The sequence below is a fragment of the uncultured Gimesia sp. genome, assembly GCF_963972345.1.
Classification (GTDB): Bacteria; Planctomycetota; Planctomycetia; order Planctomycetales; family Planctomycetaceae; genus Gimesia.
Genome location: NZ_CAXAVM010000022.1, coordinates 1 through 51508, shown reverse-complemented (window position 1 = coordinate 51508; position 51508 = coordinate 1). Strand labels below are relative to the sequence as shown.

Below are 51508 nucleotides of genomic sequence, written 5' to 3'. Positions count from 1 at the left end.
ACAACTGGCCGCATAATTCACTTTTCGGGAGTCCGCCAGTCTTGGGCTATCGCAAGAAGCGTATGTGGCGTCCGACTCTTGTACTGGGTTCTTTTTTACATTCAATATTTTTGAGGTAACTGAACTGTTCTTGTCTGCGTTGAGAGTCCGCAGTAACTCTGCATATGAAAGATCGTTCAGCTTTTGTTGGTGGTAATAGACAACTCCATTTCCATAATATGCAGGAGAAGCTTGTCGCTTTAATGGAGAGTACGAATCAGGAAATAATAACGGATCACCATTTGAATTATGAAAGATGTGCAGTATGCCTCCCGAATAGACCCACTCTTTAAAGGCTTCACGCCGCGTTTTCTCCCATCTGGGAAGGTGATCTAAGAGCATGATCTGTAATGCATCTGTCGCCCCTGTAACGGGAGGATAGAGATCCTCGGGAAATTGCTTGATACCAGGGATGACAGTACTCAATCTGTCTGGTGCGACCAGTTGTATAATTGACTTATCTGATACCGGGCGGGGAGACAGGAAAGTTTTTGAGTGCTGAATGCCTTTCTGGCTCCAACTGATTCTCCAGTTGGCATTAAAGTCAGAAATATAGGGATAAAACTGGAGCCATTTCTTTTCGAAGGGGGCAACGTATGTGGTTGCCGCAAGGGCGATATCAATTTGTTGTCCTCGAAAGGATTCCTGGTGAAAAAAGATTTCACCTTCAAACGGTGTGGAATCCGGGTTCTCGACCAGCACAGTGACAGGATTAATGTGATAAGCAGTAAGGCGATCATTAAATCCCCATCGAATATCATGAAATTCAATGGCTTCGGCAACCTGTTCGCTCGTAACAACGAACACTAGAAGTACGAGTAACCATTTCAAGTATAAGTTAGCTGGAAGCATTTTATGAATTCTAAAATTCTCCAATCAGATTCGAGTCGTGTCGGTTAGCAAGGTTTTTGAGAATCAGTTCGTCGGTCAACTGGCTGACATATTTAACTGACCCATCTCCAAAACAAAAGTGGGCTCCACCTGTATGATTGCTTGAGAATCCAGCTGATTTCAGCAACGATAAACGCTCTTCCGGGGCTAGCTCTTTTATTACTTTGGGAGACTCATCTGAGAAATCAGGAGATGATTGGGTTTCAAATTCATTCATCTCAGCTAAATCGGAGTTCTCTTCAAAGGAATAATGTCCTCTGCCTCCATAGTTAAATCCCAAACCATAGTTCTTGGGTGTAGACATGTTGGAATTGATTTTGCTACCCATATTCCTGAGAGTAGAAGATGATCCGGAGGTCCAACTCAAAAAACCACCATCGCTTGCTTCTCCTATAAATATTGTATGTGATCGACCATCCTTTAAATCTTTTTCTCGGATACTGCTGTTTAAAAATAAGACGCCATTATTGTTTATGTCTATAGGTGACTCCACGTCATTATGACAGCCAGTATAGTTCCAGGTGTCATTTGGATTAGATGGACAATAAAGTCCGGGGATATTGTGATTAGCGATTGTGCGATTTTTTAGATCGTAAACGCCATATTTAAAATCATAATTGATGAAGGCCGTTTTTTCGTCCAGTTGTGGTAGTATTTGAATCAACCAGCCTACATGATACCCAACAGGTCGATTCAGAATTGGGCCGCTCGAATTAACGGTTCCCGAAGGAAGAACACGATGTGCCATCTGGTAATTTTGCAAAGCCAGGCCGATTTGTTGAAGATTATTTTTACAAGTCGTTGCCCGTGCTGCTTCTCGAGCCTGCTGCACTGCGGGTAATAAAAGTGCAATCAGTATCGCGATAACCAGAATGACTGTAAGTAATTCGATCATCACAAAACCAGAATGGTGCCTGAGGCTTTCTCGAATTAGTTTCATGGTGCAACAATTTTACAGAAGAATAGAAATACGTGTGACATTTCAATCAGTTAAAATTCTGAGAGGAGCTGGCCATCGTGCCGATTAGCCAAGGCTTCATAGACAGACTGATTGATATTTTCGCTTAAAAATCGAATAGCACCATCACCGATACCAAAATGGCTCCCTCCTGTATGGTAACTCGAAAAACCGCCTACAAATGATTTTTTATTGCTGGTATTGGTGACTGGAGTATCAGAATCAGTTCTTTCATCCTCTGGCGTGAAGCGTCTTTCATATGCGTCCTGTCCGGTAAATATCTTTCCGTCATCTGAATTAATCCGAGTGCCGGAATTACGGAGTGTGGAGCGTGTTCCCGAGACCCATCCCAGTTGATTTCCTTCGATAAATTCACCGACAAAAAGAGTTTTCGAGCAACCATCCAGAATGTCGTCATAACTGACACTGCTGTTTAGAAAAAGGACTCCATTAGTATCTTCACTGATCGATGCTTCGATATCGTTTTGTACTCCGGCATAACTATGACCCTGATTCGGATTTGATGGACAATGTAAAGTAGCAATACGATAATTGGCAACTTCCTTGTTTGCGGGGTCATAAACACCTCTATCAAAGTCATATTTATTGAAGGCGGTTCGCTCATCCAGATAGGGTAAAATCTGCAAAAGCCAACTGACATGATAACCTTTCGGTTCATTGAGGATAGGACCGGTGGGATTGACCGAGCCTGGTGGAAATACATTGTGGGCCATCTCATAATTTTGCAACGCCACATTGAGTTGGAGCAACTTGTTCTTGCAGGATGATCTACGTGCTGCTTCTCGTGCCTGTTGAACAGCTGGTAGCAGCAGGGCGATTAGTATGGCTATGATTGCGATCACTACCAGTAATTCGATTAAGGTAAAACCTCCACGAATTCTCCGCTCATAACCAGAATTAGATGATGCCAGGTGTTTCATAACAATTCCTTCAGTTTAGCTTGTCTTTAGAGAAGGAGAATAAATTCTCAATAATTGAATTTTAAAGCTGGACTGGCCATTCATGAATGACGCGAACCCGTTTGCTTTCGTCTGCCGGATAGCTTGCTTTGGTTCGAACTAAAATGGTACTTTGATTTTGTTCAGAATTTCTCTCAATTTCGATAATCACCTCTCCAGGATATACCCCACCCATTTCCTCTGACGAGATCTGCCAGACCTCACCAGAATAATCCATGTTTTCTTTAAGTCTTCTAACAGTGCGTTGGACAGCAGCTTCGCCAAGCCAGGTTGCCTGTAGATGGAATTGCGATTTTTTTAATTGATTGATTTCAAGTGAGGTCTGCTTTAACAATTCACCGACGACAGCCAATGCAAGAATCAGGCAGACTAACGGGATTATGATAACGGCGCCCTTACGGGAACCGGGTATGAGATTGTGGTTCTGAGAGAATGAAGAATCGAGATCGATTAATTTCATAACTCACCTAAAGCTTATTGCTCTTTATTTATTACATAAGAATATTTCCGGTTAATCACTGCATCAAACTGGAGTGTACTATACGGCATTTTGACCGTCTCATTTTCATGAGAATTATCAGTTGTCATTTTTAACTGCAGGGAAGCAATCTGGCGCTGGTTGATATTTTCAATGCGAAAATGAAGTTGCCCTTCTGAAATCGGATATTCATTCCGTGAAATTAACTTATCAGAAATTATTTGTTCGCGGCTGATAAAATTTCCATAGCTGTTTTCGCCAGCTGAGTAAATTATGAAACGGTCAACCCCTATATCTAACTTCAGTTTTTGTCGTTGTTGTTTCTTTTCCGATATGAGTGATGCCCTTCTGGCAGAGGCGATGTCTTGTCGAAACTGCTTCGATAATCTCTGGATGTTAAATGATTTATGGATGCGGTCTGTTCCTTGTAACTCTACTCGCATCAGAAATGCCAGCATGGTTACTCCCACAGTAAAAATGACCGAGATTAACGAAATCATTACCAGCATTTCAATCAGGGATACACCATGAGGCGCTGATCGAATAAACTGAATTCTGCAATGATTAACCTGCAGGCGATTCATGTTTTATCCTCCAGATTATAAAACCAGATCGAGAGTGAAACAGGATCTACAATTTCTCCATATGGATTTTGCCACGTCAGTTGGATAATCAGTTGTTTTATCGCAGGTAACTTAGGGTTTTCTATCAGGTTGAAGGCGAGTTTTGGCTCTTTTAAAGATAGTTCTTTCGTTACTTCTTCCTGGTATGAATCCAGTCTTTGGGAAGTAAGGCTGTTCCAAGTTTCTTCTGCTTTCAATCGTTCTGACAGATTGGTCAGGGTTGTCGTTGCAATAAAGCGCTCGTTGAGGGACTTTCTCTGAAGATTGACGACACGTAAAGTCGGTATTGTTATGGAGACAGCTGTGCTGACCAGGATTAATGAGATAAATGCTTCAAAGATGGTAAATCCTGACCGTTTATTCCATTCTGAATTATTCTGATGTTTGTATATCATGGAATCTAATTTCAACTGAGATCAAATATTAAATGAATCATGGGGATAAACAATGCAATGACAAACAGTCCCACGACGACTCCCAGAAAACAGACAACAACTGGTTTTAAGAGATCTGCCAGTACCTTCAGTTTTCTGGTTCTGCGTTGTTCTATCGTGAATGCCAGTGACCTCAATACTTCGGGCAGGTTGCCAACACGCTCAGCTGTGTCACAAAGTGCCGCTTCAGAACGGGAAATGATTTTAGCATTCTGTAGAGACTTCCAGAGGTTTTCACCTTGATTAACACTGGTTTCTACAAGCCGCGATCTTATTTTAACATCTGACCAAAGGTGGTATTGAGAAGCGGAACTTAATGCGACCTGAGGCTGTTGTTGTGCCGAAATGGATTGGGCTATTTGCCTCAGGCAATCAGGTGTATTTAAACGCGGGAACCAGCCTGTGAAGTGAGGCACTCGTAGATTTGACCACCCGTAATAATTCCCAATGTGTATCAGAATTAATAATGTAAACGGGACTGAAAAGACTGGTAAGAACAGAAAAAAATTGGCAATGATAAATTCACTAAGATTAATCACCGTAAGAGTCATGGGAGGGAGTTCGGTGCCGAAATCCATGAATATCTTTTTAAACTTGGGGATGATCCAGTACATGATAAAACCTGCAACTGAAAACAGGATCGTTCCAATGACGGTCACATAGACCGCAAGATAGGTACCGCTTGGATTCCCTGATTCGTTCTTCAGGTATTTTGAAGACTGCACGGCAGCATCGCGGAGCGCTATACCCAGAGTATTGCTTTCTTCTCCAATACGAATTGCTACGACAGCTGATTGAGGGACGAGTCCTGGAGTATCAGAGAGGGCGGTTGAAAGAGAGATGCCTGAATACATTCGACTACTGAGTAATTCAATTTTAGTTCGATACTTTCGTGTTTGCGTTTCTGCATAGGCATCAAGTTCAGGACCCAGTGGAATATTTTTTTCAACACATAATGTTAATAACCAGAGTAATTCAGATTCATTAGCCCGTTTGTTTAATGAAAATATATTGATGAGAGAACTGAGCACTAAGCATGCCAGTAGTAATGGTAAAAATGATACTAATATGGGCAGGAAGATGAGTGAGGGGAGTCCCACCAGTATCCAGCCGAAAATCCGTATTGATTGAATTTTCATCTGCAATCGTTCGGGCAGGTCGTATTCCTCCCCCTGATTCAGAGCGGAAGCTACTTGAATACACTGAAGTTCCTGAAAGATGGTAACAAGATAGAGAATCAGGCTGGGGATAACCAGAAGTAAAGCACCCAGGGATGACTGTTTGTTGAATAGGATAACAATAATGCTGAGACCAGTTAAACCAAATCCGCAGAGCATCAGGAAAAACGAAAACAGAATCCAGCAGACTTTAATCAGTGGGTTAACGCCTTGGTGACCAAAGTCTTTTATTCTGCGAGCCAGCAGAATTGAGGAGACTCCTGCGATCGGAAAATAGGCAAAAAATGCCAGACAGAATATAAGACCAAGTGATTCCACTGACGATTTAACTTTCTAGTAATCTGGTGATTACGAGAGATCATTGAGGAGCTTTATGAGCGGTAAGTAAATTGCCCCGATTGGGAATGTAATAATAATTAAGATTCCAGCTAATATGATTGGCTGTAGAGCAAATACCAGAGAGCCGGTTTTCATATTTGCTTTGGCCTGGAAAATATTGCTGCTGGCTCGTAAAGAATCGATAAATATGTCTGGACGATCTTGCCAGCGAAAAATATGGATAAAGCTTTTTGAGAACTGAGGAATTCCAGAAGAGGTTTCTGAGAGACTTAAGCCTTCTTTCATTCTACTTTTCAGTACTTGGCAACCCGCGATCAGATTGGGGTCGTTAGTTGTCTTTGCAGACAGTTCGATGGCATCAGGAAGATATATTTTTGCTTCAGTCATAGTGGCCAGCATACGACAGAATTGAGCATAAGAGGTATTGCTGAGAATACCACCAAATACAGGGATCTTATTAATCAGCCGTCTACGAACAGGCTGTAATTTAAATAAATCGAAACCGAACCAGAAAGCCACTGATAACAGTAGAAACCAACCCAGAATTTGGAGACCATGTTCAGAAAGTAGATCTGAAATTTGAAAGGCTAGAACTGTCAGGCTGGGTAATTCAGTGCCAAATCCCTCAAATATCGATTCGAAGCTGGCAACTACTGTAACCATCAAAAAATAAAGCAGCAGAAAAGAGGCCGCAATAAGCACTCCAGAATAAAAGAGAGAAATTTGAATTTTGTGACGAGATTGCGCGAGACACCTTTGGCTTTCGATATAATCTTCGATGATCGATTCCAGGTGTGCGGTTTGAGCTCCCGCCAGAATAATTGATTCCAGATGATGTGGTATTGAATTCAAGTTTCGACCTAAGCTGTCTTCGGGGGGCATGCCTTGTTCCAGATCATTTGCAATATTCTGGAAGATGCGAGACAGCTTCCGAGAACTGGTTTCTTCAGCCAGTGTCAGAAAGCTGGCTGACAGCGGAATTCCATGGATTTCCGGTTGAGAAAAATTCGGTAAATCGCTTACATATTCTGAGTCCGAATACCAGGCAGCCTTTCCAAAGTCAGAAAGCTGCACACATTCAAAATTTTCTATTTCAAGACGCTCCGATTTTCCGGCATCGATGTCGCTCTCGGATAATAACAGGTCAACTCGCAGGATTTTTAAACCTTGCTCCATCAGTTTGATTCGAGCAGATTCATCACTTGCTGCTTCAATAATTCCTTGCAGTTCCTGCCCCTCTTTATTCAGACAGCTATATGAATAGCGACTCATTATAATGTGGGACTCCCTAGCATTTTTAATAACTCAATAAAAGGAAGAAAAACGATAATGGCGTAACTGGCGGTGATACCACCAGCCACTATGACGAGTAATGAGATCGGAAGAATACGTTTCACCCAATCGATGCGATTTGAAACTCGCGATTGATAAACGCGTGAAATTTCAGAAAAAATTCTAACGAGATGGTTTTGATGCGCATCCTTTATCAACATCTTTTTTATATAAGATGGAAAATATTCACTGTTTTGAATTCCATCTGGTAATGAAGAACCGCTTTTCAACTTTTTAGAGAGTAATTCGGATTCTGAAATCAGTTTCGAATTTCCGGTAGAGCCAGCCGCCAGCACCAGCGCTTCATGTAATGGAACATGATAGGAAAGCAGGATGCTGATCATTTTTGTAAAAGTCGAAAAATTCATTTCCGAGATCAATTTTTGATATCCTGGTATCCAACCATAGGCAACTGTGGTAAATACACCCTTGTAGAAAGAAGTGTTTTTCTCTCTTGTAAGGAGGAAAGAGAAACGGCTTGCTTTCCAACTGATGATCAAGGACAGAAATATTACTGGTACAATCAGAAACCAGCCCTGATAGAAATAAAAGAACTTCGCGACTAAATCCATTAACCGCGTATTGGGGACTTCGAACATTTTGTGAATCTCAAGCAGTTCCGGAAATATGATAAAGCAGGCGAATAGTGAAAGAAAAAAAGCCATGACCAGCACAATGCCAGGATATATCAATGCTATACTGATTTCCTGACGCAGTTCCATCCTTGATCGTGCAAATGCGGTATAAGCCGACAGTGCTTCCGGCAGTTTTCCCATTCGTATGGCTGATTTCAGCAGAGATATATACGAATGGGGTAGATCATTCGCCCCTGGCTCAATGGCTTCTTCCAGAGAAAAACCTTCTTCTATTCTAAGAGCCAGCTGTTCCGTGAATCGTTTTGAATCTTTATTTAAATGTTTGGCTGCGTTTCGCAGTCCTTGATCAAGGGGGATCCCTGCGCGAATCATCGCGATCAGTTCATCGTTTAAATCTACCAGATTAGCGATCGATATTTCCGGCATCTCTTATAATCAGACTTAAAATTGAGGTTCGGTTTTTAAATTTCGGGCGGGCCTGTGGCCGGATGTTCATTCTGCTCCTTCTGATAATATTTTGCTACATGTTTCTTGAAAAAATATTCCGATGTGAAAGCCAGTCGATTGAAACTCATTGAATTCTGCTACTGATTAATAGATCCCGAGTGGAACAGATTTTGTTTAAAATTCATCTCACTCCTTCGGGAATAACAGGATCAGTGGCAGCAACTGATATATCAGTATGTCCTTATCCCAGGTCTCCTGCCATGATCTCTTCAGAATTACAGTTTACAGAATCCAGAATGCAAATTAAAAAGGGATGCAGAAAGCAGAGTAAGTATTGCATGTGCTTAAACTCTTGGTGTAAAAGCGATTTAAAAGAAAATAATTCAATTCTGGAAAGTGTCACTTCAATGATCCGAACAAAAATAAAAGCGGCGCTGCATACTTCTCAACCGGGAGAAACAATCAAGGTTTGTGGCTGGGTTCGTACACGTCGAGATTCTAAAAGTGGATTTTCTTTTGTGGAATTGAATGATGGCAGCTGTATGGCCAATCTGCAGATTGTGATTGATCAAAATGTTCCAGACTATGAAAGAGTGATAAAAGATGTGACCACCGGGAGTAGCCTTTCGGTGACCGGCAAGGTGATTGAGTCACCTGGAAAAAACCAGAGAATTGAATTACATGCAGAGTCGTTCTATCTGTATGGTACTGCGGATCCCGAAACATATCCGCTACAGAAAAAACGACATAGCTTTGAGTTTTTGAGGGAAATTGCTCATTTGCGCCCACGCACAAATACTTTTGGAGCAATTACGAGGGTCCGGAATGAAGCTGCTACTGCGATCCACCGATTCTTCCAGACGCGGGGATTCGTTTATATCCAGACTCCCATTATTACTACCAGTGATTGTGAGGGAGCTGGAGAAATGTTTCAGGTGACCACACTCAATTTAGACCGACTGGCTCAAGTCCAGACAAAGATCGATTTTTCTCAGGACTTTTTTGGAAAGCCGGCTTCGCTGACCGTCTCTGGACAATTGGAAGCAGAAATATTTGCAACATCGATTGGTGAATGTTACACATTCGGTCCCACTTTTCGAGCTGAGAATTCAAATACAACTCGTCATTTAGCCGAATTCTGGATGATTGAGCCTGAGATGCCCTTCTACGATCTGCAGGATAACATGGCACTGGCAGAGAGTTTTGTGAGAACTGTTATCGGTGATGTTCTGGAGAATTGTGCCGAGGATATGGAATTCTTCAACCAAAGGATCGATAAAACAACTCTTGAGACCTTACGCAATATTACAGAAAATGAATTTATTCGCATCTCGTATTCAGAAGCGATCGAGATTGTGAAATCCAGTGGCAAAGAATTCGATTTCCCCATTGAATGGGGTAGCGATATGCAGTCTGAACATGAACGCTTTCTGACGGAGGAGCATTTTAAGCAGCCTGTAATAGTATATAATTATCCCAGAACGATTAAACCTTTTTATATGCGCTGCAACGATGATGGCAAAACAGTTTGCGCAATGGATGTGCTTGTTCCTGGAGTCGGAGAAATTATTGGCGGAAGTCAGCGTGAAGAACGTTATGATATTCTGGTAGACCGTATGCAAGAGGGCGGCTTAAATCCAGATGAATATTGGTGGTACACCGATCTGCGTAAATATGGAACTGTACCACATTCAGGATTCGGATTAGGCTTCGAGCGTCTCATTCAATTAATCACATCAATGACAAATATCAGAGATTGCATACCGTTTCCCAGAACTCCCAAAAATGCAGAATTTTAACGAAATCAGGCGTACAAAATTCTTCAAGGGTTCAATAAATACTTTTTGAACCAGTCCACAACTGCCTGACTGGCACGGTTTTGGTCTTCACCTTTAAAGCCATGTGCAGCATCTTTAATAACGATCAGTTCGGCTGGAACTTTTTGTTCTTCGAACTTCTTCATAATATTATTACTATGACTTATGGGGACCAGTTTATCCTGGTCTCCATGTATGAGCAGTGTTGGCGGATCATCAGGGGTCACATGGAGAAGGGGAGAAAAATCATCTGCCAGATCCGCTTTGAACTGCAGAGCAGGAAATCGGTGGTAATAAGGAGACTTCTCATCCACGAATTCTCGAATATCGGTTGGTGGGTAATAGGCGGCAACTGCTGCTACCCGATTACTGTTCTTTAAAACGGGGTCTTTTGTATCAGGATCACCTTGATCAGAAGTCGTCCCGAGTATTAGCGAAAGATGTCCGCCTGCACTGCCTCCCCAGACACCGAGCTGATTGGGATTAACGCCATATTCCTGTGCGTGCTGTCGAATGAAGCGGACACTGCGTCGAACGTCTTCCACCACTTCCGGGATTTTAAATTTGGGGCTGCTACCATGCCTGACACAGAAAACGGTGAATCCCTCTTCCAGTAGTGGATTAAACCAACCCAGCATACTTTGAGGCTCAGTCCAACGTGAATACCAGCCGCCACTCACCATAAACAGCACTCCCGCTCCATTGGGCTTTTGAGGTTGGAAAACGTCGAATGTCAATGCCATACCAAATTTGTGACCATAAACTACGTCTGGAATAATTTTAACTTTTTCATCTGCAGCTCCGGAATGTCTGGGAAGTAGAGTCAGAATAAGAAATACACAAGCCAATACCGATTTCATCTAATCTCTCCTAATATTCTTTTCCTGGAAATGACATTACGAATGAATTCTTATAGAAGCCTGTTGGTTAACAAAGAAAATGGCAGTTCATGAGTAGTAAGTGCTGAGTGTTTACCTGGAAGCAAAGTCTTATCCTTGGATTATCTTGACCTTCCCGTGCCGATAGCAAGGATAGGGATTCAATATCATTTAAATCTATTTGAGGTTGAATGGGTAGTCTTTGAAGCTTGTATATCAAGCTTCCCATCAAATCCCGTAAACGAGGAATGATCTACGAAGTATCTTCTTCCGTGATCTTGCAATGCAAAATTGACTGATCTGGACTCCGATTATGTGGAATATTTGCTTGAGCTTGAACAGCATCTTCATGCCCATGAACAAAAACAAGAGGATTCAGGAGTTGAAGCAGCAATCCGTCAGGCTCGATCTGGCGACATCCGCCCTTATGTTAATATCCAATGGCCTGAAGCGGTGCTTGATGACTGGCAGTGGGATATTCTCGAATCGATGTTTGATCCCACGATTCGCCGTGTATTTGTTAAAGGAAATACAGGTTGTGGTAAAGGGGCTGCAGCGGGAATCGCCTGCTGTGCTTACTTTCATATCTGGGACGATGCAAAAATCATCATTACACGAGATTCTGTGAGAACAGCTCAAAAAATTGCCTTTGGCGAGGTTGATAAATGGTGGCGAAAAATGCGGTGCAAGCCACCTGGGAAACTTTTAACTTCTGGCGTGTTCGATACCAATCAGCATTCAATTTCGCTAGCTAACCCGCAGCATATTGAAGGCTTTCGAGGTGCACATTCACCCCATGTACTATTCTGGTTTGATGAAGCGACTGCACCCAATCTGGAAGATAAATATAAACTGGCCAATACGCAGGCCAAAAAATTTCTCGCGCTGTCAAATCCATCGACCTTATCCGGTACGTTTCGGGAATCCTTTCCAATTGTTGATCCCGATAAAACGCAGACGATTATAGATCAATTTGGCAAAACTCGGTGTATCACAGTCAGTGGCTGGGAATGCACAAATGTGAAAGAAAAATGTCTGGAGCAACCCGTTGCGCCGATCGGGGGTATCGAGATTGCTGGTACTTATTACTCACATGGAAGCCCCATCGCGGAGAATGATTTCCAATTGGTGCGCCCGCGAATTCCAGGGCAGACCTGTTATGACGAATTCATGTCACTTCTGAATGATGCAGATCCTCTTATACGTAATGTATATGCACTGGGAAAATTTCCTGATCAGGATCCTGAAAAACAGGTTATCCTCCCAGACTGGCTGTTAGAGCCTGTGAAATTCTGGACTCGCTGGAATCGTCTTTCTCTGAGAGCCCGGGAGCAATCTCATGAACTTGCGTTGAAATTGTTAGAGCGGATTTTGCCCGTAGAGAGTTTTGGGCTGGATGTAGCAGCATCAAGGTATGGTGATACTTCTGTTTTAGCAGTGGGAGGGCAATATGGGATTCGGGCTGTCCATGAGTGTCAGTTTTCTGATACCCAGCAGACGATGTGCTGGGTACTGGATACGGCGCAAACATATGGAATCGACTTAAGTCAGGGTATCGTGCCGATTGGCATTGATTGGGGAGGTGGGTATGGGAACGCGGTGGGGGACCCCTTGAAAAAAAGAAATGTCCATGTCATAGAAATTCATGGCAACGCAACCAGTATTCTGGATTCCAAAAAATATGCAAATAAGAGGGCAGAGTTGTATGGGGAGACAGCAAGAAGGCTTGACCCTGCTGGTGACTTTCGCATGATGCCATTTGCTCTGCCTGATAATCAACGGCTCAAAGAAGAACTGGTGGCTCCTGAAAAAATATTCGCTGGCCATGATGGCGAAAAATTCTATATCACCCCCAAAGGAAGACGTGGTTCAGATGCGAGTTACAACGGGAAAACGCTGCATGAAAGATTAGGAAGATCACCCGATCGTGCTGACGCTGTCGTTTATTGCCTAAGTGCATTGAGGAATCAGCGGCGGCGCCAGTTGATGGTCGCCTGAAGATTTAAATGCCCATTCATAATATGATTCTCTTAAACCGGAAAAAAGGCTTCAAATGTGGAATCCATTCAAACAACTTAAAACACGCTTAAAATCAAATCGGTTTGCTGTTGCATTACGAGCAGTTTTGGGGGCGGGGCAGCCGGGGTCCTGGAGTAGTGATCATAGCAGGGAAGCTGATCAATATTCTGGATGGACTTTTGTTGCGATCCGGGCCATATGTCTGCAAGCAATGCAGGCATCAGTTTCAGTTTATGATGATTCAATTAATGGCTCCAAACAGCAAAGACTAAAAGAGAAAATTCAAAATAAAAGCGGATATTCGCAGTTCAAAAGTTTGTATGCCGGGGAATATGGTGCAGCAGAACCGCTCTCTAACGAACATCCGATTTGTAAAATATTAAAGCATCCCAACCCGACTCAATCTGGCGCCTCATTTCGCTATGAACGTGTCTTACAGCTTCAACTGACAGGGACCAGTATTGTATGGAACGTGCCCAATCAATTCGGAAAAACGGTCCAGAGGTATGTTATTCCCACGGCGATTGCCACCCCGGTACCTCCCAGTCATGAATTTCCGGAAGGTGGATACAAAATCCAGACTCCCTCTCTCAGATATTTTAGTGAGTCGCATGGCAGTTCATTTGCAGAAACGAGTATGTTTCATCAAGTCGTAGGAAATGTAATTCCGATTTCTCAACTCCAAATATCACGTTGGCCTCATCCGGTTTATAAAGATGATGGACAGTCTCCGGTAAGTGCTGGAGCAAGATGGGTTGATTCTGCCAATCAAATTGATTCCGCTCGATGGGCACAGATGAATAATGGGGCAGATCCATCGATTGTCGTAACATGTGGCAAAGACATGAATCCGACTCGTGAAGAGCTCGAAGCAGCAGCAGCGATGTTTGAGCAGAAATATGGAGGAACCGAAAACACAGGAAAGGCGATCTTTACTACAGGAGAACAGGTTGTTGCTCTCACGGCGACTCCCCGGGAAATGGATTATAATTCTTCTTTTATTCAATTCAGAGATGCAATTCTTGCCTTGCATGGAGTTCCGGGAATTGCTGCAGGGATCTCGGATGGAGGAAGTTATGCAGCATTTTATGCGAGCCTTAAACAGTTTATAAGCCTTACTGTTCAGCCAATACTTGATCTATTGGCAGAAGATGATACCGAGCATCTAGCATCGCAATTTGGAAAACATCTTACCGTAGAGATTGAGGCAACCCAAATTGATGATCCGGATCTGCTTGAAAAAAGGCTGGCTACAGATATCCGTGCAAAAATAATCAAAGTCGATGAATTGAGAGCAATCAGGGGGTTGCCTCCCCTGGGACCTGAAGGAGGTGGCGATCACCTTGTCAGTGAGGGGAGATCAAGTTTACTACAGAAAGAAGATGAAGAGATAGATAAACATGACTCTGATTCGGCAGCTCCCAGACTGCAAAAAACTAAGCTTTCTAAAAAAGAATTCAAAGTCTGTTGAGATACCCTGAGTGAGTACAAGTCCAAGGTGGCAGACCAGCCAATGTTCAGCTGTGGGCAGATTTATTGCTGCGTTGATAAGAGGCAATCAGATAGCTGACCAGACACCCGCTGGCAATATTCACAGTGACCGCAGCGGGGGCAATCCATTGAAAGCTGATTGGATCGGGTTCGTTGGGGCCCATAAAGATTGGTCCGGAGAATGCAATTAAGACTGCAGTTGTCGTTCCCAGGATTGCCCCGACAATAACTCCTGCTGGTCTGGAATACGGAACAAACAGAGCAAAGAAAAACAGGCAAAAGATTGGCGTGGTCAATAAATTTGCTGTTTTGTTGGTTACAGCTGTTATATTTCCAGGGATGCTTCCCATGACAGAGCTGGATAAAACCACGATGGTACCAATACCAAATGCCAGCAGTCGTGCAGTAAAAACGTGACCCTTTTCTGTGCGCGGAGATTTGTCAAACCGATCTAGAAAGTCTGTCATGACAACCGCCGTGATAGAGTTAACTCCGGAATCAATGCTGGACATGGCAGCGGCAAACATAGCTGATACAACGCATCCAGAAATTCCGACTGGAAGATGATAGGCTATATAGTGCGGAAAGAATTTGTCAGCATCTATTTTTAGATCGATTCCTGCAGGGATTTCGTTTGGAAATTCTTTGAAGTATCCCAGTAAAGCAAAACCAACCATGGCTAATGTGAGTGAAACAATAACAGAAACGCTTAATTGAACTGCCAGGGACTTTCTGGATGCACTTGCATCTTTTGTAGACATAAAGCGTTGGACTGAAACCTGATCACCGCAAGAGGTCGCGACATACCAGACCAGTATTGAGAGAAACGTTCCAACATACGTCACTCGTGTTGACGGATCGAAGCTGAAAAAAGGTTGAGTATCCCAGTTTTGATCCCATTTTGTTGGAAACCAGCCAAAACCACCCAAATGATAAGTAATTGTGGCAATGACCAGTAAAGCGCCACCAAATAAGAGAATCGTTTGAATTAGATCTGTTATCACGACTGCACGCAATCCACCCAGTGAAGTGTAGATAATCGCAACCAGACCTGTCCCTAATACGATATAGGGAATCCATTCTTCGCCAACATTCAGCATGGTTGTAATCGCTTTAGCTGTCAGATAAACCAGCAACGACATCCAGATCAATCGCAAGCTGACAAACATGACTGCTCCGAGTAATCGAATGCCCAGCCCCAGTTTTTCTTCCAGTAGTTCATAGGCGCTGGTGACACGTTGTCTCATATAAACCGGGATCATTACAAAGCCAACAATAAGAAAGATAAATGGCATCGCGAGATCTTTTATCAGATATACAGGTCCTTTTCCCAGGATTTCACCTGGCGTCGAGAGATAGGTGATAGTGCTAAGCAGAGTGGCAAATAATGAGACCCCGATTAATATGGGATTCATCTGTCCGCTTCCGACAAAGTATTCCGATGTATCTTCTTGACCTCGACTGAAGTGCCAACCCAGGAAGATAGTTGAGATCGCATAAATTGCTATAATCACCCAGTCTATGGGGTGTAAACCGGCATTTAAGGCGAGAGGTTCGGGGGAAGTCTCAGCCGCCAGAAGAGGACTTTCAAGCAAACAAAATATCAACAGGGATGAACTGAAAAATAACGATTTCAATATTCGGTTTCCTACTGAGTAGATGTTGTTTCAGGAGCTGCAACTGGAGACTGGTATTTGGCATTAAGAAATACAAACATCGGAATTTCTTTCCAGTATGCTGATTGAGACTCCCAATTTCAATTCTGTATGATCCAACTTCGTAGTAAATCACTCAGACCTCAATTATGATATTAAGGCAGCATTTGGTCCGGTTAATAGAGTTGTTGCCGGCTTCTGGATACACAAATAAGGCAATTCGAGTAATAAAATGGCCCTTTCAAATGAAATTCGATTCAGTAAAAAGAGAACCTGGAGCCACGATTTACCGATCAGTTATCTGATGCAACAGGGAGTTGAAAATCCTGGAGTTCTATCGCTGGCGGCTGGATTAGTTGATCAAAACAGTCTGCCAGTTTCCATTACAAAAAACGCATTTGAATCTCTGTTTTCAGATTCTGGGGCAGCCAGGGAAGCACTTCAATACGGGACGACTGCAGGTTCGTTGTCTCTTAGAAAATTACTTCTAACACACTTAACTAACCTGGAACAGAAATCAGCTGAAGAACTGGGAGTGACAGTAGACAACTTGATTGTCACAACAGGTTCACAACAATATTTGTCACTCTTAGGTGAAGTATTACTTGATCCAGGTGATATTTGTCTGGTTGCAGCGCCCACTTATTTTGTTTTTCTCGGTGTATTACAGGGATTAGGAGCCCGAATCATTTCTGTCGATACAGATGAATCCGGAATGCGTATGGATTCTCTGGATTCAACGCTGGAAATGTTGGAGTCACAAGGACAGTTGGACAGAGTGAAAATGATTTATCTCGTAAGTGATTATGAGAATCCCTCAGGATTATCACTTTCGGTAGAACGGCGAAAGCAAGTCATTGGTGTTGCTCAAAAATGGTCAAAACAACATCGAATTCATATTTTAGAAGATCTTGCATATCGAGAACTCTGTTATGACGGGCCTGTTCTGCCCAGTATCAGGAGTTTTGACAAGACAGGTGAAACTGTCATTCTCACCCAAACGTTCTCGAAGAGCTTTGCTCCCGGGTTGAGAGTCGGATTTGGGGTGGCATCGAAACAGGTGTGTGCGGCCATATCAGATAAAAAGGGAAATGATGATTTTGGCTCAACAAATATGAGCCAACATATCTTGGCAGATGCTCTTCGTGAAAATTTATATTATGATCATGTGGATTATTTGAGATCTGTATATCGTGAAAAACGAGATTGTATGCTGGATTCTGCGGAGTCTTATTTCTCAAAATTCAGGAACGTGCATTGGATCCACCCGAGGGGTGGACTTTACGTGTGGATGACTTTGCCTGAATCAATAGAAACAGGGTTTCAAAGCCCACTGTTTCAGAAAGCGATCCATCAGGATAAAGTCATGTACGTACCAGGAGAGTTGTGCTATGCATTCGATCACGGCATTGATAGCAGTGAGCAACCTGTTATACAAAAAAATCATATGCGGCTGACATTTGGTGTTCAGAACATTGAAGGGATACGAGAAGGAATGAAGAGGTTGTCAGACGCGGTCAAGTCATTCATATAAAACAAGTTATAGCTGAAAAGGATACAGCAGTTTCCCCAGATGTCTTGTTTGAATTCTGGATTGTATTCAAGCGACTTTAACGATTATGACGATAGGCTGGAAAGGGTTTGATGGTTTGATTCGTAATTGAGTTTCCCCACGTGAAAGACGTCTCGGGTGATGGAATCAAATCATATCTCATTATCTCACGGAATTCCTGTCAGAATAAGAAGTAAAATGGGTATTTGTGATTCCTGCCATTCCGGATGTTGTCGCTCTTTTGCAGTCCCAATCTCTGGTGCAGATATTCATCAATTTACGCAATACCAGAATAAGAATTTCTGGGACTTTGCTTGTCGCTGGGAGGACTCGGAGGGACTGATATCTCGCAATTTAGCTCCCCATTTCTTTTTTGAAGATGCACTAAATGTGCCTTTTGTCATTTGCCTTAAGCATATTCCAAGTGTTTCGTTTCCGGGTACCACAAAGTGTCGATTTCTCATGGAATGTTTACCGGATGAGGAACATCCAAAAGGTTTAGGACGTTGTAGTATTTACCATTCACGTCCCCATACCTGCCGCAGTTTCCCGGCAAAACTGAACGATGACAGTGAACTGGCAATATTATATGAGATTCCTGCCAACGGGAGGAACGGCGAACCTGCATACGATCTTTGTTCCCGTCAATGGACTCCCGCGGATTTAGAACCAAATGAAACGATACAGAGTCTGGTTATTGCAAAATACGAAATGACTTTTTTTAAAAAAATCGCAGTAGTCTGGAACCAGAATCCTGGTCCGTGGAATTCATTTCCAGAGTTCATCAATCTGATTTATTCAAATCGCATTTCTTCTTCTGAACTCAGCAATTCTAATCAGAATCAGTCACAAGTAGATGCTGAGTCGTTACCTAAAGCGGCATAATTCATAAATGTAGTTTATTGATATAGCTGCGCCTTCGGGCTTAGATGAATTGTATCCCCGCAGTCTTTCGGTATCGCATCACAATTAACCATAGCATCTCTCGAACTGTCATGCTCGGTTCCAAAGTCCCTGAAGACAATACAATAAATCGGGACATAGTCCAGAACTAATTTGTCTTAGAATGATTTGTATCGAATCAGGTCGAAAAATTCTTTTCCTGTAGAGTATAAATCAGAGACACGGGACACTCAACTTTGAACCGGTGAGAACTGAGTTCATCCTCATACTGAAAATTGAGCAGTTCATCGTGCAGGAAAAAGTCAATATTGTGATTTTAGTATCTTGACCTGTGTATGCCGAATCTTAAAACACTGCCCTGTCGCAAACATGATATGTTTCTCAGCGGGGTAAACAGTGAATACAAACCAGAGTTCAGATTCATTTGAAGTTCTTCTCAAAAACCGGCAGCAGACATTTGGAGCTTTCTGCAAGATTGCTGGTAAAGCTTCAGAACTTTCACTGGCAAGTCAGACTCATCCGATGATCGATGAAAGACTGATGTCTGCCCGAGCAATCATCAACACACCTCGCGAAGACCGCGAAGGTGACATTATCGAACCTGCGGGAGTGCAGCTTGAAAATTTCCGTAAAAACCCGGTAGTTCTCTGGGAGCATGGTTTAGGCGAAATTACATGCCCCATCGCAAAATGCCAGCATCCGGATGGCCGTCTGGCAATTGAAGTAGACCAAGAAAAAATATCTGCGACATCTTATTTCACTTCCAAATCACTGGAATCGTTGCAGATATTCCACCTGATCGCTGAGGGCTTAGTCAGAGCAACTTCGGTACGTGCTCTGCCAATAAAATCATCAACCAGGAAAACAGCAAATTCCAGAATTGGAATAGTATTGGAACAATGGGAACTGATTGAATGGTCTTGGGGTGCATTAGGCGTCAATCCAGATGCCATCGCTAGAACCCTTGATCGGGGAACGATTGAAGGCCGCAAAATAGTAGAGCCGCTATTAAAATCACTACGAACGGTGCTCCCTCAAAAAAAACACCAGATACCTGGTTGGTCGCTAACGGGTACTGATGATGTAACGGACAATCAGCATCTTCCATTAATTTTATCTGAAAACATAGACAACCCACGAGTGCATGATACCAGTAGTCGTCCGAAGCTGAGAGACCAGCCACAAAAATTATCAGCTTCAAATACTGAGAACGAATACGATCTGGGAATGTCCGTACCGCCAGGCGCTCTGATTTTAAAATCGATTTCAAGCTGTTTCTCAGATATGAAAAAAAATGTGAGATCAAAAACAGCAGAACTCGAAAATTCGCCCGTTAAGTCGTTTCTGGAAAAGCTGCTCTTAACACTAGAGTTTGAACAGGAAAACTTAAAGAAGACGTTTGCAGAGAATTATGCCCAGTTCAAGCTTGTTGATGACAATTCTGAAGAACTGAATGCGAATAACGATTCTGATTCGATTGATTTTCCTGGAGCAAGTGAGATTACGCACAGATTGAAACGGATTGCTTCAAAAAATCATTCTGAATCAGCTTCACAGCTCCATGCTTTCTCGGATCATCAATGTCAGCAAATTGCAGATGTAATCAAACGAACGAACCTGTTGGCTCAACAGAAAAAATTCTGCGATGAAAATCGACTGTTGGAGAATGTCGAAGCACTATCGCGTGTAGTAAAAGAATTACGGCAGAAGGTATCCGATCTGCTACCTCACATCTGATGTGGTCGCAATTGACTTCAATGGAAAGTGATATCTTTGCGCCGATGTAAAATGCTTATTAAAAATAATTTATCAGAAAGGACATTCTATGTCTGAAACACTCGAAGAAAAAGTAAAGTCTCTCTCATCAAACATTGAAAATCTTACTAAAAGTGTAGATCAACTAAATGGCCCAGATATGAGCGGCATTCATCATGATGAACAGGGACGTCTGGCAGCTTATTGGGAAACGGAGAAAAATCAAACGGACCATCAGGCTTTCAAAAAAACGTTCTCCGGGCAGAGGAGCCGCGCATTCCCCCTTGGTTACAAACCATTTTCAGAATTTCAATCGTTTGGAGATTTTATCCGCTGTGGATTTAAAGACCGTAGCGAAGTCATCGCCAAGACAAAAAAATCCTGGGGAATGTGCAAATCGATTCAGGGAATGTCTGAAATTGTAGGCGCGGACGGTGGCATCGCGGTATTACCTGAGTTCCATCAGGAAATTCTGACACGAATTTATGAGAACGACATTTTCAGCCGCACAGATCATTATCGGGTCGCTGGAAATAATATGACGTTCCCGACAGATTCGGAAACCAGCCGCACGGATGGAGCTCGTTCAGGGGGATTGCGTGCTTATTGGGTGGGTGAAGGCGACCCATTAACAGGTTCAACACCGAAGCTCGGAGAAACGACGCTGAAACTTAACAAGTTGGCAGTGTTGGTTTATCTGACAGAAGAGTTAATTAACGACAATGGAATGGCTCTTGAATCTTATGTAAACAAAAAAGTCACTGAGGAAATGGAATTTATGCTGGGGGAATCCATCTTCAATGGCAATGGTGTTGGAAAACCACTGGGCGTGATGCGATCTTCTGCAAGAGTGACAGTTCCTAAAGAATCTGGTCAGGCGGCAAATACGATTTTGGCAGAAAATATTTTACAGATGTGGAGCCGTATGAAAGCATCTTCACGAATGAATTCTGCCTGGTTTATTAACCAGGATACTGAACCGCAGCTCCATCAGATGAGTCTGGGTGTTTCCACTGCTGGTGGACAGTTAGTTTATATGCCACCTTCCGGACTTTCTGGGGCGTCTTATGCGACTTTGATGGGACGTCCTGTAATTCCAACAGAGTTCAACGAAACCTTGGGGACAGAAGGAGATATTCTGCTAGCCAGCCTCGATGACTACATCACCATCAGTAAAGGCGGCATTGAACAGGCAGAATCCATGCATGTTGAATTTCTGACGGATCAACTGGCGCTGCGATTTATTATGCGAATTGATGGAAAGCCGTGGGAGACACAGCCATTAACTCCTTATAAGGGAACTGCGACACAGTCAAGTTTTGTCACTCTGGCGACTCGTGCATAGTTTTCCATTTGCAGAGAGTAGTTGATTTACTCTGCTGGTCCAATTTATTTCATGCAATCTCGATTATTTAGGAACTCATTAAATGTTTAATAAAGAATTTTTAGAAGGTCACGATATCATTCCTGCTTTTATGCCGATCGACTTGTCGGCGGATGTGAATACAGGGGACAGAGTCAACCTCCAAAATTATGACCGGTGTCTCTTTGTATTGTTGGCATCCATCGGTACTGCCGGAGATGACCCTGTGATTTCAGCGCAGCAGCATACTGCTGCGAATTCAGGTTCATCCAAGCCACTTAACTTCAGGCGGATTCGACATAAAGTCGGTGCTACAGATATCGAATCTACTGGTCAGTTTATGCTTGTGGAACAATCGGAGGCAGCCAGTTTTGATACTGATTCTATTGATGGTGCCGAGAATGAGGCATTGATTGCTATTGAAGTGATGGCGAAAGATCTGGATTCGGATAATGGATTCACTTTTGTTTCATTTAATGTGGATGATGTGGGTTCCAACGCCCAGCTAGGAGCAGGATTTTACATTCTCCAGGGGGCCAGCTATGTCAACGAAATTCAACAGTCTTCCATTGTATAGACTTTGAAAGATGACACCTGATGCACAAAGGTTTTGGGAAGACCTGGTTACATAACACAATAAAACTCAATTAGTCAGTGCTGATCTCTGATTCAAAATAATTATTTGGAGTAGTAATTTCCAATGTCGCTGACCACAAAGGCCACAATCAAAACTCTCATAGGCGTCAGTGATACCTCACTGGACGCTGTGATTGATTTATTGATCCCTCAGGCCGAAGCGATCATCAAAGGGTATCTGAAGCGGGAGATTGAAGAAGCGACGTACACAGAGTACTACAGCGGCTCAGGTGACCAGATCATTGTTCTCAATCAGACGCCCGTCCAATCCATTACCTCAGTCAACGAAGACTCAGGCGGCTACTATGGGGACGGCACGGATGTTTTCCCCGCCTCTTCTCTGTTGGTTGAGGGAACCGATTACGTTCTCCGGAAAGACGATGCCACCAATACCGAAGTCAGCAAAAGCGGCATTCTGTACCGGATCGGTAAAGCATGGCCCAGGCCCTACTCCCGCTTACGTGGTCAGCTGGCGAGCGCACCCGGTTTAGGACTGGGGAATATCAAAGTGGTGTATGTGGCCGGTTGGGCAACTGTGCCGGCTGATATCACATTCGCTGCGAATAAGCTCGTTACGTCGATGCTGGCGTCTCGTAAACTGCAGGGGCGGGTTGAATCGGAGAGCATCGAAGACTACTCGTACACGCTCGCTGGTGCCGACGACGAAGCCAAAATGCTGGATAGCGTCAAAGGCTCTCTGGCTCGTTACAAGAAGGTGGTGATCTGATGGTGACGACTCAAGATCTGGACTACCTGTATCTGAAGATGCCAGGAACGGAACCGGTAACCCTGACGACCCGACGTGGGGCAGCCAACACAACAACCACGGTATCTGTCTCCCATGCGTGGATGCGAGACATCTCGAGGGATGATATCGCCAAAGGGCTGGCGGTATCGGCACACGAAGGCATCGTCTGGAATATCCCCAACGTCTTACTGGCCGGGACAGAGATCGAAGTAGACGACACCATCACCGATTCATCAAGCGTGAAGTGGAGAGTCCAGTCGGTGACTCGGACTCGCCTGAGAACTCACTGGCGTTGCATCTGTCGGAGAGAAAAATGACAGCCATCCTGGAAGACATCCTGACAGCGGTGAAAACCCAGATTGAGGGGCTGGATCTGGCGGATATTGCCGACGCATCTATCCGCATTCTGAAGGAGCCGACCACCCGCAACTTCGCAGCAGCTGATTTTCCGGCAGTTTTAATCGCTCCCAAGACACCAAAACACAACCCATCCCAGGGTACCAACCTCAGAGACCAGATCGAATATCAGATCAGCGTGGTCCTGGTGGACTCGGACGAAGACCAGGTCGCCAACCGAAACAAGTACCTCACATGGTACGAAGCCATTGTGAAGTCATTCCGCACTCCCCGTTTAACCGGAGTTGCGTCAGTCGTAAACAGTTATGTTGCCCCCGGTGCGGTCGTTGATCCAAGCTGGTTTGAGGCAGGAGAGTATCACGCAGGTATCACCCTGTGGTTTGTTAGTTGGGAAGCGAGAACATGACCGAAGAAAAGTTTGAAATCGAATCCAAAGACGCGGAGTTCCTGAAGGTCAGCACCAATATCCACGGGGGTTTGCGGTTCAAAACCAGTAAAGAATCCGAAGCCGTCAAAATGTATGCCGAGCAGATCAGCACTGACCGCAGAGCATATGGCCCTGCCGACGTGAAGAAGATGTCCGGCTTCAAAGTCATCACAGTGAAGGACAAGACGCGATGTCTAAAACCCTTACAACCAAAGAACTCGGTGGATTCCTCAACGGCGTTGTCAACCGATTAGAGCAGCCCAAAGCGTCCAAGGTTCTCAGCGAGTGGAATGACGAGCTGGCCGGGGATCTGGCGAAAGGCTTCCTCAGCGGTGAATCACCTGACGGGGTTCCCTGGGCTCCGTTGAAGAATCCACGACCACCGGGACACAACCCCGGAACACGACCGTTGATCGACACAGGCGACCTGCTGCGAAGCGTGGTCTCGGATGGGCCGGGGCATATTGAGATTGTGACAGACGATGCGACGACATTCGGAACCAATATCGTTTATGCCGGAGTGCATCAGGACGGATCGAAAGAGGACAGTAAAAACAACATACCGGCAAGGCCGTTTATCGGCATCCCGGACGAATCATTAGACAAGGCAATCGAGATGTTGTCCGGTCACTTAATCACCACTATCGACGCGATTTAATAAGGATAGACTCATGACATTAGGCATCGGAACATTTACCCGTGTGGCAATCGATAGTGCATTGCCGTTTGACGCAAGCAGCATCCCGATTGAGATCGTAGGCGCTGAGTCTCTGGTCGAATCGCAGACGATTGATGAGACCGGTGGTACGACCGGCACCACAGAACACATTGTCGAGCGTACCCGTTTGGGGCAGAAACGCTGCTCAGGAACCATTCGAGTTCCCGCAAGTAAGTTGGCCCTCGACACGCTCCTGCCATTGATTCTGGGGGCTGCTGAGTCCACAGACAGCTTTGCTCTTGCGGACTCTCTGCCCGAGTTTGTGATGATGATCGACCGAGATGAGAAGGTTTACTCATATTCAGGCTGCCGGATTGCCCGCGCAACCTTCAACGGATCATCCGGGCAGATGGTCATGGTGGATCTGGATATCGAAGCCGAGACTGAATCCGAGGGGGCTGCCGGCTCATTCCCAACTCTGGCGACTCCCACAGAAAGCCCATACCGGTTTGAGGATGGTGTTCTCACTATCGTTGGTGAAGCTCGGGAGTTCAGCGAGTTCAGCCTGGTCATTGAAAACCAGCTGGATACAGAACGCTTTGAAAACACGCTCACCCGCGTGGATATCCCATTACTCGACCGGATCATTACCCTGGGCACCAACCATCCATGGAGTACGGATAACCTCGACCTGATTAAACAGGACCTCGCCGGGGCTGGGGGATCTCTGGTGCTGACAAACACCGAAAGCGACGATGCGTTGACCTTCACCTTCGGAGCCATCCAGTACCGGAGCCATCGGACTGCCCCGCGTCAATGCCGACGGCGATACTTCATATTTCGAATACCGCGACCAGTACCTGAAGATCGGTGCCACCCTGCTTAACATCGGAGACAAGCAGGGCGACGGCTCGGAACGCATCAAGATCAACCTGGGATCTGTCCAGACAACAGCCCTGATCACCAACTCGGGAGACAGCCCGGACGGCAACACCCCTGCGATTCTGCTGCTGGGAACACACGCCAGCAACACGATCAACATCAACCGGGGTTCGCTGGGAATTGCCTACTATCCGACAGAGGTCGCGACCGTCGCCACATTACGGCAGGCGTTCTTCGATAACGCTCTGGACGACACCACGGTATATCTCGGAGCTGGTGTCGCCGTTGCTGACATTGTCAAGAGCGGTGGCGTGCTGGATATCAATTCCGACACGACCTCATTCCGCCAGACAGCAGGCACCACCACGATTCACGCCGGGGCACATACGGTGCTTAACATTTTGGCCGGGCTGCTCAATTACAACTCGACAGGCACTCTTGCAGCCGTGAATCTGTCGGGTGATGGCGTGCTGGTGTTCGATCAGGACGCACGGCCCAAAGACGTGACCGTGATTGACAAGTTCACCGATGAGTCAGAGATCTTCGACGAATCGGGCAGTATCGCCAGTCCGGTGATTGACCTGAACAATTGCGGTGACCTCAGTACCATTCACATGGGACAGGACTTCAAACTGACCTTCGGGGCCACATCATGAGCAATTTCGATCAGGGCATCGGATACGTTTTCTATCCGGGCATCAAGCAGATCGTCAGTGCGAACTATTCGCGCTCGCACGGCATCACTCCCGACGTGTGTCAGATCGAAATGGCACCTCAGACTCTGAATGCCAGCGACTCGGATTACACGCCGATTGAGCCTGATGGTTACCTGCTGTTTCAGTTCGACGAATTTACCAACGATGCCCGCACAGGTCGCACACAGATTCTCCTGCAGGGATGCCGACCGGACAGAGCGTCTGTCAGACAGTCCGCGACCTCGAAGAACTGGACGATCCCGATTTATGATCGTCGCTGGAAGTGGAAGTTTGGCAGCTTCTCCGGTCATTGGAACGTCAAAAAGAACGGCGAAATCGAACCCCGCAAAAAGAAAACGCCGCGGCAACTGGCTGATATGTGCCTCGAAGCCATGGGCGAACAGAACTACGACACCCGTGACCTGCTCGACCTCGAAAAGAAACAGTCGCTCCCGTACCGCAATCAGATCTTTCCTGAAGTGCACTGGGACCGCATTCCCCCGGCACAGGCCCTGAACGAGTTGGTGACGCCATTGGGCTATCGCATCTGCTTAGGCTGGGATGATCGGGTGAGAATCCGCAAGTACGGTGAAGGGGCATTGCTTCCCACTGAGGACCTGATGTCAGGGGGGTTTGAAGCGAATCTGCCGGAGACACCTGATTCGGTGACGGTCCTGGGCGGGTTGACCATGCACGAAGTAATGTGGATGCTTGAAGCGGTCGGGCTCGACATTGACGGCGAATGGCGACCGATCGACCACTTGAGCTACCGCCCTAAAGAGGGGTGGAAGATCTGTTCTCCTGGCGTGTTCGATGAAATTAAAGCCCCCTTGGAAGAGATCGAAGCGGAGAAAACTTCCGGTGCCCCGGTTGACAAAGCCAAGTACCTCAAACTGAAAGAGCAGTACAGCCTCGCGATCCAGACCGTCTATCGCTGCTATCGGTTGAAGTACCCCGCCGGCGGGAAGAGTGAATCAGAGTACCTGCGTTTAAATTATGACCACTATGGTGAGTCACTCGCCAAGGCAGTTGATAATGGCGAACGGCGTGGAGATCGTGATTACGACTATCGGGCCGAAAGTTATGACGAAGCCCGGCGAGAACTGTTCAAAGCCACAAAACCTGTTATCCCCGGACCGTGGAAAATCGATCCCCGCACCGGCAGACGTGGCGATTACGTGATTGAAGAATTCGAGCAGATCCTGCCGACCTTCACCACCCGCGCTGAACTGGGCATCGACACTTACTCAGGCAAGCTGATTCGTAAACCGGTTGAGGTAACCGGGATCTACTTCGATGAAACCAAAGGTGGCAATACGCTCTCCATGGCGGACCGGATCTATAGCGTCGAAGGCGATAAGTTCTCGATCATCCCAGAGCTGGGAATCATTCGATTCAACGAACCGATGTTTCGTTTCAAGAAAGAGAAGGTCAAAGACAAAGACGGGAAGACATCCAAAGAGGAACACGAAGTTCCCTACCCCGCTGAGCTGCGGGCACTGATCGCCACCCCGCTGAAGAACCTGGTCGGCGAACCGGCTCGCTACGAGCACAAAGAGGAGTTGAAATCCAAGTACCGCACAAAGCCTGCCCCGCTTCCCGGTGGGCTGAAAGACAACCCCCGCAAACTGCCGGGCGGCACCGACACCAAAGCGGTGATTAAGAATGAAATCGTACTGACTTACAAAACTGAGTATAAGCTGGAGAAGATATACAACGACGAATTCCCCGACTGGTTTTACGTCAAGGAAGTCACCAGCAACGAAGAAAAAGAGAACCTGAAAAGCCAGGCCCTCGCCGCGATCGATGTGGAGAACCTGCGAATCACCTCAGAAGACTCTGGTTCTGGAGTATACGCAGGTCTGAAGAAAATGGAGCTGGACGGTGCAATTCAACAGGTCGCCATCACCCGCACCACATCAGACGGCATGACCACCACCATCTCGCGTAATTCCGAAGTGAATACGATTGTGCCCCCGTTCGACCAGCGGCAGCGTGACCTTGCTCTGAAAGAGCTGATCAAACAGCAGGAACAGACCGTAGACAAGACCCAGCAGCCGGAGGATCAGTAGTGTTTAACTCTGCCAAACCAAGCCCCGGCGAATGGTTCAGTTGTCTGAATGTCGGTGATGACAAAATCGTTGACAAAGACGAACGCCGCAAGGATAAAGACCTGTTGATTCCCGGTCACTCGCTGGTTGAAATCGTCGGTGTCCGCACGCTAAATGGTGACACTCCGGTGTTTGAGATCCGTCTGCCGGTCGGCGACACTGCAGCAGGGCAGGATGAACCAGCCGACGCAGATGGTAAAGTGCCGAAGTACGTCACCAACGGCATCAACTTCGCATTCACTGGCCCGAAGGTGATCACCAAGGGGCAACTGGGCCGGATTAAGTACGCTCCCGCATTCGTGCGTTACGAGGGCGATGAAAGCGACAACGAGAAGATTCACGGCAGATATGTCAGGCCGGAGAACAGCAGGCTGTCAGACGCAACCCTCGACGGCCTGGAGCTGCTTTACGGCACTGGCACAGTGCAGCAGTTGATCGGTGATCCAGCGGGACACCTGAAGCTGCCTAACGATCTGACCAAGGCGAGCCGGTTCAAGATTCAGCACCAACTGCTCGGCTGGAATGTCCACGGGATTTATAAAGTTACGACAGGCGACAAAAAAGAAAATAAGGACAGCACGAAGAATCTCCTCGCGTTCGTTGCACCGGCGAATCAGATTGCTGCACCGACTCCGGTCAGGTTCATTACTCATGAACCGTATTCCACATTTACACTGCGGACATATCCCCCTGACAGTTATGACCTCGACGGTGACAATCGGTCGAATCAAGACTATTACAGAATGGTGGACGGAGAAATAAAAATTCCGTGCAGCCTGTTCTACTGGGATCCGGACGGCAACAGCAAGCAGATGATTGAAATTATAGGCGATTCCATCAATGCGGAAATCAAGCTGGTGTTAGAGGGGCACGAAACAGAACCGTTTTCCCTGCTCAAGCAGTATCTTTCGGAAGAATCGCTGACCACCCTGATTGAGGACCTGCCGAACGTGGGGAGAGGAAATGTCTCTGTCTCTCTCTGGCCGGGGCACTGGCTGATTGAGTTCATCGGCGATCTGGCAGGTGTCGTGTTCGATCAGTTCGTCATCGACAAGCCAGAAGATTCCGATTTTGAATGCCTGTCCTACTACACGAACTGGGCTGACAGCAGGGTTGATGACGAAGTGCTGTTTCCGATCCCGCTGGCCGGCAAGTGGGACGGCGATGATGACGCGATCAATGACGCCGTGGCAGCAGGTTCAATCGGCTGGGCGACCTGTGCCCCAGGGATCGGACTGGTTGCCCCCACTGTTCAATGCCGCGATTATAACGGCGATGGAACCCCAGATTTATAAGGTGTGAAATGGGACAAACTGATTGCGCCATGTCACTGATGAAAAAGCCCTGCCCGCGCTTGAGATTTCCCTGTAATCGCTGCGGGGCAAAGATCGTCAACGCGGGTCTGCAGTGGGAAATAGATATTCCGCTGTATAAAAAGTGGTATTACATGGACGGGCTGATGGTGCAGAATGCCCCCGCTGGTGAGCCGATCAGCACGGTTACTGTCAGACGTTATCACCCGTTTATTGATCCGGAAACGTCGAAGCCTTCTCCCTGCAATTTCACGGGGCCTGCTGCCGTCGAATCAACGCCATTATTTACAACGGGCCAGACTCCCGCTGATTATGGAACCTGGGTTCAGGATTTTGAATGGTTTAATTTCGGACCCCCACCACACGGGCCAGACAACTGGAATAACTTTGTTCGTCTCCATCAGTGCGTGGTGGATTTCGAGCAGGCCGAACTGGAAGAGGGGAGCGGGGATCTGGTCAAGCCGGGACGCTGGCGTATTAACCTACAGGTTTTGCAGATTGCAGCCGGAACCACGACTCCCGAAGAGGCAGAGTTTGACGAAATCTATAAAAACTATGCCATCGGTGCCAGTTATGTTCCCTGGGGTATTCTTACGGAATTTGCAGCCCAGATCGTAGGTCAATACTATCCTCCCGATGATTTCAATTGCGTGATTCCAGCCGGTGAAACCCAACGCTGGCACAGATCCGTTCCCACACTTCCGATTCTTCCGTTCGGCGTGACATCGTACACCCGGGAGACACTGCCAGACGGTTACGACTGGAACGAAGATTTAGCCGAGCCCAGTTCAGGCCCGTTTTATCCCACAGGCTTTGAGAATCTGAACGCATATTATGCCCCTCCCTACATTGATGTGAGACACGTTAAGATATGACACTGACCGTCGAAGCAAAACAGAAACTCTGTGAAGCCTGCGAGTTCAAGCGTAATTACCTCTGCCGGAAACACGGTGATGAGGTACGGCGACTGGTCAAGACTCGATCAACCTGCGAAGGCTGGGGCAATGTCAAAGCAGTTGAGACCCGTGGTATCAAATCGCTGACTGTCGTCTCCTGCTACTTCAACCCCACTGGCAGTGATTCACGCCTGGATAATTTCAGAGCGTTTCAGGCCGCACTGGGTGTGCCTGTGACTGTTGTGGAACTGTCGTTTGATGGAACATTCCAGATTGACGGTGCCATTCAGCTGAGAGGCGGTATCAATCAAAACCTGATGTGGCAGAAAGAACGGTTGATCAATATCGGGATCCAGTCGCTGCCGGCAGACGTCGACGCGGTTGCCTGGATTGATGCTGACCTTGTCTTTCAGAACCCCGACTGGTACGAGCAGACAAAAAGCCTCCTTGGCACACATGAGTTTGTGCAGCTGTTCGAGCGGATTGAGTATCTGGATCCGGATGGAAACGTGGAACGGTCGCTCCCCAGCTGGTCAGCATCACGCAACGGTCAGAGAATGCCGGGGGGAGCATGGGCCGCGCGACGGGATGCAATCAGTGGCGGAATTCCTGATACCTGCATCATCGGCGGCGGTGACTGGTCGCTGGTCAATTCCTGGCCTGTCGATCAGAAAACAGGCTGCACACCTGGCACAGTGCGACATCTATTCCACGGAACCCAGGCAGGCAGGCAACACGGCACGCGCGAAAAGATCCTGAAGCGACACCATTTCAACCCGCAATACGATATTGTGATTGACCCGAAAAACGGGCTGTGGAAGTGGGGGACATTTAAGCCGGAAATGCAGGCAGATGTGAGAGCGTATTTCCAGAATCGAAAGGAAGACAGGCAGCCCGTAAAACCAGCCCCCCAGGAAGTGAAGCCAGCCAGAGAACCGAGGCTGATACCGAAGCTGTATTCGCCAGTCGAACCTCAAAAACACCGGGAAACGTTCGCCTGTGATGTGATTCTCCCGTATAGCCAGCCAAACTATCAATACCTGGAGGACTCCATCAAATCAGTTCTGAACCAGAATTTTGTCCGGACGGTGATTCACCTGGTGAATGATGGAGTGGATGAAGACCCGATCGGGGAAAAGTACTCGAAGCTGGAAAATGTGCGCTGGTATCAGAACACTGATCGACCTGTGGGGCCTTATGTGATCTACAACAGGCTGTTTGATTACCTGGAAAGCGACCTGGTCGCAAATCAGGATTCAGATGACCTGTCACTGCCGATGCGACTTTACAAGAGCATTCAGTTGATTCAGCAGGGGTTTGACGTTGTGGGCGGTTCCATGGAGCAGTTTGTTTCCTACGACGATCCCAGCGAGCGAATGAGGCGCGCCCTGACCTGGAAACCGTACCACTATTCCGGGAAAGTTTATGCTGCTTCACCATCCGGGACCGTGGTGAATTCCACGATGGTGATGAAGAAATCCGTTTATGAAGCCTGCAATGGCATGGCTCCCTGGATTGCCGGGGCTGACAGCGAGTTTTACGAACGTTGTATTCAGGCTGGTTTCAAAGCGGTGGCCATGCAGGACATCGTAGCACTCAGACGGTTACACGATCCCTCATTATCCAATGACCAGGTCAGCAGCGGGCATGGTTCCAATCTGAGGGAAGAAATCAAGCGAATGACTGCCGAAAGCATTGAACGGCAAAAGCAAGGCCCAGATCATTCCATTGGAGGACTGGCAAAACATCGAAACGACAATCAATTGATTCAGATCAAAGGGAAATGAAATGGTAGACTGCAGAAAATCAGACTTTTATGACGCGAAATATGCCGAAGGCGGTTTCGTTTACAATGAGCAGCGGGAACGGGACTGGCTGAAAAAACACCTGGTCGACCGGTTCAATCTGCAACCTGGTGACAAGCTGCTGGAAGTAGGCTGTGGAAAGGGCCTGCATTCGTCCCTGCTGGCTGACCAGGGGCTTGATGTGTATGGAGTCGATATTTCCCGCGTTGGTATCGAGGCAGCCCAGGAGCGGGGTTCACAGGCTCATTTCATCGCTGCCAGTGCTTCAGACCTGCCGTTGTATTTTGATCATGGATATTTTGATGTGATCTTTGCCCGTGGAATGTCCTGGTATCATTACGAACTCGACCGGGAAATGAAGCTGGGTGTAGACCCGCGCATCGAGACAGCCAAGTTTTTCCGGTTCCTGAAGCCGGGCGGCCTGTTCGTTCTGCAAATCAAAACTGATTTTTCCGGCAGCAGGCCGGCGGGTGACGTGCACCATAATCGACTGAGTGACTACCGGGGCCTGTTTGAGCCCTTGGGGGACATCGTCCACGTGTCGAACATGGCCGGGGTGGAACTGATCGATGACAACCAGGCAGCAGAGGTCAAAGGCGGGGTTGTGATTGCGACGCGGAAGTGATATTGAAAGAACTCAATTGGCTGAGGTGACTTTGAGTCTATGGTAAAACGAGTTTAGTTATCGAGGAGTTACAAACTTTCAGTGACCGTTTGCGGAATCAGTTTTGATAAGGGCTCATCATTCCACTAATGCTCATTCCTGAGAGCGTTAGCTGAGAAGAATCTCAGCCACAAATTTATAAATAAAATATCAGCTATGATAATCCACTTCATTTAAGGATCAAAATCAACTCGATTTATTAGAGCAACCGTGACTACATTGGTGTTTGAGCTACAATTCAGTTCTGATCAGGTTGAGCCAGATTTTGTATCTGCAATCAATTGTCTCACAAGATCTTCAACTTGTTTCACATTCTGAATTGCCAGAAATCCCAAGTCGTGCTGTTGCCGGGTGTTGCTCTGTTCAAAGCGGAATTCTTTATCAAAGATGAGATCTCCAGAGCCATCTTTCCATTGTTTTCGATGCAGTTTGCCGAGACTCTCTGGTTCGAAAGATCGGATATCAGTTTTAAAACCCCCGTTAAAGATAATTGCTCGATTTGAAGTTAAAACATAGGCAGTATTCCGAGCTTTTCTCATCATCCAGAATGGTGAAGTCAGCATGCCGAAACCAATCAGGACGAATGGGATTCCAAACAGTGGAAAGAAATCAAATCCTTTTTGAAAATCAGGAATTTTAAAGCCAGCCGCTCCTGCAATCCAGAACAGTGCAAAAGCTGTCCACGGAATACCAAACAAAACAATACCGATTGACCGCATACTAAAATGTCTGGGTATCGGTGTTCCGACCCAGGTGATCTGCTCTCCTTCATTGAGTTCAGACTGAATCAATGATTGCAAATGCAGTGGAAGCTGCCAGAGACTCGAAGTTTGATCGTCCATTCTGAGTTATTACCGGCAATCAAAAAAACTGAAATGAAAGAGTTAAAACAGCGGTATCGGGCAGGTTAGCAATAATACTGTAGTCAATTTGCTAGATGAAAACGAGAACAGGGTTTTTCAGGTTGGCTATCAGATTTAATTAGAAATCTGATGCTTTCTCCAACTCACGATGCCGACTTTTGCAATAGACATTCAATGTTAAACCAGTTTCCATCCCTTGCGATACTCTCGACGGATATACTGATCCGACTCGGGAGCGTTGGTTGCCTTCATAGCCTGGGAGTCCCAGTGCAGTTTTTTACCCGTGCGATATGCAACATTACCCAGATGATTGGCTTCGGTAAGCAAACCTGCGTATTCGAAATTGCAGGTTGTCGGCGCACCGGTTTTGCAGGCATGAATCCATTCCGCATGATGACCCAGAGATTTTGGAATGAAGGGCTCTGGACGTTTGAAGTCTGCGAATTCTTGTTCGGGTAATAAGACATGTTTACTGTAATCTGACAGCAGCATGCCTTTTTCACCGACGAATAACACCCCATTGGCCCATTGCGGAATTTTACCTTCCTGCCAGATACGGGGCTTGTTTGTTCCCTGGTACCAGCCCACCCTAACAGGGGGCATCTCTCCACGTTGACCGTATTCATAAACGGCCTGCATCGAAGCCGGTGCGATTTCTTTCTGGACGGGTGGTCCTTCCGCTTCGATTGTGAGCGGGTAATCCAGCTTCAATGCCCAGAAAGGCAAGTCAATCCAGTGGCTTCCCAGGTCGGACATTGTGCCATTGCCAAAGTCCCACCACCGATACCATTTGGGTCCAGGAAAATAAATATTATTGAAAGGACGTTCCGGAGCAGGACCTACCCAGAGATCCCAGTCCAGTCCTTTTGGAATCTCGTCAGTATGACTCGGCCGTTTTTCCGAGTATACAAGATCTTTTGCGGCGCGGGCTGCTTCTTCGGAAGGATGCCAGCCCCACGCCCGCGAAACCCAGACATGTGCTTCCTGAACAGGTCCAATCGCGCCGGATTGAATCAGTTCGACGACCCGGCGGTAATTGTCTCCCGCATGAATCTGGGTACCCATTTGAGTGGCGACATTCGCTTTACGGGCTGCTTCCCGAATCACACGTGCTTCCCAGACACTGTGGGTCAGAGGTTTTTCGCAATAGACATGCTTTTTCATCTGCAGTGCCGGTAGTGTTGCGAAGGCATGCGTGTGCTCGCAAGTGCTGACGACGACGGCGTCAAACTGATCAGGGTGATCGTACACTTCGCGAAAATCTTTGAACTGTTTTGCTTTGGGATGACTCTGTGCAGCGCGAAACAAATTCTGTTCATTCACATCACATAAAACCGAGATATTCTCAGAAGAGACCGAACGGAGATTACTGCCACCTCGTCCCCCAGAGCCAATGATGGCGATGTTGAGCTTTTCATTCAGGTTAGTTCCCCGGACTATGGCAGGGGCGCCGAAGCCAATTGCGGCGGCAGCCGATGCAGAAGTTGCCAGAAATCGTCTGCGATTCATGGAACAATGAGTCTGGTCTGCTTTTTCCGGTTGATCTTGCACAGGAAACCTCCACCTCTGTATGAAATAGTCTGAAAGCATGGGATCGCTTTAATAAACTATCGTAAACTATGGCAGGATTCAGAGGACAAGGCAAGACAAAAGGAGAGACTCTGATGAATTCCGTTCTGATTGGAAGCCGTCTATTGCAGGTCAGTCATTTGAGCACTGGGGGCAACTTCCTGACAGGTTCAGATCTTCACTGAGCCAGTGCTGATGACAGTCACAACATAGATCCAGTTGACCTGGATATTCTTCCAGAAGATTTAAATAATCGACGATTTGTGCATGAATCTCAGAGTCGCAGGTGAGCTTCCTGCTGAGAACGAGTGTTTCATTGATTAACGCAGCCGAATCCGTGAGAAAGGTGGCTTGTCGTTGATCAAGCTGACAGCGACCCCGTAAAATCCGCCCTGCCTGGCAGCTGCTTTCTACAGACCAGAAATGTCCTGCGCGCCAGTTTCCTTCACTGGTTGGTTGCAGATAAACTTCGACACGATTCGTTTCCGGGCCCGTAACGGGTATACGAATGATACTGACTGGTTTACTTAACTCGGATGATTGCTTAGCTGGTTCACTCTGTTGCCATTGCAGGCCATTTAAGGATGGCGCCTCGGGTTCTGTGATCGATACTGTTTCCTCTTTGAATTCTTCCTCTGTTAATTCATATTGCTGATTGAGAAACTGCATCAGTTGCTTGCGGCTGGTATTTCGTTCCTGTCTGGTCTGCTTAAGCTTGAGTCGAAGTTGCTTCAGTGAATCTCCTGCCTGATTGAAGCGGATAATCAATGATTTCAATTGCTGTGGTACTGTTAAAACGGTCTCTTCGTGTGTACTGTCAGATTCCGGCGTACTCAATTCCTCCAGAAAATCCAGTGACTCACCGTGATACCAGCAGCAATATGCTTTACGCCACACATGCCAGCCCGTTGTATCGAACAGGTAGGGATTGTCAGTGAGTGGCACTTCGGCTTCACAGGCATTGAGCGCCTGTTCTATGATTTCTTCTCGTGATAAAGATGCCAGTTCTCCCTTCATTTCCAGTAATTCACTTTCCATAAAATCAGGAAGTGATGCAAACTCAGCCTGGTATACTTCGTCTGCTTCCACGCCAGCATTGATCCAGGTCTGCAACTGTTGAATTTGAACGGGTGCGAGCTGTGCCACACGTGACTGAGAAAAATCAATACCCCATTCAGCAAGTTGACCACTGATGGTGCGGCAGCTTATTTCATTGATATCGGTTTGTGAAAACTGGTTTGTCATGTACGTACTTTCTCTGTGAAAAAAATGAATGTGAATCCGAATGTGTCAGGACGAGAAGATCAGAGACAGCTCACGGCAAAAGTGGCGGTTCCCTGTTGACACTGCGTTAAAGCAAGTCGTGCGGTTTCAGTACGAAGGGAGACCGGTAAATAATCACCCAGAACCTCAACCGTAATCTCATCTGGCAGCAGGCCTTCCTGCTTTGGCACGGTTGTTGAACCATAGGGAGTATGAATCACTTCCCATCTGGTCTTATTTTCCAGTTCGGTGATAGCCTGTTGTTCAACATGCTTCAGGTCGTCCCATGCCTGTTCGGCTATTGAAAATCCCTGCTGACTTTGAAGGGTCGACTGATAATGGGCTTCGAAAATCTGAATCATCTCTCGCCAGCCTGTGATCGCCGCTTCGTAGGATTGTGCCATTGCCTGACAGACTTCCGCTTCTTCCAGATCGCCTTTCAGACGTTCCAACTTCGATTTTTCCTGATTCAATTTACGAACCAGCTGCTGAATCTGCTGTTCCTGCTTCATCAATAGTTCGTTGCATTGCTCCACATCATGGGAAGCTTCACCTGATGTCAGGCCCTCGTATTCATCTTCAATTGTCAGCAGATTGGTGTAACCATTTTTTATTGCTTCGGGAAATTCTAAAGCGGATTGCCCACTCTCCGTTCCCGTTTTCGTGTTTCTATTAAACGGTAAGAGCTCATTCTTCTCGTTTGATTCCTGCTTATGATCCATACGTGTCAAGCCTCCATATATAAAGATGTTTTCAAGCCAGGTTTGGAATCGCGAAATGCGTTCAGCGGTCTTTCCCGGAAGTCAGACTGCTCAAAGGTCTTTGCGAATTTCTCCCAGGGTGTCAGGGGCAATCAGTTCCAGAGTGACACTGCGATCTTTCACTCCCACACAACCGACATAGATCTCACCAATACAGCCGGCTTCACCTGGAGTGAGTGTGATCATCTGAGTGACCGGTTCTGCCACCAGCGTGATCCCCCGCGACAGATAATGATCACGTTTGATCCAGCCTTTCCGTTCCAGGGCGCGCAGATGGCACATCACTCCATTTGATGATCGTATTCCGAACTGCTCTCCAATTTCCCGCACTGTCGGCGATAAACGTTGCTGGGTGATTTCCTGTTTGATAAATGAGTAGATCGCCTGTTGCTTTTCCGTCAGTTTTTTTCTTGTCGAAACTTCAGTGGTCTGCATTTGAAAACTCCCTTGTGTACTGGTGAAGTGCTGTGCGTTACGTGGGAATTATAGCGGGAAAAAAGCAGTCTGATTTTTTCACTGCAGGCTTCAAATCTCCGAAAAGATTGATGCCGCCAGTTCGCGACAAAATCTGAATATTTGCGAAAGATGCTGCCTGCTGAGGCCAGAAAAAGTTGTGATTTTTTTATTTTTTCAGCGCGCGCACTTTCTGTGAAAGCAGGACATGAGAAATCCAATCCTCAGTTCCAATGCAACGAGAGGCAGCTACTCAGTCATTCGACCAGTGGGGAATCTGATTAATTCTTCAGAATCCTGTTTGTGCCCATTCTTTACTTTGTTTACAATGTCATGTCCTCCCTGAGATTTAACCCGGGTATCTTCATTCGTTGACTTATTTTCCTGCCTGATAAGGGTGACTGCTGTGAATCTTCTTCCGAATAATAAATCGATTCTGAATGTTTTTTTTCTGGTGGTTCTGGTTGGTCTCTTTCCATCAGTGAAAGTGACCGCAGAAGATCTGCCCCGTGTTCCAGAAGGCTTCAGCATCGAACGAGTCACCAACAGTGAACTGACGAAATATCCGATGATGGCAGGCTTTGATGATCGCGGACGGCTGTTCATCGCGGAAAGCTCAGGCGAAAACACACCTGCTCCCCAGTTGATTAAAGAACCAAAAAGCATGATCCGCATGCTCGTTGACCGGGATGGCGATGGTCGTTTTGATCAGAGCACTGTATTCGCAGATAAGTTAACCCTCCCGATGGGCGCACTCTGGCATGAGGGGTCACTCTATGTCGCCAGTCCTCCCAATATCTGGAAGCTGACGGACCACGATGACGATGGGGTAGCGGATGAGCGAAAAATCATCGTCGATTCCTTTGGCTTCTCCGGGAATGCTGCGAGTATCCATGGATGCTTTCGTGGGCCGGAAGGACGGCTCTACTGGTGTGACGGCAGACATGGTCACGAATTTAAAGACAAGTCAGGAAATGTTACGAGTAAAGGATTGGCTGCCCGGATCTTTTCCTGTAATCCCGATGGCTCTGATATCGAGGTGCATTGTGGAGGGGGGATGGATAATCCCGTCGAGATCGATTTCACTCCCGAAGGAGAAATGATCGGTTCGGTCAATATTCTATTGAACCGACCCCGAGTGGATTGCCTGGTACACTGGATGGAAGGAGGCGTTTATCCGCACTTCGAAGACTGTGTTGCTGAATTCAAGCGTACGGGAGAACTGCTGGGGCCGATTACTCGTTTCGGTCACGTCGCTGTTTCGGGCATGCTGAGTTATCGCGGTTCCCAGTTTGGGCCGGAATATCAAGGTAACATTTTCACTACAATATTTAATACTCACAAAGTCATTCGTTCTCAACTGGTACGCAACGGCGCTACATTTGAAACCAGAGAAGAAGACTTCCTGGTATCGGAAGATCCTGATTTTCATCCGACTGATATCATCGAAGACGCCGATGGCAGTCTGCTGGTCATTGACACCGGCGGTTGGTTCCGCATTGGCTGTCCCCAGTCTCAAATTTCAAAACCAGATATTCATGGTGCCATCTATCGTATTCGTAAAACAGATACCCCCTTACTGAAAGATCCTTATGGGTTGGCCCTGGACTGGAAATCGCTGTCCCCCAATCGCAAGCTGCAATTGCTGAATGACACACGACCATTTGTGCAACAGAAGGCAATCGAAGAACTGGCCGATGTGGGTGATCTGGCGGTGCCACAACTTGCAAAAGTCATTACTTCACCCAGCGGATCTTTTTATAACGATACCAGCAAGCGCAATGCGATCTGGACTTTATCTCGCATCGGATCAGACAAAGCGGCTGTTGCAATCAAAGGCGGCTTGAACTCTTCCACGAGTGTGCAGATGACGGCGGCGAAAGCACTGGGAAGTCTACGAAGTTCGCAATCTGTAGAAGAGTTAACTCAGTTGTTGAAACAGGATCAACCGGCTGTGCAGCGTACTGCTGCCACTGCGCTGGGCCGCATCTGTGAAGCAGGTCGACGGGACTCTGTCCCGGATGAACAGTTGCAGTCAGTGGTGGACTCTCTCTTTCAAGTAATCAAATCAGGGTCTCCTGATCGAACGCTGGAGCATGCTCTCATCTATGCCTTGATTCGCATCGACAACCGCAATCTGGTTCTCGCAGGCCTGGGTGATTCCAGTCCGGCTGTCCGCCGGGCAGCATTAATTGCTCTGGATCAGATGAATTCAGGGAATCTGACACGGGAACTGGTGACCCCCCTGCTGGATACCGATGACCCGGCTTTGCAGAAAGAAGCTCTTACGATTATCGGCGAACATGAGGGCTGGGCCGGAGAAACATTAACATTGTTGAAAACATGGTTAAGCGAAGCGGAACTGAACCCGGAACGGGCTGCCGTCCTGCGAGGCTTTCTCGTCGCGCAATCTGCGGATTCCGAAGTGCAATCACTAATTGCTAAATCACTGACCGATGCTGAAACGTCACAGTCTGCGAAAGCAATTCTACTGGAAGTGATCCAACGTTCTGCGTTGAAAGAGTTTCCTGTCTCCTGGCGTTCTGCATTAGAACAGACTTTGCAGACCGCTAAACCTGAGTTACAGATTCTCGTCATCCGTATTGCTCAGACTCATGATCTACCGGATCTCAATGGACAGTTGACATCTTTAGCCCTGGATGTGAAACAGCCGGCTTCTCTGCGAATTGAAGCATTATCCGCTGTTGGCGGTCATTTAAAAAGTATCGACCAGATTACATTCGATTTTCTCATGTCCCGGATGAATGAAGAGTATCCTCCCCTGGATCGACTGGCGGCGGCGAGAGCATTATCCGCTCTACCGCATTCAGCCGAACAGTTGATTCAGTTATCGAAACAACTGGAGGCCCCGGGACCACTGGCACTGCCTGTTCTGCTGAGAGCTTATGCGAAAAGTGTTGATGAAAGTGTGGGCCAGGCACTGATTACCGGATTGAACAGTTCTTCCGCTGCGACGAACCTGTCCGCGGATGAACTGGCGAGTCTATTGCAGAAATACCCTGAATCGGTCCAGCAGGCGGCAACACCATTGTTGAAAAAACTGGGCGTTGATCTGGCAGAGCAGAAAGCACATCTGGAATCGTTAAAACCTCTACTCACAGAGGGGCGGCTGGAAGAAGGGCGTAAAATCTTCTTTGGTAAGAAAGCGGCCTGCTCAGGCTGTCACGCGGTAGAAAATTCTGGTGGAAAAGTCGGCCCCGATCTCACGAAAATCGGCGCTATTCGGACCGGGACTGATCTGCTCGAAGCGATCGCACTTCCCAGCGCCAGTTTTGCGCGTGGCTATCGCTCTTATCTGGTAGTGACAGATGCCGGCCGCATTTATACGGGAGTCATCAGTCGCGAATCCACGGATACCGTCTACCTCAGAACCGCCGATCTGTCCGAAGTCCGAATCGCCCGTGATGAGATTGAAGTAATGAAAGAGTCGCCGACATCCATCATGCCCAAAGGGCTGGAACAGCGTCTGTCACAGCAGGAAATACGGGATTTACTTGCGTACCTGCAGAACCGCAAGTAAAGTGGAATCAATGTCCCTGATTCCTCTGATTCCAGCCGTTAAAGGTGCGCTATGTTTAATGGTTCCTTTGTATTACGCTGTCTGTTCTGCTGTATCATAATCTGCTCATTCTGTGTGGTTAAAAACTCTCAGGCAGCGGAACAGCAGAAGCGACCCAATATTCTGTTCGCAATCGCCGATGACTGGGGCTGGCCACATGCGGGCGTCTATGGCGATCCGGTAGTCAAGACTCCCACCTTTGATCGGCTGGCGCGTGAAGGTGTGCTGTTTCAGAATGCATTTGTTTCGTCGCCTTCCTGTACTCCTTCACGCGGGGCCATTCTGACCGGGAAATACCACTGGCAACTCGAAGCAGGGGCGAACCTGCATTGCATTTTTCCTGACAAGTTCGAAACGTATCCGGAAATTCTCAAAGCGAATGGATATCAGGTAGGTTACACCGGGAAAGCCTGGGGACCGGGACGCACCGAAACCGCCGGTCGCGAACTGGCGGGAAAACGCTTTAAGAGTTTTCAGGATTTTCTGCAGCATCAGAAACAAGGCGAGCCGTTCTGTTTCTGGCTGGGCAGCAGTGATCCGCATCGCCCTTATGAAGCGGGGACCGGGGTGCAGAGCGGCATGGATCTTTCCAAAATCAAATTGCCTGCCTGCTTTCCGGATGCTCCAATTGTCCGCAGTGATGTCGCCGACTATTACTTTGAAGTTCAACGTTTCGACAAGCTGGTGGGTGATGCGCTGAAGTCACTCGAAGAAAAAGGCGAACTCGATAACACCATCGTATTCATGACCGGCGATCATGGCATGCCGTTCCCGCGTGGAAAAAGTTGTCTGTATGATACGGGTACGCGCGTGCCTCTCGCAGCCCGCTGGCCCGAAAAAATCAAGCCCGGACGCTCGGTCACCGATTTTGTCAGCCTGATTGATCTGGCGCCCACCTATTATGAGGCAGCGGGAGTGAAAATTCCGGCAGATGTGACCGGTCGCAGCCTGATGCCTGTCTTGACGAATGCAAAATCAGGCCGAATTGCAGACAACAGGAACGAAGTTATCTTCGGTAAGGAGCGGCATGTGCCTTCACAGGAAGCACCCGACATGGGGGGCTATCCCTGTCGTGCCATTCGTACCGATGACTTTCTTTACATTCACAACTACCGACCCGATCGCTGGCCGGCAGGGACCCCTGATTATCAACTTGCGGCCATTCCCGGCACCTGGTATGGAGACTGTGACAACGGCCCCACCAAGACTTACATGGTCGAGAATAAAGATAAGGATGAGACTCACCGTCGGCTGTATGAACTCGCATTCGGCAAACTTCCCACCGAAGAACTGTATGATCTGCGGAATGATCCCGATCAGTTGCAGAACGTTGCCGCCGATCCCATGTACGAGATGGTCAAAGCGAAACTGGCAAAAGAACTGCAACAGCAACTCGTGGCCACCCATGATCCCCGCGAGTTGGGGCAAGGGGATCAACTGGAAAAACATCCCTACTTAGGCGGTGGTCCCAAACATCCGAGCTTGGAAGTCAAACGGAAAAAACAGGGCAAGAAACCGAAGAAAAAGTGAAACAGGAAATTCTGTCAGCAGTCGTTTTTCTCTGAAACAGAGATGTTTTCGCTTAAAAAATCAATGACTTGTTGAAAGCAATCAATTGTTCTCGGGGGAATTTCTTTTATTTGGACATTATAGAACTTGTTTGCGCTATCGTAAAAAATAGTAACTCCTTCAGGTAATTCGTAGACAATCCAATATCGTTCGCGGATATATTTGGGAGCCCGAAGCTGAGTTTCACGCAGGTGTTGCTTCATTACAGAAGCCCGGCAGTCCCGACGTTGTGATTGAACTTCATAGAAAACATAAGATGGTTTATACGAGTAATCGAACGTTTTATTGCACACGGGACAGGTAAGTACTGGTAGCTTGTTGCTGCAGGCCTGGCGAACTGCAATAAGCTCTACTTCACAGTCTGGGCAAATGCCATGGAATCCAGGAGGATGCTCCGGTTCAGATTTCCCAAAAGGCCACATGACTCGTTTCCTCCTGTTGTTCGAGATTCCACTGTCTCGCGAACCCACCTGCTGCTCGGAACACATCGCAGTTGATTTCAAGATCGTCCAGCAGTAGGGCGTTACTGAATGTAAAGGACTGGCGCTTGAGCCAGTTTGCAAAAAAGCGTTGAGGGTCTTCTCTTTTTAATATACGCTGTTCGCTGGAGCAGAGGATGTCATCAAATAGTTGAACCGTAGAGGCAAACGAGATGGTTTCTTCCTCAATGCACTTCCTTTGCTGTTTCGCCTGTTGAATGGCTTCAAAAAAACAGTCCATATTATCTGTCGCAAGGACAATTTTTGTCCCCGCTGTTTTGGCATCTTGTAAAGCTCGAACCAAAGGAGCGTTGATTCGCATCAATTGGCAGTCTTCGATTACTTTGCGATTCAGATAGTCCAGCGGAAATTCAGGACCCGGAGTCATCTGAAATGATTCGATGATTTGATTTGACGTCAACTCTCCTCGCATCCAGAGATGCACCCTGTCGATTTGGTGATTGAAGAGATTTTCTGTTGCCTCTGATAACTGTTGATGCAGCGGGTGCCATGCATTCCTAAGAATTGAGATCCAGAACGGGTCAAGGCTCAACACTCCATGCCAGTCTACGAAGATCACCTTGATTTCTGTAGGCTGAGTCTGCTGAAGCACGAAGTGTCTCCGGTTTCCGTTGAGTTTATTCCAGGTTCTTTGGTTTCTGGTTGGGTGGCTGATCGGAGTGAGCAGCCTGGTAGAGCCGATCAATAAATTCGTCTGTCATGCCTGTCTCTCTGCGTGCTTCCCGGTTGAACGTATAGCCTACAGAAAGTGCAGCGCGGATGGGCCAGTGCAGGTGCTGTTCGTAGGCTTCCCAATCGGAAAGGTGATCGGGCTTTAACTGACGGAGCCAGTGCAGGCCGAAGGCGACGTGTTGAATTTCATCTCGATAGACGACCTTCATCAAAGCGGCACTGCGCTGATCGCCGGCATCCAGAAAGTACTGCTCGAATTCCCCGGTATGATCCAGATTGCGCCCTTCAAAAGTCAGAGGCAGGCCGGCCAGATAATCGAGCAGACTTTCATAACTAAGCGCCTTCTTCCAGATATAACAGTTCACAGGCAGACTGCCGAACTCCAGTCCCTGGATTGCGGCCCGCTCTTTATGCATGCGGGTGTGTCTTTGTTCGTCGGCCATGATCGCGCACATGCCCTGACGAAATTCCGCTGGTGCATCGGGAAAAGCACACAGAATATAGGCCATCACTTCCAATGCCTGCAGTTCATGGTTCGCCATGATGTGATGGGCGAGCGCCCGTTTTTCCTGCTCGAACAACGCAGCGGGTTTCGGCATGGCAGGCGCGGTGCGGGGGGCGGCGAACTGCAGATTGGCCGGTCGCGTCGGTTCTTTGATGCGCAGCGGTTCTCCCGGACTGTCGTCGCTTAAAATCGGAGGGGCGGGCTTCAGTTTCTCTTCCAGTGAATCACTGAGGAGAACCCGTTCTGCAAACTCACGAATTTCCATACTGGTCAATTTGTTGTAGAAGGAATGTAGCGGGTACGAAAGAGGGCCACACAGCCAGTCACTTTCAGTTCCACGTCAGTATAACGACTCTGCAACTGATATTGTAACTCTTCCAGACTGTCTGCTGAGTTAGTGAAGATCTTTTTCTCATTATAGAAATTCATCAACTTGCAGGCAGACAGACTGCGAGGAACTCCTTCTGCCAGAATGGTCGAGCCCGAGATGATCGCTCCCGGATTCAACCATTGATTGAGGTGATCAAACAGGGTTGACTTTGAATTCAGATCGCCGGGCAGGCAATGCAGCAGATAATTCAGACTGACCGAGTCGAATCGATGTGGCTGGTCGGGCAGGGGCTGCAGAATATCTGCCTGATATGTTTCCGGAGCATATCTGCTCGCCCGACTGGCGGCCGCTGCGAGGCTGTTTGGATTCAGGTCGAGCAGGCCCAGTCTGACGCTCGCATTTGGAAATGAGCAGTGATCCAGATAGTAACCGGTGCCCACACCTACATCCAGATGGTTGCTGGTCAGGCTCTCGTTCATCCAGTTTAATATGGCTTTCGTACGGCACTTCCAGATCAGGGAATTAGAAATGCCCAGCACCCAGAGATCATAGATCGATAAAATGCGTTTGGAATTGACGGCCTGACCGGCGGCGCTTGCTTCGGATTTTGAGTTCATTCAGAGATATTAATCAAATTCACTCGGATTGGGAATTGTAATCATCCCATGGCACGTACCAGGTATCCCCCGGGCAGGCGTTTGACCACTTTGCGCATTTCCAGAATCGTGAGAGTGGAGAGAATCCGTGAGGAATCGAGATTACTTGACTGGACGATTTCGTTGAGATGTTGTGGCTCCAGCGTGACGAGGTTCAGAATATCACGTTCAAATTCACTTAACGAGAGTTCGCGGGGCGTATGAACTTCCCGGTTCTGCGCTGTCATTACCGGTGCTTTTGCCGGGCCCAGTCCCTCCAGGATATCATCCACATCCCGGACGAGCATGGCACCATCGCGAATCAGGTCATGGCAGCCGGCACTGGCGGGGTGATCGATACGGCCGGGGACGGCAAATACTTCGCGTCCCTGTTCGTAAGCATGCCGCGCGGTATGCAGGGCACCACTTTTGCGCCCCGCTTCGATCAACAGTACACCCATGGAAAATCCGCTGATGATGCGGTTTCGTTGGGGAAATAAACCAGCGACGGGTGCCTGATCCAGGGGAAACTCGGTGACGATGGCTCCCTGCCGGGCAACCTGTTCCGAAAGTTCCCTGTGTTCGGGAGGGTAAATGTGCGCCAACCCGGTCGCCATGACGGCGATCGTTCGTCCTCCCGCTTTGAGCGCGCCGGTGTGGGCCGCCTGGTCGATGCCTCGGGCAAGACCACTGACAATGGTAATCCCGGCGCGTGCCAGTGCAGCGGCGATCTTTTCTGCCTGCTGTAATCCGTAGTGTGTGCATTTGCGTGAGCCGACGATGGCGACAGCCAGCTCATCTTCCGGCATCAGGCTCCCTTTACAGTAGAGCAGTGAAGGGGGATCGTGCATTTCTCTCAGGAGGGATGGATATTCAAGCGATTCCTCAGACAAGATCTGATAACCGGCTTCGCGACAACGGCGGAGTTCGTCTTCCGCAGTCGATTTTGCCTCGCGATAAATGATCGCATCTGCCAGTTTAGTCCCGATGCCCGGTACATTGAGCAATTCCTGGCGAGGCGCGTTCAGGATTTGAGCCGGACTGCCAAATCGATCCAGTAACGTCCGTCGAATCCGCGGACCGACTCCCCGGATCAGATTCAACTGAATCAGTTCGAGCAGTCGCTGATCAGATTCCTGTATTGTTTCGTCCATATGAGCAGGACCTTCTTTTAGAGTAAATCCGTGATTCACGAACGTACATGCTCTCAGAAAAGTAAGGAAAAAACAACCAGAGCGGATCACATTTAATCATAGCACCTCTCAAGCTAGTATACTCGGTCCAAATGGCCCGGGAGAGGCTAGAGTAAGACTGGACACAAGTTAAGATCGGCAGTCATTTCCGGAGAAGCGACTGTTCACACTTGACAGTAGCTGTCTGCAGCCTCTAAACACGAAGCACACCATTCTGAACTCCGTTAAGGTCAAGTACATGCTGGACAAGATCTTCTTTATCATTGCCTGCATCATCATTCCCGTTTTATGGGGCGTGATTGTGAACTGGATCTTCAATCAATGGCAGGATCGCTCGAACAACAACTCAGACGACGATTATATTTTCCCTGATTATCAGATCTGAGGCGGCGGCGTTATGGGTTTTGGATGGTTTGACTTTTTTCTGATCTCATCTGCCGGAGGCTTGATTGGCTTTCTGGCGGGAATGTTCGGTGTGGGAGGAGGGTTCCTACTGGTCCCCATTCTGAATATTGTGCTGGGAATTCCGATGGAACTGGCTGTCGGCGCCAGTGCCTGCCAGGTTTTAGGGCCCGCAACCACATCGCTGCTGGCGCGGAAGATCAAGTTCCGGGATCTGTTCTTCCCGCTGGTAATTACGGGGGGACTGTTACTCGGCGTCATAGCGGGAACAGGAATTCTGGAACACGCGAAATCATCCACTTCTGTCGTTCTCAATGCAAGAAACATCATTGTCGCGGATCTGGTGGTACTGATTGCCTATCTGTTTATGCTGACCGGCCTGGGAGTGCTTTCGTTGCGAAGTGCCCGTCGCGATGATTCTGAGTTGAAAGGGACGCTTTTTACAGAACGGTTCCAGATCCCTCCTGTGGCCCGCTTTCCCAGCCTGGTGGAGGAACCCCTCTCGATTCCGGTCATTGCCTGGTTTGGACTGGGGCTGGGACTGCTCTCTGGTTTATTGGGAATCAGCGGAGGCCTGCTTTTGTTTCCCGTGCTGATATTCGGGCTGGGCATTCCCACCCATCGAGCCATTACCTGCAGTCTGATGATTGTCTGGATTGTAGCGTTCCAGTCCACAATTGCGCATGCCTGGCATGGCAATATTAATATCATGATTGTGATTGCCCTGCTGTTAGGCGGGACAGTAGGCGCCCGGCTGGGCTCTGATCTGAATGCGCGGCTGAAAGGGCTGCAACTGAGACGGCAGTTTGGCTGGTTATTACTCTCGGTGGCTCTTATGATTGGGGCGCGGCTGGTGTTTCTGCTGGCAGGTTAAAACATCATCAGAGGAGATGAAACAATGGCAAAAAAATCAATCCTGTTTTTAACGGGTGACTATGTAGAAGACTATGAAATCATGGTCCCGTTCCAGGCATTAACAATGGTGGGTTATCAGGTGGATGTGGTCTGTCCCGATAAAAAAACGGGTGAAATCATCCGGACTTCGATTCACGATTTTGAAGGCGATCAGACCTACTCCGAAAAACGGGGACACAACTTTACGCTCAATGCCACTTTCGCTGAAGTGAATGCAGACGACTATACCGCTTTGCTGATTCCCGGCGGACGGGCTCCGGAATATATTCGACTGAACGAACGAGTAATCGAGATCGCACGGCAGTTTGCGACCGCAGGCAAGCCGATCGCTGCTATCTGCCATGGACTGCAGCTGCTGGCAGCCGCCGGTGTGTTGAAAGGCAAAAGCTGTACGGCTTATCCGGCGTGTGCCCCCGAGGTGACTCTCGCCGGAGGCACGTTTGTAGAAACACCCATTGATGGCGTCCACGTGGATGGAAACCTGGTTTCCGCACCTGCCTGGCCAGCTCATCCGCAGTGGCTGGCTGCGTTTCTGGAAGTGCTGGGTACGAAAATCGAGTTATAATTTCACCTGCCGAAGTTCTGGTATCCTATTTCAATCAGGGAGATACGTGGATGTCGTGTTGTTCAATTAACTGGTCGACCATTGGTGCAGCGCTGGGCGGACTGGCAGTCATTTTAGGAGCCTTCGCAGCACACGGCATCGATGGCTATTTTGCTGAGAAATATGCCGGTCAGGTGAAAACGGTGACCGGCGTGGAAGTGCCTACGGCGCAGAAATATCTGAACGATTTCAAAACCGGAGCGCAGTATCAGATGTTTCACTCGATTGCTTTGGTCCTGGTCGGATTTGCCGGACTGACTTCACAGAAGAAAAAGCTGTTGAATCTTGCCGGCTGGTGTTTTCTGCTGGGGATCATTTTTTTCTCCGGAAGTCTTTACGTTTTAACACTCAGTGGTCAGACTTTCTGGGGAGCCATTGCCCCGAACGCTGTTCATTGTCGGCTGGTTTTCTTTTGCTGCAGGAATCTGTTCCTGTGGCGGAAATTCAATCGATGTGACAGGGCCCGAAACTCCTTCCTCAACGGATGCCTGATTTGCAGGACATCGTGATATAAAATGATCGACCACGATCATCCCCACCTTCTTTTCAGAATGAGAAACCTATGCTGATTTTTGATGCACACCTTGATATGGCCTGGAATGCCTGTGAATGGAACCGGGACCTGGAATTACCTGTCAGCGACATTCGCAAGTTTGAACGGCAGTTTGAAAATATTATCCCCGGAGAAGCGACCGTCTCCTGGCATGCTCTTCGCAAAGGGGGCGTGGGGATCACGATCTCCACTCTGTTGCCACGTCTGCATCGCAAAGATGCGGCGTTGACACATTATCAGTCGAGAGAAGCCGCCTATGGTGTGGCCATGGGGCAACTGGCTTATTACCAGGCTATGGTAGCAAAAGGCGTTTTGAGAGAAATCCCGGACAGCAGCACACTCGCCAGTCATGTCGCCGAATGGGAGGCCAATGAAGCAGCTGCCCGCGCGGAAGGCAGTACGATTCCCATTGGTTTCATTCTGAGCATGGAAGGGGCGCCTCCCATTCTGTCACCCGAGCAGATTGGGGACTGGTTTGATGCGGGGCTGCGAATTTTAGGTCCCGCCCATTATGGACCTGGTCCCTACTGTTTTGGAACAGGCAGTGAAGGGGGGCTCAAAGAGCAGGGGCCCGCGCTGCTGAAAGAGATGGATCGGGTGGGCATGCTGCTGGATGTAACGCACCTTGCCGATGAGACGTTCTGGGAAGCGCTGGAGATCTTCGAGGGACCAGTACTGGCCAGCCATCACAACTGCCGGTCACTGGTGAATGCCGACCGCCAACTGACGGATGAGCAAATTAAAGTATTAATTGAACGGGGGGCTGTGATTGGTTGTGCCTTTGATAACTGGATGATCAAACCAGGCTGGACGATTGGGGTTTCCGATCCCAAGACGACCTCCGTCGCAGATATTGCCAATCACACCGATCACATCTGCCAGCTGGCGGGAAATGCAAAACATTGTGGCCTGGGAACCGACCTGGATGGTGGTTTCGGAAAAGAGCAGACCCCCCACGATCTGGATACAATTGCCGATCTGGAGATGTTTGCCGGGATTCTGGAAAAACGGGGATACAGCTCCGCAGACATCAAAGGCATCATGTCACAGAACTTTGTGGATTTCTTCCTGAAGGCATTGCCCCAGAACTGAGAATCTTAAAATTGAACTCTATCTATCACGCCGTATCCTGTTGTATTTCAATAGGATACAGCGTTTTTTATTTTTCGGGCCAACTTTTTGAAAAACTTTCAAGAACCTGAAATGAGCGACGAATAACTCCCTGTGACGTGGCCGATCGGTTTGGCCTACTGTTCCGAATCGAACAATTGTTGTTGTATTGAGGGAGTCTGGACAATGATATTCATGTGTAAAAAATTTGTAATAGGTGCTGCAGTGCTGGCCACGCTGGGAACCTTCGTATTTGGCCGCGATGTGGTGAGCTATGTAAAGACAGCTGGCAATTCTGTCAGACAGGCGGTCAAATCGGAAGTCCCTGTTGATTTTGAAGTCGACCGGGCTCGTAAAATGGTGGAGGATCTAGTGCCTGACATTCGTCGTTGCATGCATGTGATTGCAGAGCAGCAGGTGGATGTCGAAACACTGCAGAGTGAGATGCAGGAAACAGAACTCGCTATGAAACAGCAGAAAGATGCGATGTTTACACTGCGTTCGGACCTGGAATCCAACGAGACGGAATTTGTGTACGCAAGCCGGACCTACAGTAAAGACGATATCCGCAGCGACCTGGCACAACGTTTCGATCGTTATAAAGTCGCCACCGACACTCTGAAGCGAAACGAACAGATTCTGAAAGCGCGCCAGAAGGCCCTGGATGCCAATCGCGAGAAGCTGGAAAACATGCTCTCCGCGAAGATGGACATGGAAGTACAGATCGAGCAACTGGAAGCACGTCTGAAATCAGTTCAGGCAGCGGAAACCGTGAGTAATCTGGAAATTGATAATTCCCAGCTGACACGCGCCAAAAGCCTGATTAAAGACTTGAATAAGCAGCTGGATGTCAAAGAAAAGATGCTGGATGCAGAAGGAAAATTCACAGGCCTGATTCCCGTCGATACCAAAGTGGAAGAAAAGCGGGATGTGGTCAAGCAGATGGATGAATACTTCAAATCCAAATCAGGCGACCGTGTCGCCGTTCACTAAAATCGACTGAAAGACGAACGTAATTGGCGCGAGTGGTGGCAGGTGGCTCTTGTTTTCGAGTAGAGCTGCCTGCCCCCCTGCCCGTTTTATTTCGTGATGAAATCTAAATGTTCCCCT

At 47.6% G+C, this 51508-nt stretch carries 49 protein-coding genes; 28 read left to right on the top strand and 21 right to left on the bottom strand.

The features are described from left to right. The 9 genes from AACZ40_RS05970 to AACZ40_RS05930 form a co-directional block, all read right to left on the bottom strand. Positions 1–870: hypothetical protein (locus tag AACZ40_RS05970; protein WP_291167526.1), on the bottom strand; the 870-nt coding region annotated here is incomplete at its 3' end. A 31-nt stretch (positions 871–901) separates the two neighbouring features. Beyond that, positions 902–1825, bottom strand: coding sequence for a DUF1559 domain-containing protein (locus AACZ40_RS05965; RefSeq protein ID WP_291167529.1), 924 nt, complete (start codon positions 1823–1825; stop codon positions 902–904). A 95-nt stretch (positions 1826–1920) separates the two neighbouring features. Next, a complete protein-coding gene (locus AACZ40_RS05960; RefSeq protein WP_291167531.1) occupies positions 1921–2829 on the bottom strand; it encodes a DUF1559 domain-containing protein in 909 nt (302 codons plus the stop codon). 61 nt (positions 2830–2890) lie between these two features. Further along, the gene (locus AACZ40_RS05955) at positions 2891–3328 is read right to left on the bottom strand and encodes a hypothetical protein (RefSeq protein ID WP_291167534.1); all 438 of its coding nucleotides are present in this window, start codon (positions 3326–3328) and stop codon (positions 2891–2893) included. Between the two features lie 14 nt (positions 3329–3342). Next, positions 3343–3930: a hypothetical protein gene (locus tag AACZ40_RS05950; protein ID WP_291167537.1), complete on the bottom strand. Its 588-nt coding sequence runs from the start codon at positions 3928–3930 to the stop codon at positions 3343–3345. Continuing rightward, complete coding sequence (locus tag AACZ40_RS05945; protein WP_291167540.1) at positions 3927–4364, bottom strand: hypothetical protein; 438 nt, start codon at positions 4362–4364, stop codon at positions 3927–3929. The genes AACZ40_RS05950 and AACZ40_RS05945 overlap by 4 nt, the downstream gene beginning before the upstream one ends. Before the next feature lie 11 nt (positions 4365–4375). Further along, positions 4376–5899: a type II secretion system F family protein gene (locus tag AACZ40_RS05940; protein WP_291167543.1), complete on the bottom strand. Its 1524-nt coding sequence runs from the start codon at positions 5897–5899 to the stop codon at positions 4376–4378. A gap of 30 nt (positions 5900–5929) precedes the next feature. Then, the gene (locus AACZ40_RS05935; protein WP_291167545.1) at positions 5930–7192 is read right to left on the bottom strand and encodes a type II secretion system F family protein; all 1263 of its coding nucleotides are present in this window, start codon (positions 7190–7192) and stop codon (positions 5930–5932) included. Beyond that, positions 7192–8274 (bottom strand): type II secretion system F family protein, encoded by a 1083-nt coding sequence (locus tag AACZ40_RS05930; protein ID WP_291167548.1) that lies wholly within the window; start codon positions 8272–8274, stop codon positions 7192–7194. The genes AACZ40_RS05935 and AACZ40_RS05930 overlap by 1 nt, the downstream gene beginning before the upstream one ends. 281 nt (positions 8275–8555) lie before the next feature. On the opposite strand from AACZ40_RS05930, the gene asnS reads away from it, so the two are divergent. Then, entirely contained in the window at positions 8556–10094 is a 1539-nt protein-coding gene (gene asnS / locus AACZ40_RS05925) for an asparagine--tRNA ligase (RefSeq protein ID WP_291167551.1), read from the top strand. Positions 10095–10117: 23 nt separating this feature from the next. Here the strand turns inward: asnS and AACZ40_RS05920 are convergent, their stop codons facing one another. Further along, on the bottom strand, positions 10118–10972 hold the full coding sequence (locus AACZ40_RS05920) for an alpha/beta hydrolase (RefSeq protein ID WP_291167553.1): 855 nt from the start codon (positions 10970–10972) through the stop codon (positions 10118–10120). Between the two features lie 333 nt (positions 10973–11305). On the opposite strand from AACZ40_RS05920, the gene AACZ40_RS05915 reads away from it, so the two are divergent. Then, positions 11306–12988, top strand: a complete 1683-nt coding sequence (locus AACZ40_RS05915; RefSeq protein WP_291167556.1) for a hypothetical protein — start codon at positions 11306–11308, stop codon at positions 12986–12988. Positions 12989–13043: 55 nt separating this feature from the next. Then, complete coding sequence (locus AACZ40_RS05910; RefSeq protein WP_291167559.1) at positions 13044–14480, top strand: phage portal protein; 1437 nt, start codon at positions 13044–13046, stop codon at positions 14478–14480. Between the two features lie 46 nt (positions 14481–14526). Here the strand turns inward: AACZ40_RS05910 and AACZ40_RS05905 are convergent, their stop codons facing one another. Continuing rightward, positions 14527–16137, bottom strand: coding sequence for a sodium/solute symporter (locus AACZ40_RS05905; protein ID WP_339673601.1), 1611 nt, complete (start codon positions 16135–16137; stop codon positions 14527–14529). Positions 16138–16387: 250 nt separating this feature from the next. On the opposite strand from AACZ40_RS05905, the gene AACZ40_RS05900 reads away from it, so the two are divergent. The 17 genes from AACZ40_RS05900 to AACZ40_RS05820 all read left to right on the top strand — a co-directional run bounded on the left by AACZ40_RS05900 (position 16388) and on the right by AACZ40_RS05820 (position 32881). Beyond that, a complete protein-coding gene (locus AACZ40_RS05900; RefSeq protein WP_291167565.1) occupies positions 16388–17689 on the top strand; it encodes a PLP-dependent aminotransferase family protein in 1302 nt (433 codons plus the stop codon). A gap of 159 nt (positions 17690–17848) precedes the next feature. After that, positions 17849–18592, top strand: coding sequence for a YkgJ family cysteine cluster protein (locus tag AACZ40_RS05895; protein WP_291167567.1), 744 nt, complete (start codon positions 17849–17851; stop codon positions 18590–18592). A 414-nt stretch (positions 18593–19006) separates the two neighbouring features. Then, positions 19007–20347, top strand: a complete 1341-nt coding sequence (locus AACZ40_RS05890; protein WP_291167569.1) for a hypothetical protein — start codon at positions 19007–19009, stop codon at positions 20345–20347. 88 nt (positions 20348–20435) lie between these two features. Next, the gene (locus AACZ40_RS05885; protein ID WP_291167572.1) at positions 20436–21710 is read left to right on the top strand and encodes a phage major capsid protein; all 1275 of its coding nucleotides are present in this window, start codon (positions 20436–20438) and stop codon (positions 21708–21710) included. Between the two features lie 82 nt (positions 21711–21792). Next, positions 21793–22305 (top strand): hypothetical protein, encoded by a 513-nt coding sequence (locus AACZ40_RS05880; RefSeq protein WP_291167575.1) that lies wholly within the window; start codon positions 21793–21795, stop codon positions 22303–22305. A gap of 123 nt (positions 22306–22428) precedes the next feature. Then, a complete protein-coding gene (locus AACZ40_RS05875; protein ID WP_291167578.1) occupies positions 22429–23091 on the top strand; it encodes a phage head-tail connector protein in 663 nt (220 codons plus the stop codon). Next, entirely contained in the window at positions 23091–23429 is a 339-nt protein-coding gene (locus AACZ40_RS05870) for a hypothetical protein (protein WP_291167580.1), read from the top strand. Before AACZ40_RS05875 ends, AACZ40_RS05870 begins: the two co-directional genes overlap by 1 nt. After that, positions 23426–23875 carry a hypothetical protein gene (locus AACZ40_RS05865; protein WP_291167583.1) on the top strand — a complete coding sequence of 150 codons (450 nt, stop codon included), beginning with the start codon at positions 23426–23428 and terminating at the stop codon, positions 23873–23875. Before AACZ40_RS05870 ends, AACZ40_RS05865 begins: the two co-directional genes overlap by 4 nt. Continuing rightward, entirely contained in the window at positions 23872–24150 is a 279-nt protein-coding gene (locus tag AACZ40_RS05860) for a hypothetical protein (RefSeq protein ID WP_291167585.1), read from the top strand. The genes AACZ40_RS05865 and AACZ40_RS05860 overlap by 4 nt, the downstream gene beginning before the upstream one ends. Then, positions 24087–24554: a phage virion morphogenesis protein gene (locus tag AACZ40_RS05855; protein WP_291167588.1), complete on the top strand. Its 468-nt coding sequence runs from the start codon at positions 24087–24089 to the stop codon at positions 24552–24554. The genes AACZ40_RS05860 and AACZ40_RS05855 overlap by 64 nt, the downstream gene beginning before the upstream one ends. A gap of 13 nt (positions 24555–24567) precedes the next feature. Next, complete coding sequence (locus AACZ40_RS05850; protein ID WP_291167589.1) at positions 24568–25440, top strand: phage tail tube protein; 873 nt, start codon at positions 24568–24570, stop codon at positions 25438–25440. Between the two features lie 307 nt (positions 25441–25747). Then, the gene (locus tag AACZ40_RS05845; RefSeq protein ID WP_291167592.1) at positions 25748–26092 is read left to right on the top strand and encodes a hypothetical protein; all 345 of its coding nucleotides are present in this window, start codon (positions 25748–25750) and stop codon (positions 26090–26092) included. Next, on the top strand, positions 26089–28203 hold the full coding sequence (locus tag AACZ40_RS05840; protein WP_291167595.1) for a hypothetical protein: 2115 nt from the start codon (positions 26089–26091) through the stop codon (positions 28201–28203). Before AACZ40_RS05845 ends, AACZ40_RS05840 begins: the two co-directional genes overlap by 4 nt. Next, a complete protein-coding gene (locus AACZ40_RS05835) occupies positions 28203–29537 on the top strand; it encodes a hypothetical protein (RefSeq protein ID WP_291167598.1) in 1335 nt (444 codons plus the stop codon). The genes AACZ40_RS05840 and AACZ40_RS05835 overlap by 1 nt, the downstream gene beginning before the upstream one ends. A gap of 8 nt (positions 29538–29545) precedes the next feature. Further along, a complete protein-coding gene (locus tag AACZ40_RS05830) occupies positions 29546–30430 on the top strand; it encodes a hypothetical protein (RefSeq protein WP_291167600.1) in 885 nt (294 codons plus the stop codon). Further along, on the top strand, positions 30427–32238 hold the full coding sequence (locus tag AACZ40_RS05825) for a glycosyltransferase (RefSeq protein WP_291167603.1): 1812 nt from the start codon (positions 30427–30429) through the stop codon (positions 32236–32238). Before AACZ40_RS05830 ends, AACZ40_RS05825 begins: the two co-directional genes overlap by 4 nt. A gap of 1 nt (position 32239) precedes the next feature. Beyond that, positions 32240–32881 carry a class I SAM-dependent methyltransferase gene (locus AACZ40_RS05820; RefSeq protein ID WP_291167606.1) on the top strand — a complete coding sequence of 214 codons (642 nt, stop codon included), beginning with the start codon at positions 32240–32242 and terminating at the stop codon, positions 32879–32881. A gap of 287 nt (positions 32882–33168) precedes the next feature. Here AACZ40_RS05820 and AACZ40_RS05815 read toward each other — a convergent pair whose 3' ends face one another. The 5 genes from AACZ40_RS05815 to AACZ40_RS05795 all read right to left on the bottom strand — a co-directional run bounded on the left by AACZ40_RS05815 (position 33169) and on the right by AACZ40_RS05795 (position 37811). Continuing rightward, complete coding sequence (locus tag AACZ40_RS05815; RefSeq protein WP_291167609.1) at positions 33169–33762, bottom strand: hypothetical protein; 594 nt, start codon at positions 33760–33762, stop codon at positions 33169–33171. Positions 33763–33960: 198 nt separating this feature from the next. Then, positions 33961–35334: a Gfo/Idh/MocA family oxidoreductase gene (locus tag AACZ40_RS05810; protein ID WP_291167611.1), complete on the bottom strand. Its 1374-nt coding sequence runs from the start codon at positions 35332–35334 to the stop codon at positions 33961–33963. A gap of 150 nt (positions 35335–35484) precedes the next feature. Next, positions 35485–36597, bottom strand: a complete 1113-nt coding sequence (locus AACZ40_RS05805; RefSeq protein WP_291167613.1) for a hypothetical protein — start codon at positions 36595–36597, stop codon at positions 35485–35487. A 59-nt stretch (positions 36598–36656) separates the two neighbouring features. After that, positions 36657–37337 (bottom strand): hypothetical protein, encoded by a 681-nt coding sequence (locus AACZ40_RS05800; RefSeq protein ID WP_291167616.1) that lies wholly within the window; start codon positions 37335–37337, stop codon positions 36657–36659. 90 nt (positions 37338–37427) lie between these two features. After that, on the bottom strand, positions 37428–37811 hold the full coding sequence (locus AACZ40_RS05795; protein WP_291167619.1) for a hypothetical protein: 384 nt from the start codon (positions 37809–37811) through the stop codon (positions 37428–37430). Between the two features lie 424 nt (positions 37812–38235). Between AACZ40_RS05795 and AACZ40_RS05790 the strand changes: the two genes are divergently transcribed. Both AACZ40_RS05790 and AACZ40_RS05785 read left to right on the top strand, forming a co-directional pair. Continuing rightward, on the top strand, positions 38236–41370 hold the full coding sequence (locus AACZ40_RS05790; protein ID WP_291167622.1) for a PVC-type heme-binding CxxCH protein: 3135 nt from the start codon (positions 38236–38238) through the stop codon (positions 41368–41370). A gap of 114 nt (positions 41371–41484) precedes the next feature. After that, a complete protein-coding gene (locus tag AACZ40_RS05785; RefSeq protein ID WP_339673593.1) occupies positions 41485–42939 on the top strand; it encodes a sulfatase in 1455 nt (484 codons plus the stop codon). 14 nt (positions 42940–42953) lie between these two features. Here AACZ40_RS05785 and AACZ40_RS05780 read toward each other — a convergent pair whose 3' ends face one another. Genes AACZ40_RS05780 through dprA form a run of 5 tightly spaced genes read right to left on the bottom strand, consistent with a single transcriptional unit; the run spans position 42954 to position 46775 of the window. Then, complete coding sequence (locus tag AACZ40_RS05780) at positions 42954–43400, bottom strand: hypothetical protein (RefSeq protein WP_291167628.1); 447 nt, start codon at positions 43398–43400, stop codon at positions 42954–42956. Next, a complete protein-coding gene (locus AACZ40_RS05775; protein ID WP_291167631.1) occupies positions 43378–44070 on the bottom strand; it encodes a hypothetical protein in 693 nt (230 codons plus the stop codon). The genes AACZ40_RS05780 and AACZ40_RS05775 overlap by 23 nt, the downstream gene beginning before the upstream one ends. A gap of 25 nt (positions 44071–44095) precedes the next feature. Beyond that, positions 44096–44920 (bottom strand): ferritin-like domain-containing protein, encoded by an 825-nt coding sequence (locus AACZ40_RS05770; protein ID WP_291167633.1) that lies wholly within the window; start codon positions 44918–44920, stop codon positions 44096–44098. Positions 44921–44925: 5 nt separating this feature from the next. Next, positions 44926–45603, bottom strand: coding sequence for a class I SAM-dependent methyltransferase (locus tag AACZ40_RS05765; protein ID WP_291167635.1), 678 nt, complete (start codon positions 45601–45603; stop codon positions 44926–44928). Between the two features lie 41 nt (positions 45604–45644). Next, entirely contained in the window at positions 45645–46775 is a 1131-nt protein-coding gene (dprA, locus tag AACZ40_RS05760; protein ID WP_291167637.1) for a DNA-processing protein DprA, read from the bottom strand. A gap of 277 nt (positions 46776–47052) precedes the next feature. Here dprA and AACZ40_RS05755 point away from each other — a divergent pair, with 277 nt between their 5' ends. The 6 genes from AACZ40_RS05755 (at position 47053) to AACZ40_RS05730 (ending at position 51391) form a co-directional block, all read left to right on the top strand. Then, on the top strand, positions 47053–47199 hold the full coding sequence (locus AACZ40_RS05755; RefSeq protein WP_187781903.1) for a hypothetical protein: 147 nt from the start codon (positions 47053–47055) through the stop codon (positions 47197–47199). A gap of 12 nt (positions 47200–47211) precedes the next feature. Then, positions 47212–48090 carry a sulfite exporter TauE/SafE family protein gene (locus AACZ40_RS05750; protein WP_291167648.1) on the top strand — a complete coding sequence of 293 codons (879 nt, stop codon included), beginning with the start codon at positions 47212–47214 and terminating at the stop codon, positions 48088–48090. 24 nt (positions 48091–48114) lie between these two features. Continuing rightward, positions 48115–48696: a DJ-1/PfpI family protein gene (locus tag AACZ40_RS05745; protein WP_291167651.1), complete on the top strand. Its 582-nt coding sequence runs from the start codon at positions 48115–48117 to the stop codon at positions 48694–48696. A gap of 50 nt (positions 48697–48746) precedes the next feature. Beyond that, positions 48747–49244 carry a DUF423 domain-containing protein gene (locus AACZ40_RS05740; RefSeq protein WP_339673585.1) on the top strand — a complete coding sequence of 166 codons (498 nt, stop codon included), beginning with the start codon at positions 48747–48749 and terminating at the stop codon, positions 49242–49244. A gap of 53 nt (positions 49245–49297) precedes the next feature. Beyond that, positions 49298–50380 (top strand): membrane dipeptidase, encoded by a 1083-nt coding sequence (locus tag AACZ40_RS05735; RefSeq protein ID WP_291167657.1) that lies wholly within the window; start codon positions 49298–49300, stop codon positions 50378–50380. A 213-nt stretch (positions 50381–50593) separates the two neighbouring features. Then, positions 50594–51391, top strand: a complete 798-nt coding sequence (locus AACZ40_RS05730; protein WP_291167659.1) for a hypothetical protein — start codon at positions 50594–50596, stop codon at positions 51389–51391. The last annotated feature ends 117 nt before the right edge of the window (positions 51392–51508 follow it).

Bases quoted from the DNA above. Each gene is read 5' to 3' on its own strand.
- AACZ40_RS05820 (WP_291167606.1), top strand. From the start codon at position 32,240: ATGGTAGACTGCAGAAAATCAGACTTTTATGACGCGAAATATGCCGAA.
- AACZ40_RS05755 (WP_187781903.1), top strand. From the start codon at position 47,053: ATGCTGGACAAGATCTTCTTTATCATTGCCTGCATCATCATTCCCGTT.
- AACZ40_RS05945 (WP_291167540.1), bottom strand. From the start codon at position 4,364: ATGATATACAAACATCAGAATAATTCAGAATGGAATAAACGGTCAGGA.
- AACZ40_RS05800 (WP_291167616.1), bottom strand. From the start codon at position 37,337: ATGGATCATAAGCAGGAATCAAACGAGAAGAATGAGCTCTTACCGTTT.
- AACZ40_RS05825 (WP_291167603.1), top strand. From the start codon at position 30,427: ATGACACTGACCGTCGAAGCAAAACAGAAACTCTGTGAAGCCTGCGAG.
- AACZ40_RS05730 (WP_291167659.1), top strand. From the start codon at position 50,594: ATGTGTAAAAAATTTGTAATAGGTGCTGCAGTGCTGGCCACGCTGGGA.
- AACZ40_RS05965 (WP_291167529.1), bottom strand. From the start codon at position 1,825: ATGATCGAATTACTTACAGTCATTCTGGTTATCGCGATACTGATTGCA.
- AACZ40_RS05840 (WP_291167595.1), top strand. From the start codon at position 26,089: ATGAGCAATTTCGATCAGGGCATCGGATACGTTTTCTATCCGGGCATC.
- AACZ40_RS05740 (WP_339673585.1), top strand. From the start codon at position 48,747: ATGTCGTGTTGTTCAATTAACTGGTCGACCATTGGTGCAGCGCTGGGC.
- AACZ40_RS05850 (WP_291167589.1), top strand. From the start codon at position 24,568: ATGACATTAGGCATCGGAACATTTACCCGTGTGGCAATCGATAGTGCA.
- AACZ40_RS05865 (WP_291167583.1), top strand. From the start codon at position 23,426: ATGACAGCCATCCTGGAAGACATCCTGACAGCGGTGAAAACCCAGATT.
- AACZ40_RS05830 (WP_291167600.1), top strand. From the start codon at position 29,546: ATGGGACAAACTGATTGCGCCATGTCACTGATGAAAAAGCCCTGCCCG.
- AACZ40_RS05815 (WP_291167609.1), bottom strand. From the start codon at position 33,762: ATGGACGATCAAACTTCGAGTCTCTGGCAGCTTCCACTGCATTTGCAA.
- AACZ40_RS05735 (WP_291167657.1), top strand. From the start codon at position 49,298: ATGCTGATTTTTGATGCACACCTTGATATGGCCTGGAATGCCTGTGAA.
- AACZ40_RS05920 (WP_291167553.1), bottom strand. From the start codon at position 10,972: ATGAAATCGGTATTGGCTTGTGTATTTCTTATTCTGACTCTACTTCCC.
- AACZ40_RS05795 (WP_291167619.1), bottom strand. From the start codon at position 37,811: ATGCAGACCACTGAAGTTTCGACAAGAAAAAAACTGACGGAAAAGCAA.
- AACZ40_RS05950 (WP_291167537.1), bottom strand. From the start codon at position 3,930: ATGAATCGCCTGCAGGTTAATCATTGCAGAATTCAGTTTATTCGATCA.
- AACZ40_RS05900 (WP_291167565.1), top strand. From the start codon at position 16,388: ATGGCCCTTTCAAATGAAATTCGATTCAGTAAAAAGAGAACCTGGAGC.
- AACZ40_RS05805 (WP_291167613.1), bottom strand. From the start codon at position 36,597: ATGACAAACCAGTTTTCACAAACCGATATCAATGAAATAAGCTGCCGC.
- AACZ40_RS05885 (WP_291167572.1), top strand. From the start codon at position 20,436: ATGTCTGAAACACTCGAAGAAAAAGTAAAGTCTCTCTCATCAAACATT.
- AACZ40_RS05875 (WP_291167578.1), top strand. From the start codon at position 22,429: ATGTCGCTGACCACAAAGGCCACAATCAAAACTCTCATAGGCGTCAGT.
- AACZ40_RS05780 (WP_291167628.1), bottom strand. From the start codon at position 43,400: ATGTGGCCTTTTGGGAAATCTGAACCGGAGCATCCTCCTGGATTCCAT.
- AACZ40_RS05895 (WP_291167567.1), top strand. From the start codon at position 17,849: ATGGAATCAAATCATATCTCATTATCTCACGGAATTCCTGTCAGAATA.
- AACZ40_RS05930 (WP_291167548.1), bottom strand. From the start codon at position 8,274: ATGCCGGAAATATCGATCGCTAATCTGGTAGATTTAAACGATGAACTG.
- AACZ40_RS05880 (WP_291167575.1), top strand. From the start codon at position 21,793: ATGTTTAATAAAGAATTTTTAGAAGGTCACGATATCATTCCTGCTTTT.
- AACZ40_RS05770 (WP_291167633.1), bottom strand. From the start codon at position 44,920: ATGGAAATTCGTGAGTTTGCAGAACGGGTTCTCCTCAGTGATTCACTG.
- AACZ40_RS05960 (WP_291167531.1), bottom strand. From the start codon at position 2,829: ATGAAACACCTGGCATCATCTAATTCTGGTTATGAGCGGAGAATTCGT.
- AACZ40_RS05750 (WP_291167648.1), top strand. From the start codon at position 47,212: ATGGGTTTTGGATGGTTTGACTTTTTTCTGATCTCATCTGCCGGAGGC.
- asnS (WP_291167551.1), top strand. From the start codon at position 8,556: ATGATCTCTTCAGAATTACAGTTTACAGAATCCAGAATGCAAATTAAA.
- AACZ40_RS05935 (WP_291167545.1), bottom strand. From the start codon at position 7,192: ATGAGTCGCTATTCATATAGCTGTCTGAATAAAGAGGGGCAGGAACTG.
- AACZ40_RS05765 (WP_291167635.1), bottom strand. From the start codon at position 45,603: ATGAACTCAAAATCCGAAGCAAGCGCCGCCGGTCAGGCCGTCAATTCC.
- AACZ40_RS05870 (WP_291167580.1), top strand. From the start codon at position 23,091: ATGGTGACGACTCAAGATCTGGACTACCTGTATCTGAAGATGCCAGGA.
- AACZ40_RS05860 (WP_291167585.1), top strand. From the start codon at position 23,872: ATGACCGAAGAAAAGTTTGAAATCGAATCCAAAGACGCGGAGTTCCTG.
- AACZ40_RS05955 (WP_291167534.1), bottom strand. From the start codon at position 3,328: ATGAAATTAATCGATCTCGATTCTTCATTCTCTCAGAACCACAATCTC.
- dprA (WP_291167637.1), bottom strand. From the start codon at position 46,775: ATGGACGAAACAATACAGGAATCTGATCAGCGACTGCTCGAACTGATT.
- AACZ40_RS05745 (WP_291167651.1), top strand. From the start codon at position 48,115: ATGGCAAAAAAATCAATCCTGTTTTTAACGGGTGACTATGTAGAAGAC.
- AACZ40_RS05910 (WP_291167559.1), top strand. From the start codon at position 13,044: ATGTGGAATCCATTCAAACAACTTAAAACACGCTTAAAATCAAATCGG.
- AACZ40_RS05855 (WP_291167588.1), top strand. From the start codon at position 24,087: ATGTCTAAAACCCTTACAACCAAAGAACTCGGTGGATTCCTCAACGGC.